Here is a 54,184-nt window from a genome sequence, read left to right as displayed (position 1 = left end):
GAAGCAACATGGCGCAAGGCCGGTGAATTGCTCGACGCATTCTCGCCGGCCGAATGCGCCAACTATCTCACAAACTCAGGCTATGCTTCCGTATGAAAACAGCATGCTCTAGAGTCGGGAAGCGACCTTTGTGTTTGGCAGCAAAGCCGACCCCACACTCCGTCATCCCAGGGCTTGACCTGGCTTGACCCTGGGATCCACAGCCAAGCAATCGGCTTCAATTGTTTCCCTGCAGTTGGATGCCATCAGCTCTTCAGGGTCAAGCCCTGGGATGACGGAGGAGAGGTGGTGCCGAGACGCATAAGCCTTGCCGGCGCAATGAGGCTGGCTCGCAACGGAGACGAAGCGGCGGCGATGGACGACGGCAACGCGAGGCCTCACAGGCCGTACTGCCGTGTGTTTGGCGGGAACGCCCACCACACACTCCTTCAGCCTCAAGCTTCCATCGAATAACCGGCGCCGCGGACGGTGCGGATGACGTCCTGCATGTTGGAGAAGTTCAGCGCCTTGCGCAGGCGGCCGACATGGACGTCAACGGTGCGTTCGTCGACATAGATGTCGTGGCCCCAGACGCCGTCCAGAAGCTGCGAGCGGGAAAAGACCCGGCCCGGCGACGACATCAGGAATTCTAACAGGCGGAATTCGGTCGGGCCGAGGCGGACTTCGCGGCTCTTGCGGTGGACGCGATGGGTTTCCCGGTCGAGCTCGATATCGCCGCATTTCAGCACCGTCGACAGCACCTCGGGACGGGCGCGGCGCAGCATCGCCTTGACGCGGGCGACGAGTTCCGGGGTCGAGAACGGCTTAACGACATAATCGTCGGCGCCGGTGGACAGTCCACGCACCCGCTCGCTCTCCTCGCCGCGCGCCGTCAGCATGATGATCGGCAGCCGCTCGGTCTCCGGCCGCATGCGCAGGCGCCGGCAGAGTTCGATGCCGGAGACGCCGGGCAGCATCCAGTCGAGGATGAGAAGGTCGGGCGTGCGCTCCTGAAGCCTGATTTCGGCCTCGTCGCCGCGCAGGATGGTATCGACCTCAAAACCTTCCGCTTCGAGATTATAGCGAAGAAGCACGCTGAGGGCTTCCTCGTCTTCAACAACTGCGACTCTCGGGATCATGCGTGTCCGTCTCCTCGCGCACAAGCCTTAAACCGGGACGATTTAAGCAGGCGTCCTGCGCAAATTCCAAAAATTGGCTGCGACCTCTTTGCGCGCCCCGAACGGGCGCGCACGCAAGTGGCTGGTCCGGGCGGCCGGCCCGGGCGGCTCGTTCGGAACGATTATTCCGTCGCGGCGCCGACGGTGTTGGCGCTGTCGTCCTTCGGACGATCGCCTTCCGGCTGGGCGCCCGTCGCCATGTAGTAGATCGTCTCGGCGATGTTGGTGGCGTGATCGCCGATGCGCTCGATGTTCTTGGCGCAGAAGAGCAGATGCGTGCAGCTCGTGATGTTGCGCGGATCTTCCATCATGTAGGTCAAGAGCTCGCGGAATAGCGAGGTGTACATCGCGTCGATCTCGTTGTCGCGCTCGCGGATGGCGGTCGCCTTGTCGGCGGCGCGTGTCGTATAGACGTCGAGCACTTCCTTGAGCTGGACGAGCGCCAGCTCGGAGAGGTGCTCGAGACCGCGGGCGAGCTTGCGGGGCACGCCGGTGCTCTGCACGGCGATGACGCGCTTGGCAGTGTTCTTGCCGAGGTCGCCGACGCGTTCAAGATCGGCGGCGATGCGGATCGAACCCATGATTTCGCGCAGGTCCGCGGCCATCGGCTGACGGCGGGCGATGGTGACGATCGCCTTGTCACCGATCTCGCGCTCGGTGTGATCGAGGATCACATCGTCGGAAATGACCTTCTGCGCCAGCGCCGTGTCGCCGTTGACCAGCGCCCGGACGGATTCGGCGACCATCTGTTCGGCCAGACCGCCCATTTCGGAAATCCGCCTGGAGAGGAACTTCAGATCATCATCATAGGCGGAATAGATATGTGTCGATGCCATGGGGCTTTGTCCTCGAATAACGGAAAGCTTCGTGTCGCCGCAATCAGCCGAAGCGACCCATGATGTAGTCCTGGGTGCGCGGATCGTCGGGGTTGGTGAACATCTTGTCGGTGTCGTTCTCCTCGACGAGGTTGCCGAGATGGAACATGGCGGTACGCTGCGAGACGCGCGCGGCCTGCTGCATCGAGTGGGTGACGATGACGATCGTGTAGTTTTCGCGCAGCTCGTGGATCAGCTCCTCGACCTTGGCGGTGGCGATCGGGTCGAGCGCCGAGCAGGGCTCGTCCATCAGGATGACTTCCGGGCTGACGGCAACGGCGCGGGCAATGCACAGGCGCTGCTGCTGACCGCCGGAGAGGCCGGTGCCGGATTCATGCACGCGGTCCTTGACCTCGTTCCAGAGGCCGGCGCGCTGCAGGCTGCTCTCGACGATCTGGTCGAGATCGGCCTTCGACTTTGCGAGCCCGTGGATGCGGGGGCCGTAGGAAACGTTTTCGTAGATCGACTTCGGGAACGGGTTCGGCTTCTGGAAAACCATGCCGACGCGGGCGCGAAGTTCGACGACGTCGATATCCGGATCATAGATATCGTCGCTGTCGAGCGTGATCTTGCCGGTAACGCGGCACCCCTCGATCGTGTCGTTCATGCGGTTGAGGCTTCGCAGGAAGGTCGACTTACCGCAGCCCGAGGGGCCGATCAGGGCGGTTACGGTGTTTTCGCGGATGTTCAGGTTCACGTCGAAAAGCGCGCGCTTCTCGCCGTAATATACGGAGACATCCTGTCCGATCATTTTATACGGGACGTTGCTCATCTTCTGATCCAGCGCCTTTTCAACTGCAGCTTCCGTCAGCATGTTCATGATGTTTAACTCCGTTTACCAGCGGCGCTCGAAGCGACGACGCAAGAGGATGGCGCCCATGTTCATGACAACCAGGAACAGGAGCAGGACGATGATGGCACCCGAAGTACGCTCCACGAAGGCACGTTCGGCCTCGTTCGCCCACATATAGACCTGCACGGGCAAGGCCGTCGAGGGCTCGAGCGGTGTCGCAGGCGCATTGGCGACGAAGGCGACCATGCCGATCAGGAGCAGCGGCGCGGTTTCGCCGAGCGCGTGCGCCAGGCCGATGATCGTGCCGGTGAGGATGCCGGGCATGGCAAGCGGCAGGACATGGTGGAACACCATCTGCATCTTCGAGGCGCCGAGGCCGAGCGCTGCGGCGCGGATCGAAGGCGGCACGGCGCGCAGAGCCGCGCGGGTGGCGATAATGATCGTCGGCAGGGTCATCAGCGTCAGCACCAGGCCGCCGACCAGAGAGGCCGAGCGCGGCAGGCCGATGAAGTTGATGAAGACGGAAAGGCCGAGCAGACCGTAGACGATCGACGGGACGGCGGCGAGGTTGTTGATGTTGACCTCGATCAGGTCCGTCAGCCTGTTCTTCGGCGCAAACTCCTCGAGATAGATCGAGGCGGCGACGCCGATCGGCAGAGACAGAACCAGCACGATCAGCATCAGGTAAAGCGAACCGATGAGGGCGACGCCGAGGCCTGCGGCCTCCGGACGGCTGGAATTGCCGTTGACGAAGAGGCCGCTGTTGAACTGCTTGGTCAGAGCGCCGCTCGCCTTCAGCTCGTTCATCCAGTTGACCTGCTTGTCGTTGACCTTGCGGTTCTTCTCATCGACCGTCAGATCGATCTGGCCCTTGTTGGCGCTGTCGACATTGGCGTCGGCGAGTACCGAGACATTGACCGTCTTGCCGATGATCGACGGGTCGGCGACGACCATGTCGCGCAGCTGGATCGGCGCGCTCTTGGAGAGCATAGCGGTTGCATCGCGCACATCCGGACGGCTTGATGCATTGATGTTCAACTGCTTGACGATCGCGTCGCGCAGCAGAACCGGATAGTTGGCGGCGATCAGCACCGAAGGATCGGTCGCCCGCTTGCCGTTCGGATCGATCGTCTTTTCGGCGAATTCGATCGGCAAGGTGATCGTCGTCTGCTGGAAGGCGGTGTAGCCCTTGCCGATCACCGTCCACAGCAGGACGAAGAGGAAGATCAGGCCGAAGGCGATGGCGGCAATGCCGTAGGCCTGGAACCGGCGCTCGGCGGCATAGCGGCGCTTGATGCCGATATCACGGCGGGCAGGCGCCTTGGAAACGGTAACACCGACGGCGGGAGAAACAATATTCGTCATTCGTACTGCTCCCGATATTTGCGCACGATGTAGAGCGCATAGATGTTGAGGCAAAGCGTGATGCAGAACAGCGTGATGCCAAGGGCGAAGGCGACCAGCGTCTGCGGCGAGGTGAACTCAAGGTCGCCCGTCAGCTGGTTGACGATCTTGACGGTCACCGTGGTCATCGGCTCGAAAGGGTTGATCTGAATGCGCGCGGCAACACCGGCGGCCAGCACGACGATCATGGTTTCGCCGATGGCACGCGAGGCGGTCATCAGCAGCGCGCCGACGATGCCGGGAAGCGCTGCCGGCAGGACCACCTTCTTGATGGTTTCGGAGCGTGTGGCCCCGAGACCGAGCGAACCGTCGCGCAGCGCCCGCGGCACGGCGGTGATGATGTCGTCCGACAGCGAGGAAACGTAGGGGATCAGCATGATGCCCATGACGATACCGGCGGTCAGAACGCTCTGCGCCTGGATGAAGTTGGTGTAGTTGCCGGAGAGCAGGCCGCTGATCTGCGCCGAGAAATCGCGCAGGAAGGGGCCGACGGTGACGAGCGCGAAGAAGCCGTAAACGATCGTCGGAATGCCAGCGAGCACTTCGAGCAGCGGCTTGGAGATGCCGCGCAGCTTCAGCGAAGCGTATTCGGCCATATAGATGGCGGCGAAGAGGCCGACCGGAACGGCGACCAGCATTGCCACAAGGCCGATATAAAGCGTGCCGAGCAGGAGCGGGATCAGGCCGAACTGGCCGAAGGACGAGCTGCCGGCGCCGGCAAAACGCGGATCCCAGACGGTGCCAAAGAAGAAGTCGCCGGCGGGAACGGCGGCAAAGAAGCGGGCGGCTTCCGACAGCATGGAGAGCACGATGCCGATCGTCGTCAGGATGGCGATTGAAGAGGCAAGCAGCAGGCCCCAGAGCATGACGCGCTCGACGCGGTTGCGGGCGCGGAAGCGCGGAGCGATGGCGCGCAGCGCATAAAAGGCGCCGGCAACGGCGAGAATGAAGACGATCGCGGTCATGGCGAGGCGGCTCGTCATGCTCATGGAATTGAGCCTCTTGGCGGCCTCGACCATGTAAGGCTGCGGCTGGCCGGCGAGCGGCACGCCCTTCTCGCTGAGCTTGGCCTGCAGGGCAGCCGGATCGTTTGCCACCGCGGCAGCTTCGTCCGATGTCAACATCGTCAGGCCGCGCGCGACCGTCGCCACCATCGAATAGCTCAGATCCTGTTCGACTGCGGCCTGAGCCTTGACGTCGGCAGGGAAAGTGCTGCGAACCGAGGACTGGATGATGCCGGGACTGACGGAGAGCCAGACGCAGAGGACGATGAGGGCGGGAAGAACCGCCCAGATCGCGGCATAGGCGCCGTAGTAGGCCGGCCGGGAATGCAGTGCGGAGGACCTGCCTCCAGCAAGGGCTGCGGCACGGCCGCGCGCGACCAGATAGGCGGCGGCGCCGATCACCACAAGGCACAGAAGTATGACGGATGTGCTCATTCGTTACGTCCCCAGGCCCGTGGCCCCCAAAAAGCGCGGCGGCTTCATCAGCCTGCCTTCGGCTTCCAATCATGGAGAAGGAATTCAACCCTGCAGCGGAAAGACCGGCACGCAGGGACATAAACGATGCCGGCGCGGGCTTTAAAGCTCCGCGCCGGCAAAGTCATTACATTGATTTACCGGCTTCGACGTCCTTGCGGATCGCGTCACGCTCGGCATCGGGAGCGGCAACGAGGCCGTATTCAGCCAGCGGGCCGTCGGGGCCGATCATCTGGTCGGATACGAAGAAGTTGACATATTCCTTCAGGCCCGGAACGGCGCCGAGATGTGCCTTCTTGACATAGAAGAACAGCGGACGGGAAACCGGATAGGTGCCGTTGGCAATGGTTTCGGTCGACGGAACGATACCGTTGACGCTGGCGACCTTGAGCTTGTCGGCGTTGTTTTCATAGAAGGAAAGGCCGAATACGCCGACGCCGGTCTTGTTGGCGGCGATGCGTGCGAGGGTTTCCGGATAGTCGCCGTCGATGTCGACTGCAGCGCCGTCCTTGCGAACTGCGACGCAAGCCTTGCCCTGGGCAGCCTTGTCGGAGATTTCCTTGGCGATGACGTCGAGAGCGCCCGAAGCCTTGCAGCCGGCGGCAAGAACGTTCTGTTCGAAGACTTCGCGCGTGCCGTGCTTTTCGCCCGGGATGTAAGCAGCGATATCAACAGCCGGAAGCTTCGGGTTGACGTCCGACCACTTCTTGTAGGGGTTGGCAACGAGCTTGCCGTCGACCACGACCTGAGCAGCGAGGGCCTTGTAGATGTCGGCCGGAACGTAAGCGACATCGGGGTTGGACGAGTCGGTTGCGAAGACGATGCCGTCATAACCGATCTTGACTTCCTGGATGTCGGTCACGCCGGCGGCCTTGCAGGCTTCGGCCTCGTTCTTGTTGATCGGACGCGAAGCATTGGCGATGTCGATGGTGTCTTCACCCACGCCCTTGCAGAATTCCTTCAGACCAGCGCCCGTGCCGCCGGATTCGACGACCGGGGTCTTGAAGTTGGTGAAGGTCTCGCCGAAGGACTCGGCAACGATCTTGGCGTAAGGCAGGACGGTGGACGAACCAGCGATCTGGATCTGGTCGCGAGCGACGGCTGCGCCAGCGAAAGCAGCAGTTGCAGCGAGCGCGGCAACGGTGAGCTTGAAGGTGTTCATTAGAAATCTCCCGCATTGGGCTTGTGTGAGTGCGGCCTATAGAGAGGCCCTCGCATGCCTTTTTTCATCGGCGGGACTCTCTTAACGCTGTAAGCACCGTCCTTTTATGTCAAATCGGTGAAACATTTGTGACAGCTTATATGATTGTTTTTTAATCATAAATTTTATTGAATCCGCCTGAACATGTCGGCTGATGGCAAAGTTTGGATCGGCTCTCGACCTGGCATTGTAAAATTGATCGCGCACGGCCCTTCGGTTGCTGGATGCCTCCTGGCCTTTCCCGCCTGCGTTCTTTCATTCAGGTCCGCCCGTGGGATTTGCCCCTCATCCGCCTGCCGGCACCTTCTCCCCGCACGCGGGACGAAGGGGGCGTGCCGCGACCTCTCAGTTCCTCGCAGGCCTCTCATAGGGCATGTCCCCTCGCCCCGTCATTACGGGGAGAGGGTTAGGGTGAGGGGCAAATCGCACGGCACGCCATCGCTAATTGCCCACAGCCGGAAAGAACCGCAGATCCGTTGCCTCGACGCGTGCCGCCAGCCGCCCGTCGCAGATTGCAACGATCGTCTCCAGCACGGAGGGCAGCGCGCTCAGCACGTCTACATTCCAGAAACGGACCACCGACCAGCCATTGTTGGTCATGAAAGTATCGCGAATTCCATCCCGCCGATTGTCCGCATGTTGGCTGCCGTCGATCTCAATGACGAGCCGCAGTTCACGACAGGCGAAATCTGCAAAATAGGGGCCGATCGGTAATTGCCGGACAAACTTGTGTCCGTTGAGCCGGCGGTCGCGCAGCTCGTGCCACAATTTACCTTCTGCGTCGTTGTCCGATTGGCGCAGTGATCGTGCTCGGGCGGTGGTTTTTGGCTTGGCGCCTCTCATCGAAATCGCTCCGCCTCAGAAGCGCACCGTAAAATCGGTGCCCTTGCCGACTTCGGACTTGACGATCAGCCGGGCGCGGTGGCGGGTCAGGATATGTTTGACGATGGCCAGGCCGAGGCCGGTGCCTTTCTTCGAGCGGCTGTCCTCGATGCTGACGCGATAGAAGCGTTCCGTCAGACGCGGCACGTGCTCGGCCGGGATGCCCGGCCCCTTGTCGACGATGCTAACTTCCACGGGCGCTCCGGCGCCGTTCTTCAGCCAGACGTCGACGGTCTTGCCTTCCTGGCCATATTTGCAGGCATTCTCGATCAGGTTCTCGAACACCTGGACAAGCTCGTCGCGATCCCCCAGCACCTCCACTTTTCCGTCCGGCAGATGCAGGTTGATGTCGACGCCGACATCCCTGGCGAGTGGCACCAGCGAGTCGCGGACATGGCCGAGCAGCGGCACAAGGTCAACCTTCTCGTCCGGCGCGATGTGCGATTTCAACTCCAGGCGGGAGAGCGACAGCAGGTCATCGACCAGCCTGCTCATGCGCGTCGCTTGATCGAGCATGATGCCCAGAAACTGCGCCTGCGCTTTCTGGTCGTTCTTCGCCGGCCCCTGGATGGTCTCGATGAAGCCGCGCAGCGAGGCAAGCGGCGTGCGCAGCTCATGGCTGGCATTGGCGACGAAATCCGACCGCATGCGGTCGATGCGGCGGACCTCGGATATATCGCGGAAGGACAGGATGAAAAACCGCTCCGGCTCTCCGTCCGCCTGGAATTCGACAGGCGCGCTGCGGACGATATAGACGCGTTCGGACGGCAGCCGCTCGGCATGCTCGATCTGGTTCGGCGCGTTGGTGGCGATGGTTTCGCGCACCATGTCGAGCACGCCGGGCGAGCGCAGCCGGGCCGATATATGGGCGCCGAGCGCCACCTCCCCGAAGGCCTTTTCGGCGGCGCGGTTCTGGAACAGCACCGAGGCATCGTCCGACAGCACCATGGCGGGGATATCGAGCCCGGCAAGTGTGGCGGAAATGTCAGGCAGGCGGCTTGGCGGCGCTTGCGGCTCCGCCTCCACCGGCTCGACGGGTTCCGCCTTGAGGACGGGCGCCTCATTGAACAGCGCGGTCAAGATCATGACGAGCAGGAGAACGAGCACGACCCACTTGTTCATCCCGGCGGCAAGGGCGGCTAGCGCGCTGAGGATGGCCGCAAGCAGTACCGGCCGTTCACGCCGGATGCGCGCCAGCAGGCTTTTTCTCCAGGGGGTTTCGTCTTGCAACTGGGCCTCGCGGCGTCGATTCGTTTTTCTTTATATTGAACTCTGCCTGATAGCGGTAATTCATGACAGAAGTTTTCGGCTGGCGCCGCTCAAGCGAAAGACTGCAGCACAGCTTCAAGAAAAATCACCGGCCAAAAGCGAAAGATTTGATTTTCAACGGCAAATATGTTCGCCTGCGGCAAGAGGACCACCAGCGCAGGAGGAGCATATGGGCGAGGCTGTCGAAAGCAGGGCGGTGGAGCTCGATATCCGCGGCAAGAAACGCATCTTCGACGTCGATGATCCGGTCCTGCCGGACTGGGTGGAGGAAAATGCGCTGGAGTCCGGCGGCTTTCCCTACAAGAAGAAACTCAATGAGGAGGACTATCTGGAGCAGCTCACAAAGCTGCAGGTGGAACTCGTCAAGGTGCAGTTCTGGCTGCAGTCGGCGGGCAAGCGGGTGATGGCGCTGTTCGAGGGGCGCGACGCGGCCGGCAAGGGCGGCGCGATTTCGGCCTCCTCGGCGCATATGAACCCGCGCCTTGCGCGCGTCGTCGCGCTCGCCAAGCCGACCGAGCGCGAGCAGGGGCAATGGTATTTCCAGCGATATGTCGCGCAGTTCCCGACCGCAGGCGAATTCGTGCTGTTCGACCGCTCCTGGTACAATCGCGCCGGCGTCGAACCGGTCATGGGGTTCTGCACGCCGCAGCAATATGAAGGCTTCCTCAACCAGGCGCCGCAGCTCGAAAAGATCATCGCCCATGAGGGCATCTTCCTCTTCAAATTCTACCTCGATATCGGCCGGGAGATGCAGCTCAAGCGTTTCCATGATCGCAGGCACGATCCGCTGAAAGTCTGGAAGCTTTCATCGATGGATGTCGCGGCGCTTACGAAATGGGGCGATTACAGCGAAAAACGCGACCGCATGCTGAGGGAAACCCATAGCGATTTCGCGCCATGGACGGTCATTCGCGCCAACGACAAGCGGCGCGCGCGTCTGCAGCTCATTCGTCACATGCTCAACAGGATGGACTATGACGGCAAGGACAAAGCGGCGCTCGGCGAGATCGATAAGGAGATCATCGGCTCGGGCCCCGGCTTCCTGAAATAGGTCGTCGGACGGCGAAAAGCCGCGTCACTGCCCCGGCAGGATGCGAATCGCGAACAGGTTGATGCCGCGCGCCTTGCCGTCGAGATCGCTGTTGATGACAAGCGTACCGGGCGAATTCGGCGCCAGCGAACGGTCGAACTTCACCTGCAGCAGCGCATCCGATTTTTCGCGGGTGACGCTGAAGCGATGGCGGGCGCAATTGCCGAGCGACTGGAAATTGCATTCGACCGTCACCTGGGTCGGCTCGTCGGTTGTCGATTGCAGCGTCAAGGCGATGGTCGAGGATTTGCCGGCAAGCTGCTGCAGCACCGAGGCGGGAACACTAACCGAAATATTGCCGTCAGCCGCACCGCTTTCGGAAATCAGGCGCACGGCGGGGCCGTCATTCTCGGTGATGTTTTCGGTGCGCGCCCGCGGGCCGCTTTTGATCTTGTCGGCTTCGTCCGGCTTGAATACCGGGATCCAATCGGCCGAAAAGCTGTTCTGCGGATCGATGGTCACCGGCTGATCGGTGTGGGTAGCCGCACTATCGGCGCTGTCGTCGTTGCCGGTGAAATCCTCCGGCTGGGTGCTGGCCGGCGGATTGGCGACGCTGGTGTCGCGCTCGGCCGCCGTCAAGAGCAACCCCGACGTATAGGCCCACCAGGCGCCGATGCCGATGAAGGCGAGCAGCACACACCAGACGAGAAGCCTCGAAAAGAACTTGCGCGGCTTGCGGCGGCCGGCCGCCCGCTCCGGGCGGAAATCCATGTTGGAGGCGCGCTGGCCGCGCGCGAGCCGCTCGTCGCCGATCGGGGCGGCGGAGAGATGATCGGCATTGCTTGCATGCACGTCGTCGAGCCTCGACTCGTCGCTGCGGTGCATGATCACTTCGGGAGCACGGGTTTCGCCCGCGGCAACCGGGCTGTCGATCAGGCTGTCGATATCGGCCACATCCCCGCGGTGAACCGGCGGCGGCATGTCGACGACGGGCGGCACTGGCACTTCCGGCGGTCTCTGGCGCGGGTGAAGCCGGTCGCGCTCCTCGCTTTCGATGGCGTGGATGGTGGTTTCCAGACGATGGCGGTGATGGGCGACGGCATCGGCATCGGTGATATCCTGCTTGCGCAGGCCGGCTTCCAGCGCCTGGCGGGCCGACTGGTAGATCCTCGCTCGAATCTCCGGATTGTCGCGATCGGCATTTTCGAGCGCTGTTCTGATGGCCGTTTCTAATCCGCTCACGTCAAGTCCTTCACTTCGAACCCGGCATCGGACTGCCGTCCCCGCCGTTCTCCATCAAAATTCGGTAGCGGCAAGCGCGGCAAACCGCAAGCCTTGCAGCCGCGCCCGCCGCTGATCGGCGGCGATAATCGCCAGCTTTCGCGGCTCCCAGGCCCTACCCTCTTCATTCGCGCCTGATATATCCGCGTGAAATCGACGAAGGCGTGGCGGCCGCTCTTTTATCGGCTTTTCTTCTCTGTTATGAGATTGACGTTTTCGTAAACGTCAATGCGAGCGGTAAACCATGGCCCTGCCCCCGATCCTCAAGGACAAACTCAGACTGCCGGTGATCGGCTCGCCGCTCTTCATCATCTCGCATCCGGCGCTGACCCTGGCGCAATGCAAGGCGGGCGTCATCGGCGCCTTCCCGGCGCTGAACGCCCGGCCGGAAAGCCAGCTCGACGAGTGGCTGGCCGAGATCACCGAGGAACTCGCCCGCCACGACGCCGCCCATCCGGAACGGCCGGCCGCACCCTTTGCCGTCAACCAGATCGTCCACATGTCGAACAAGCGGCTGGAGCACGATCTGTCGCTCTGCGTCAAATACAAGGTGCCGATCGTCATCTCCTCGCTCGGCGCCGTGCCCGAGGTCAATGCCGCGGTGCATTCCTATGGCGGCATCGTGCTGCACGACATTATCAACAACCGCCACGCCCATTCGGCGATCCGCAAGGGCGCGGATGGGCTGATTGCGGTGGCAACAGGCGCCGGCGGCCATGCCGGCACGCTGTCGCCCTTCGCGCTCGTCCAGGAAATCCGCGAATGGTTCGACGGGCCGCTGCTGCTTGCCGGCGCGATCGCGACCGGCGGCGCCGTTCTGGCCGCCGAAGCGATGGGCGCCGACATGGCCTATATCGGCTCGCCCTTCATCGCAACGCAAGAGGCGCGCGCCGCACCCGCCTATAAGCAGGCGATCGTCGACGGCGCAGCCAACGACATCGTCTACTCCAACTATTTCACCGGCGTGCACGGCAACTATCTCAAGCCCTCGATCATCGCCGCCGGCATGGACCCCGACAACCTGCCCGTCGCCGACCCCTCGAAGATGGATTTCGAGCAGGCGACCGGCGGCGCCAAGGCCTGGAAGGACATATGGGGCAGCGGCCAGGGCATCGGCGCCGTCAAGGCGGTGGAGCCGGTGGCAAATCTCGTCGACCGGCTGGAGGCCGAATACAAGGCCGCCCGCGCACGCCTCTCGCTCTGAGGGTCTTCCACACCCGCCCCTCTTTTTTGCCAAAGGCATGACAGGGTGCTTGAAATCTTCAGACAATGCCTGTATCAGCGCCATGCAAATCGCAGGCCGCACGCTTCGGCCGCCAAATGCCGCTTTAGCTCAGTCGGTAGAGCACATCATTCGTAATGATGGGGTCACGTGTTCGAGTCACGTAAGCGGCACCATTTATCTGTACTAAGATGTTGATTGTGGAAATTCATTTTCAATTCCTAATGTAGTAAATCCACCTGTCGACCATCGATGGGCCCCGTTCGCAACCTGCTTCTCGACAATGTGGCTGCCGTTCTATCCGAGCACGCCATTGCGATGGCCGAAAACATCGCCGACATGGAAGATGACGACGTGTGAGACCGACGGTGGTGCACCTTGCCGCCGAGGCGGGGAACTCAAAATGAGAAAAGGGGTTGCGCCAAGCGCCTTTGGGAACAGGAGTATTTCTGAGATTTCGCCAAAGGTGAATAAAGCAAAGACGGTAAGCAACAAAGCAACGACAATGAGGATTTCAGTTTTTGTCATCGTTAATCATGTAGCCATCTGGTTACCGGCGACAATCGGACTTAGGTCTGGAAACGCACCCCCCGTCATCGAGGATTACTCAACCCCCAGTTCTGCATCATTCCAAGGCATAAACCGCCACCTCATCAGCAACATCCCTCAGCCCCTTATATGAGGGGTGCCGCGGCAAGAAACTGCTCCGCGAGGGTTTGCCGGGACATGGACGCCAAATCGATCGAACGATTGGTGCTGTTAGCCCGTGATAAGATCATCAGTCGGGATAACAGACGCGAAGGGAACCAACGCGACGGTCGCGCCGTCTTCCAATGCAATTTCGAAGCAGTCGGCGTCAATTGGTCGCTTTGCCAAGATGGCTTCGGCGAGCATCTCTCGAGCCGCCTCGACTGCCTGGTCGTAAGCTTCCGCAGCACTGGCGAACTCCAGGCCTTCTGTATCCAGATCCAGCTCCTCCCCTCGCCTTAAATGGAGTAGAACTTTTGCATGAGCCGCTCCTCGAAGCAGCCAAAAGAAGTTGTATCTCCGCGGGTTCCCACCGGGGCTTACAATGTCGTCAAAGCCCGGCGCGCGATTTCGAATCGAATTGATGTCGTTCGGCGCTAACTTATCAGCGCTCCTGAGAGATGTAGCCACTCAGCGCAAAGGAGATGCATTGCCGGGGGTTACTGGGACGCCGTCTGTGTTAAAGTGATCCGACGTGTTTTTGATTTCGATTTGATCAGAGGCCTAAACCCGGCGCATTGAGCGTAGCAGGCGTCGGACCGTACTTTGCACCCGTCGCCGCCATAGAGGCAGTTGTCTCGCAGTTTGGCGTCTTGAAGGGTAACGCATTGGTTGACGCAAGATTGGTTGAGGTTTTGACAGCTGGTTAATTCGTCAAGCGTGCAGCCCAACGTGTAACTAGTCGAGTAAATGCTTAGAATTCCAAGTAGCAGGAGACGCATCATACTAAGCCAATGGAATATTATCTTTCATACAATTATACAATTTATTCACATGGCAACAATAACAACTTATTATTAGTGTTTTAACCGATCTCATAGACAGAAGGTTATATTTGACGCCGGATGGAGAGCGGAGTTCCAAGCGGCGGTGAGCGATACGCCCAGACCTATGCTGACGGGCAGGCAAAGCGGTTTGCTGTGACCCGGAATTCGCAACGATCGACTTGCAAACAAATTAGCAGAGATAGAATTGTCAGCTTCTTCTCCGGCTTCGATCGCTTCTTCGGTTCCGCACATTGCCTGTGTACGCTTCCGCGCTACATATTCGTTATGACGCCGCGAATTCTAGGCTCAGGCACCTGAGAGGCTGCTGTCTCCCGCCAGAACGGAGGAGACGTTATTACTCTCGTCAGTGGCTCTATTAAACATCAGACTGGGGCGTAGATGAGTTTGGGTGATCGAGAAAAACGGGCTACTGCCCAGCTGGTACCGCCCGCTTATGATGCCGCAGCCTTTCTCGCGGCCATTATTGAATCGTCAGACGATGCCATTGTCAGCAAGAGCTTGTCCGGCATTGTCATGACATGGAACAAAGGTGCCGAGAGAATTTTCGGATATGCCGCAGACGAAGCAATAGGAAAGCCCATCACCCTTGTTATACCGGAGAATCGCCTCGATGAAGAGCCCGCCATACTTAGCAGAATCCAAGCCGGTGAACGTGTCGATCACTTTGAAACGGTAAGACGCCGCAAAGACGGCAAACTCATCGACATTTCTTTGACAATCTCCCCGATCAGAGACGGCAGTGGCGAAATCATCGGAGCATCGAAGATTGCCCGCGACATCTCGGAGCGGAAACGGGCAGCCGAGCGCCGAGAACTGCTCCTCAGGGAAATGCATCACCGCGTAAAAAACCTGTTCGCGATCATCAGCAGCATTATCACGCTGGGTGCCCGGACCGCAGCAACGCCCGGCGATCTCGCCGCCAGGACCAACGAGAGGGTAATGGCTTTGGCCCGAGCGCACGAGATAACGCTGCCAAGTTTAACAGAACAGCCCGTCGAGGTTCAGCCAGCCACGCTGTCTCAGCTTCTGTCGAATATCCTTGCACCTTACGACAACCGACAATGGGCGCTCCATGGCGAGGACGTCGAGGTAGGTCTAGAGAAGATCAGCACCCTGGCGCTGTTGTTTCACGAGCTCGCCACGAATGCGGCTAAGTACGGAGCGCTGTCTGTCAACGAAGGTACCCTCGAGATCGCAACTGCAATCTCGCCGGACACAATCGAATTGGTTTGGGTTGAAGCGAACGGACCGCCGACTACGGAGCCAAATCAAGCTCCTTCTGGCTTTGGAAGAATCCTGGAGCAAAGAATAGCACGGAGCCTTGGCATTGATATCCAGCGATCATGGATGCCAGGGGGATTGTCCATTCGGCTTTTGCTTCCGCGCCTCGCGATCATGTAACGTCTGGCCGGACCGATGCTTGCGCCGTGACTATGGCCGGACGGAAATTCATGTCGAATTAGGATGGCCGCTCAGCGCACAGGAGACGCATTGCCGGGGGTTTGGCAAATCGCCGAGCAGCCTATTCAAACGGGACTAAATATTTCCTTCCTGGTCTAATAACTTAAAAACGATGATTACATGTCGGTCGTGCATAAGTATTAAATGCTGCTTTATTGTAAAAACAAATAAAATATAGTGCAAGTGCCCCTCCACCCCACAGTTGGGCCGTGCGGAGGCAGTTTCCAGCTCTCTGCGCGCGGTCCGACGCTTAATAAGATCGACGGTCGATGCTGTCCTAAACAATGTCCCGAGATCGCGTCGGATCGAGCCATCCTATCCGCGCCCTTCCGCCGGAGGCGCAACCCATCCATCGAAGATTGCGGGCGCCTCTAGGTCGCCACCTGCCTCTGCTGTGTCAGGCGTCTCCCGACCGTCTGACCGGGCAACTCGATGAACTTGTAGCCTACAAAGGACAAGACATAGACGATCGGAATGGTCATGCTTAGCGTCACCAGCCAGCGTGCGGGGTTGCTGAGATCGGTATTGCCGATCAGCCAGGCGATGACCGGCTGCATGATGAGCAGGTGAATCAGGTAGGCCCCGAACGAAAGTTCCCCGAGGTTTCGGAAGAAGGTGTTGCCGAGCACCGAATTGACCGCGCGCGAATAATAGCCGGCGGAACCCGGAAATCGATCCGCGTGCACCAGGACAAAGAACAGAACCACGATCCCCACGCGCACAGTTTCGTGCAGCACGGTCACGTCGCCTCCCAGAGGGATGAGGACCAGCAGAGCCGAGATCGCAAAGGCGAGGTAAGCTCTACCGTGCGACATCCACAATGCACCCGCCAGCAGCATGCCGGCGGCGAAGATGTGCATTTTCATCGGCAGAAACGACGGCATGGGGAAGCGAAAGCCCAGGTGATGGACCGCCCAGGCGGCAGTGACGGCCAAGCCGACCGTAACGAGCATGCCCTTCAGCCAGCCCAGCCGCCCGAGAACGATCATGATGAAGGGCAAAGCCGCATAAAACTGCATTTCCAGGCCGATGCTCCAATCGGGCAGCGCCGTGCGGAAGGCATGGGCCGGGGACAAGCCGAACAGGAAGGAGAGATGCATCAGGTAGTTAGTCAGGCTATCGTCGAGATAGCGGGATGCGGCTTGCGGCGGATTGCCGTTGAACGCATCGATGATCATCCTTGCCTGATAGATCTCGGACCCGGCGATGAGCGCAATCACCAGCATGACGTAATAGAGCGGTGCGATGCGGAAGAACCGGCGCGCCCAGAACACCGCCCATGTTTGTGGGCTTTCCCACGGCTCCCTGCCCTTCCGCCGCTGATAGTGAAACACCATCAGGAAGCCGGAGAGCATGATGAACAGGTCGACCCCCAGCTCCGGATCTCCGATAACAGGCACCTTGAACCCCGTCAGGATGTGCGCATGGCCGATCAGCACCCATAGCGCTGCCAAACCACGCAAACCATCCAGACATTCGATGCGTCTGCCGCCTTTCATCGCGTCCATGAGATACCTCTATCCATTCGTATCCGCGGGCAGAGTTAGCATCTTCGACGGCAACCGGATAGTGTTAAGCGGATATTAATGCGCTACGGCACAACTTGCGCGGGTTTACAGCCGATGAAGGCCGGGTGGTGTCAGGCTGTCCGTTGCGTCCTTTCGACTGCGAAATATCCGGAGGGAACATGCCGCTCCCGAGCAGGTTTCTCCCTTGAGACAATGAGGATGGAGAAGACAATGTCCTGCAAACTCATCGCAATATCCTTCCTTTCCATCGGTCTTGCCGGCTCGGCGCTCGCCCAGACGGCCGGTGGGGCGAATTCCAGCGGGCGGCTTTCGGTGGCGCCCATTATCGGCGGCTCGGGCAATACAGGCGCGGGTTCGACTGGCACCGGCTCCGCCGGCACGGGGTCGGCCGGCAGCGGTTCCGTCGGAACCGATCCCGGCATGACCGGCAGCACCACCGGCAATGGCGGCGTCGATCTCAACAGCGGCCGCAGCACGATCAATCCGGGCGGTGTCAATCCGGATCTCCAGCAGACGCCAGGCTGCACCGACGGCAGCGGCTCGCTGAACGAGGCATGCCAGCAGTGAGAATGGCGAGCGCCAGCCTGCCGCAGAATGAAGGCCCGGCCGTGATGGCGGCGGGCCGTCATTTCAACTGTCGCCGCTGACGTCGCGCAAAATGACGGCCGCCTAAGAGAATTGCTTTACCGGCCGGCATTCCGGTCGTAGAAGAACAGCATCCCTCCGCACATGGCGATCGCCACACCCAGCCAGCCTGCCGATATTTTCCGGCGTCCGCGGAGCACCCGAAGAGGACCATCATGTCGAATGCAGCGCATCGCTCGAACCGCGTGCTTGTCGTCGCGACCATCATGGTGGCGACATTCATGGTTGCCATCGAGGCGACGATCGTGGCGACCGCAATGCCGCGCATCGTCGGGCAGCTCGGCGGCTTTTCCTATTACAGCTGGGTGTTTTCTGCCTTCCTGCTGGCGCAATCGACGACCACGGTCATCTACGGCAAGCTTTCCGATATTTTCGGGCGCAAGCCGGTGTTGATCGGCGGCATCCTCATCTTTCTCGCCGGCTCTTTGCTCTGCGGCTTTGCCTGGTCGATGATGTCGCTGGTGCTGTTCCGGCTGCTGCAGGGGCTCGGCGCCGGCGCAATCCAGCCGGTGACGATGACCATCATCGGCGATCTCTTCAAGCTCGAGGAACGCGGCCGAGTGCAGGGCGCGATGGCGACCGTCTGGGCGACATCGGCCGTCGTCGGGCCGCTTGCCGGCGGCATCATCGTCGACAATATTTCCTGGGCCTGGATCTTCTGGATCAACCTGCCGATCGGCATCGTCTCGATCATCGCCTTCATGATTTTCCTGAAGGAGGACGTCGCGCATAAACAAGCAAAGATCGATTACCTCGGATCGGTGCTGTTCTCGATCTCGATCGTCGCCCTGTTGGTGATGCTGACGGAAACCGATGCGAGCGCCTGGATCCTGCTGTCGCTCTTCGCCGTCTTCGTCGTCTCGGGGCTCTTCTTCCTCGCCCAGGAGAGGCGGGCGCCGGAGCCGATCATTTCGATCGCGCTCTGGAGCCGCCGGCTGATCGCGACCAGCAATGCCGCCACCCTGCTGGCCGGCATGGCGCTGATCGGGCTTTCCACCATCCTGCCGATCTACGTGCAGGGCGTGCTCGGCCGCACGCCCATCGTCGCCGGTTTCACGCTGACCATGCTCATCGTCGGCTGGCCCTTAGCGGTGATGCTCTCCAGCCGCTTTTACCGGGCCTTCGGCATTCGCCGGACCCTGCGCGTCGGCAGCCTGATGTTTCCGTTCGGCGCCTGCTTCCTGCTGTTCCTGACGCCCGAAAGCTCGCCTGCTCTGGCCGGCGCCGGCTCGTTCTTCATGGGCTTTGGCATGGGCCTGATCAGCCTGACGAGCATCGTGCTGGTGCAGGACAGCGTCGAATGGTCGATGCGCGGCAGCGCCACGGCCTCGATCATCTTCGCCCGCAGCCTCGGCAATACGCTCGGCGCCACCGTGCTCGGCGCCATTCTCAATGCCGGCATCAGCCATTATGCGAGCGGCGAAACCGCGGCCGCCCTTCATAAAGCGCTGAACCAGCCGACCGGGCTCTCGGCGCTCGCCGCCGATCCGGCGATCCGCAGCATCTTCGACGCGGCCCTGCACTGGAGCTTCTGGGGCGTGGTCGTCGTCGCGGTGCTGACCTTCTTCACCACCTGGCTGATCCCCGTCGGCCACCGCCAGACACGCGAAGAGCCGGCGGTGGCAAGCGAGGCGGCCTCGCATTGATAACTCTCTGCATGGGAGCGCCTGGCAGTTTGTTGACAAGGTCTTCTCCGTCATCACCGGAGATCGGTGAACACAGCCCCTCATCCGCCTGCCGGCACCTTCTCCCCGTAAACGGGGCGAAGGGGATATGCCGCAACCTCTCCGTTTCTACCACCTCTCGCGGGGGCACGTCCCCTCGCCCCGCGAGCGGGGAGAGGGTTAGGGAGAGGGGCAAGCCATCGGCGCAAACCGGATAGCCGTGGCATAAGACCGAGCATGACGTCCCGGGTTTTGCAGTGGTTCGTCAGCTTTAGCGACGGTTGTCCAAAACCCGCAGGATCAGGTTTCGTCTGCCCTTGCGCTGGACGAGATCGATATCGCTGACGAGCTTGGCGCCGCCCTCGCGCCGCTCCAAGGTGATCTTGCGGCTGTGGAAGGCTTCCAGCTCGGCGCGATGCGCCACGCTGATGATGGTGACAGTCGGCAATTCGTCGATCACCATCTCCATCATCCTGTCCTGGCTCTTCTCATCGAGTGCCGAGGTCGCTTCGTCGAGCACGATGATATCGGGAGTGTGCAGCAGCAGCCGCGCGAAGGCGAGCCGCTGCTTTTCGCCACCCGACAGGATCTGGTCCCACGGCGCGTCTTCCTCGATCTTCTCGCTCAGATATTCCAGCCCCACCTTGGCAAGGGCCGCCTTGATTTCCTCCGGCGTCCAGCTCTCGGCGGCGCGCGGGTAGGCCACCGCGCGGCGAAGCGTCCCGGACGGGATATAGGGCCGCTGCGGCAGCATGAACAAGCGCCGGTCACCGTGGAAGTCGACGCTGCCGTGACCCCAGGGCCAAAGACCGGCGATGGCGCGCACCAGCGTGCTCTTGCCCGAGCCGGATTCGCCTGCCACCAGCACACGCTCGCCCGGCGCGATCTCGACCTGGGTTTCTTTGACCACCGCGGTGCCGTCGTCGAGAGACACTGCGAGATCGTTGAGGTTCAGGATCGCATTGTCCTTGGTTTCACCGTGCCTGATGCGTCCCAGAACGTCGCTCTGTTCGGCGCGCTCGAGCCCGTCGAGCGACATCATCAGCGAGGCGACGCGCCGCGCGCAGGCGTTCCAGTCGGCAAGGCGCGGGTAGTTGTCGACCAGCCATCCGAACGCCGTCTGAACGATGGCGAAGGCGGAGGCCGCCTGCATCACCTCGCCAAGCGTCATGCCGCCGGCGAGAAATTTCGGCGCGCATAGCAGGAGCGGCACGACCGGAGCAATCAGCATCGACCCGTGCGAGACGAAGGTCGTTCGCATGTGCTGGCGCGCAAGCAGCGCCCATTGCTTGAGCACATTGGAAAATGTCTTGTCGAGGTCGCTACGCTCCTCTTCCTCACCGCCGAGCAAGGCGATGCTCTCGCCGTTTTCGCGCACACGAGTCAGGGTGTAGCGAAGCTCGGCCTCCACCTGGTTCTTGACTTCCGAGACCTGGACGAAATGGCGGCCGATGACCGCGATCACGGTTGAGGTGATCACGGCATAGAGAACCGCGGTGACGACGAGAAAACCGGGGATGGTGATGGTCGACCCGGCGATCGGCAGCGTGAGCGCTCCGCCAATCGTCCACAGCACGACGATGAAGGTCGAGGCCGACAGAAAGGCGGCGATGACGCCGGCGATGAAATCGACCGGCGCTTCGGTGGCGATCCGCAAATCCTCCGAGAGGCGCGCCTCAGGGTTCTTGTGGTCGCCGCCGATGAGGTTCAGCTGATAATAACGACCGTTGGCCAGCCAACGCGTGATCACCGCCTTCGTCAGCCAGGAGCGCCAGCGACGCTGGATCATCATGCGAACATAGACTTGCGCGGTGACAAGGGCGACGCTTCCGAGCACAAGCGGCACAAAGACGGCGCTGAGATAATAGACGGTGCCGGCGTCGTGTCGCTCTATGGCGTCGAAGATGCCGCGGTTCCAGCGATTGATCCCATATTGGAAGCCGACATTCATGCAGATCATCGTCAACAGACCGATCGAGCACGGCCAGGCAAACCTGTCGCCGCTGCGGCCCCAGTAACGGCGGGCGCTGATCCAGAAACGCCTCAGCAAATATCGCTTGCGCGCCTGCTCCGCCTCCTCGGGCGTGAGCTTCTGACTTGGTTCGATGACATCTGGCGGCGGCGCGGTCTCGACAGTCGATGCCTTCTCCTGGCGCGACTCCTCGGCACCGTCCTGCTCGGTGCCATCGACCGATTTCGGGTTGAGTGTGACGTCGGTCATAAGCACGATAACGGCTTACAAATCAGAAGGTTTCATGACGTCGCGCCAATGTGGCGCTCGCATGAAGCTGACGGTTGCCGGCATAGGCGGCTCAGGCGTTGTCGTTCATAGTCTGCGGCAGCGATTGCAGCAGGGTCTGACGGGCGGAGCGCAGGTGGACGCGGCAGGCTTTGCCGATCGCTGCCTGGTCGCCGGATTCCAGTGCGGCGATATAGTCGAGATGTTCGTGGATGGCGCGCTCGTTACGCTCTCGGGCGGCCGTCTTGTTCCACTGGTAGTGATAATGGAAGATGATGGCGATCGCGTCGTAGAAATCGGCGATGAAGCGGTTCTTCGAAGCGCGATGGATCAACAGGTGAAAGCGCTCGTCGAGGACGGAGAAGTCTTTGAAACGCTGGTTGATGTCGGCAAGCATGGAAAGATGCTCCTCGCGCATGGCGGCAAGATCGATCCACGCTTGATTGTCTTTGGGAAGCCGGCCGAATTCGGCGGCGGAGTGCAGTTCGAACATTTCGCGGACATCGGCGAGCTCGAGCGCGAATTCGCGGGTGAAGCCCTTCAGCGTCCAATGGCTGTTCGGCCGCTTTTCGATCAGGCCGAAGCGGGAGAAGCGGATCAGAAATTCGCGCACGCTCGTCGTGCCGGTGCCGATCTCGCGGGCAAGCTCCAGTTCGTTGATCTGCATGCCGGGCGCGGCATCGTCGGCAAGGATGCGCCGCATGAAGCTGCGCTCGATGATGTCATGCAGCGAATCCGTCTCTTCGGAGGGAAAGAGGTCGCGGTCGGTGGGCTCGCGCAGCACAATCTTCTGACGTTTGTTCCAGCGGATGATGCCTTCATCGCTGAGGCGGGTGAGGATGGCGCGCGCGGTGGAACGGCTGACGCCGAGCTGGGCGGCGATCTCCGGTTCCGACGGCAGCGCCGTATGCGTGCGCAGGGCCGCCGCATACCTGTTGTAGGCTTCCTTGAAGACCGTATTCTGCCTTGCCATCAGATCCCCCGCTTTCCGCCCGCGTGCCGGTTTCCGTTCCGCTTCAACAGCGAAACGGCGCCTGACCGGAGCTTGTTGAAAAAACCATTAGCGTATTTCCGATCGTCTGCGGCGCATTGCCTCCCTCGTCCACAGGATCAATATTCCCGTTGACTTGAAAATGTTTATTGTAGATAAAAAACAAAATCAATGGCATTCGCCGATGCAGCGAGCGTTTCCATCAGGGAGAAGAGATTGGACAAACAGCCTTGGATCATCCTGTCGGCCGGCGACAATGTCGCGGTCGCAACGTCCGCCATCGCCGAGGGCTCGACGGTTGCCGGCATTGCAGCCCGCCAGAAGATCGAGCCGGGCCACAAGGTGGCGATCGCCGATATTCCGCTCGGCTCCGCCGTGGTGAAGTACGGGCAGGCGATCGGCCGCACCACCGCCGAGGTCAAGGCCGGCGACCATGTGCACAGCCATAATCTGCATTTCGAAAACGACCGGCTGGCCGCCACCGCCAATTCGGCGCCGGCAGAAGCAACCGCAGAGGACAAGGCGCGCACCTTCATGGGCTATCGCCGCGCCGACGGGCGGGCGGCGACGCGCAATTATATCGGCATCATCGCCAGCGTGAACTGTTCGACCACCGTCTGCCGGGCGATCGCCGACGAGGCGAACCGGACGATCCTGCCGCATTATGACGGCATCGACGGTTTCGTGCCGATCGTGCATGACCAGGGCTGCGGCATGAGCTCGACCGGCGACGGCATGAACGTGCTGCACCGGACGCTTGCCGGCTATACCAGGCATGTCAATTTCGGCGGCGTGCTGATGATCGGCCTCGGCTGCGAGGTCAATCAGCTGACGCTTTACGGCCAGAGCGGTGCCGGCGCCTCGAAGCAGCATTTCAACATCCAGGACGCCGGCGGCTCGCGCCGCGCGGTCGAGCGCGCCATGGGCGTGCTGCGCGAGATCGCCGCCGATGTCGGCAGGGAGAAGCGGGTGCCGATCTCGGTCGGCGAGATCATCATCGGTCTGCAATGCGGCGGTTCGGACGGCTTTTCCGGCATCACCGCCAATCCGGCGCTCGGCGTCGCCGCCGATCTGCTGGCGGCGGCGGGCGGCACGGCGATCCTGTCGGAGACTTCGGAAATCTATGGTGCCGAGCATCTGCTGCGCAGCCGCGCCGTCAGCGACGAGGTGGCGAGAAAGCTCGACGAGAAAATCGCCTGGTGGGAAGACTATGTCGCCCTGCACGGCGCCTCGCTCGACAACAACCCGTCGCCCGGCAACAAGCGCGGCGGTCTCACCACCATCCTGGAAAAGTCGCTCGGCGCGGTTGCCAAGGGTGGCCGCTCGCCGCTGACCGCGGTTTACGGTTATGCCGAGCGGGTGACCGCACCCGGCCTTGTCTTCATGGACACGCCCGGCTACGACCCGGTCTCGGCAACCGGCCAAGTGGCGGGCGGGGCGAACATGATCGCGTTTACGACAGGACGCGGCAGCTGCTTCGGCTGTCGGCCGGCGCCGTCCTTGAAGCTGTCGAGCAATTCGGCCCTCTATGCCTCGATGGAAGAGGACATGGACATCGATTGCGGCACGATCGCCACGGGTGATGCGACAATCAGCGGCAAGGGCCGCGAGATCTTCGACCTGATCGTCGACACGGCCTCCGGCAAGAAAACCAAGAGCGAGATCTTCGGTTACGGCGATAACGAGTTCGTGCCTTGGCATCTCGGCGCAACGCTCTAGATTGCGATGCTAAGCTTTTGTTTTTATGTAATTCCCGAGGGGGCATGATGAAGACGAGACGGATCGGCAAGAACGGGCTGAAGGTGACCGAGATCAGCTACGGCGCAGCTCCCTTGGGTGGTCTCTACCGCGATTGCCCGCGCGAGCAGGCGATGGAAACGCTGCAAGTCGCCTGGGACAGCGGCATCCGCTATTTCGACGTGGCGCCCTGGTACGGGCTTGGCCTTGCCGAACGGCGCGTCGGCGATTTCCTGCGCGACCAGCCGGACGGCGCTTACGTGCTGTCCACCAAGGTCGGCCGGCTGCTTCGGCCGGTGCCGACGGGGACGGTGCCGGATTACAGCTATGTCAATCCGCTCTCCTTCGATGCCGATTACGACTATTCCTATGACGGCATCATGCGCTCGGTCGAGTTCAGCTATGCGCGCCTCGGCCTCAACCGCATCGACATTCTCTACGTCCATGATATCGGCGTCTACACGCATGGCGCGGCAAAGAACGCGGTTTATCAGAAGCAGCTGCTCGATTCCGGCGTGAAGGCGCTGGAAGAGCTGAAGTCTTCCGGCGCGATCTCCGCCTTCGGCCTTGGCGTCAACGAAGTGCCCGTCTGCCTCGACGTCATGCGCCATGCCGATCTCGACTGCATCCTGCTTGCGGGCCGCTATACGCTGCTCGACCGTTCGGCGGTCGACGAACTGCTGCCGCTCTGCCGGCAGAAGGGCACATCGCTCGTCGTTGGCGGCGTCTTCAACTCCGGCATTCTCGCCACCGGCCCGGTGCCGGGCTCGCATTTCGATTATATGCCGGCCGATGCGGACGTGCTCGCCAAGGTCGGCGCGATGGAGGCGATCGCCAAGCGTCACGGCGTGCCGCTGGCGGCGGCCGCCATGCAGTTTCCGCTGCGCGACCCGATCGTCGCCTCGGTGCTGATCGGTACGGCGAAACCGTCGAGCCTGACGCGCAACATGGAGACCGTCGCGCCGCCGCTAACCGATGAGATCTACGCCGAATTCGAGCCCTATACGCTCACCGCGCCGCCGCTCGGCGCCGAAGCGGTCCGGGTCTGAGGAGATACTATGCTGAGAGGTATTCATCCGCTGCTCGGGCCCGACCTGCTCCATGCGCTGAAAACGATGGGGCACGGCGACGACATCGTCATAGCGGACGCCAATTTTCCCTCGGGCTCGATGGGCCCGCCGGTCATTCGCGCCGACGGCGTCAGCGCCACCGACATGGCCGAGGCGATCCTGACGCATATGCCGCTCGACACCTTCGTGCCGGAAACGGCATGGCGGATGGAGGTGGTCGGCGACCCGCAGGCCGTGCCCGAAGTCTGCGCCGAGTTCCAGCAGATCGTCGCCAGGCGGGCAGGCGATTTTTCGATCGTGTCGGTCGAGCGTTTCGCCTTCTACGCGATGGCCCGCAAGGCGGCCTATATCGTCGCGACGACGGAATTCCGGCTGTACGGCAACCTGATTTTAAAAAAGGGCGTCGTGCATCCACATGAGGTCGATTTCACCTGATAGCTTTTTTAGGCTATCGTGGTATTGAAATGAAATCAGATGCTTGGGAGGAGTTTTCCGGAACAAAAAAGCGCAATTGACGCCCTTGCAATTTGATTGCGCCTCGGCTAGCTTCTGTCTGCAAATGTTTTTTATCGATAAAAACCCTCCGCCAGCGTTCAGCGGTCCGGTTTATTGGAGGAGAACGCATCCTGAGAGGAGAACTTTTATGAGCATCGTGAAATCCCTGCTGTCCCGCCGCGCCTTTACCGCGCTCGCGGGTGCCGCCGTCATCGCCACGGCGATGCCGGTCACGTCCTTTGCCGCCGACGTGACGATCCCGATCATCGTCAAGGACACGACGTCCTTCTACTGGCAGATCGTTCTGGCCGGCGCCCGCAAGGCCGGCAAGGATCTCGGCGTCAACGTGCCGGAGCTCGGCGCCCAGGCAGAATCCGACATCAACGGCCAGATCAGCATTCTCGAGAACGCCGTTGCCGGCAAGCCGGCCGCCATCGTCATTTCGCCGACCGAATTCAAGGCGCTCGGCAAGCCGATCGATGAAGCCGCCAAGTCGGTTCCGATCATCGGCATCGACTCGGGTGCCGACTCCAAGGCGTTCAAGTCGTTCCTGACGACCGACAACGTCCAGGGTGGCCGCATCGCTGCCGATGGTCTTGCCGCCGCCATCAAGGAGATGACCGGCAAGGAAGAAGGCGACATCGTCATCCTCACCAATCTTCCGGGCGTCGGCTCGCTGGAACAGCGCCGCGAAGGCTTCCTGGATCAGATCAAGACCAAACATCCCGGCCTCAAGGTCATTGCCGACAAGTATGGCGATGGCCAGGCAACGACCGGCCTCAACATGATGACCGACCTGATCACGGCAAACCCGAAACTCGTCGGTGTCTTCGCCTCGAACCTGATCCTGGCGCAGGGTGTGGGCCAGGCGATCGCCGAAAACAAGCTCGGCGACAAGATCAAGGTCATCGGCTTCGACAGCGACGACAAGACGGTCGGCTTCCTCAAGGACGGCGCCATTGCCGGTCTCGTCGTTCAGGACCCCTATCGCATGGGTTATGACGGCATCAAGACCGCGCTTGCCGTCTCCAAGGGCGAGAAGGTTCCGGAAAATGTCGATACCGGCGCCAACCTCGTGACCAAGGCTAATATGGCCGATCCGAAGATCGATGCGCTGCTGAACCCGAAGATCAAGTAATAGAACAAGATGGCCGCGCCGGCTCAAAAACCGGCGCGGCTTTTTTCATCCATGGTATGATTCACCCGGGATGGAGCAGACGCGACAAGAGGAGGAGAGGTCCATGATCGGACTGGAAGAGGTCAGTCATCGCCATGATGACAGCGCCACGCTGAAAGAAGCCAATCGCATTCCCACCGGGTCGCCTATCCTCGAACTCAAAGGCCTGCAGAAGAATTACGGTCATGTGCAGGCGCTGAAACCGGCGACGCTGACCTTCCTGGCCGGAGAGATCCACGCCATTGTCGGCGAAAACGGCGCCGGCAAATCCACCCTGATCAAATTGCTGACCGGCGTCATCACTCGCACGGCCGGCGAGGTGCTGTGGTGCGGCCATCCGGTGGGGCTGTCGACGCCGAATGAGGCGATCGCCCGCGGCATCAACGCCGTCCACCAGGAAGTGGTGCTCTGCCCACACCTGACGGTCGCCGCCAATCTCTTCCTCGGCGACGAGGTCAACCGCTACGGCCTGATGCGCAAGAAGCAGATGGAGAAGATGGGCCAGGCCGTGCTCGACGATCTCGGCTTCGGCCTGCCGGCCGGCGCGCTTCTAAGTTCGCTGACGATCGGCCAGCAGCAGCTGGTGGCAACGGCGCGCGCGGCGATGCGCGGCACGCAGTTCCTGATCTTCGACGAACCCACCGCTTATCTCACCCGCCAGGAATCGGCGCAGCTGTTCAAGTTGATCCGCCGCCTGCAGGGCGAAGGCGTCACCATCGTCTATATCAGCCATCGCATGGAGGAGGTCTTCGAACTGGCCGACCGTGTCTCGGTGCTGCGCGACGGCACGCATGTCGGCACGCGGCTGATCGGCGAGACCAACGATGCCGAGCTGATCGCTTTGATGATCAACCGCTCGATCGAGCAGATCTACCATAAGGAAGAGATCGCCTTCGGCGAGACGATCGTCGAGGTCAAAGGCCTTTCGGGTCCGGGCTTCGAGGACGTGTCGCTCAGCGTCAAATCAGGACAGATCGTCGGCCTCTATGGCCTGATCGGCGCCGGACGTAGCGAATTCGCGCTCGGCCTTTATGGGCGCCAGCCGACAAGCGCCGGCGAAATCCACTGGATGGGCAAGCGCGTCGACATCCGCAACGAACGCACGGCCATGGAGCTCGGCATTGCTCTGGCGCCGGAAAGCCGGCGCGACCAGGGGCTCTGCCTCAATCAGTCGATCGGCCTCAATATCAACCTGCCGGTCTTCGGGCGCCTCAGCCACGGGCCGGTCATCAACCATACGCGGGAATCGGCGAATGCCGACAATCAGATCCGCAATCTCAGCATCAAGACGCCGAGCCGGCGCGTTCCGGCCTCCAGCATGTCGGGCGGTAACCAGCAGAAGATCGTCATCGGCAAGTGGCTGAGCCACGGCGCCAGGCTGTTTATCTTCGACGAACCCACAGTCGGCGTCGACGTCGGCACCAAGGCGGAAATCTACCGGCTGTTCGCCAAGCTTCTGAAGGAGGGCGCCGGCATCATCCTGATCTCCTCCTATCTGCCCGAGGTCTACGAATTGGCCGACCGGCTGCATGTCTTCCGCGGCGGCAGGATCGTCGCCAGCCATGATTATCACGCGGCGACGCATGAAGAAGTGCTCAGCGAAGCGATCGGCGTCTGAGCGCGAGACAACAAAGAGATAGAGCATTTCCGCGGTTCGGAAAAATCGGAAAGGCTCTAAGAGGGAGAAAATTCATGACTGCCACCCCCACCGAAATCGTCGCGCCGCCGCCGCGCCGGAAAATGAACATCCTGTTCGGCCTGACGCTGATCGGGCTCTTGATCTTCCTCTGGGTCGTGCTTGGGCTGGTCACCCCGAGCTTCTGGACGCCGCTCAACATCTCGAACCTGCTGCGTCAGGGGGCGATGACGGCGATTCTGGCGCTCGGCCAGACCTTCGTCATTATCACCGCCGGCATCGATCTGTCGGTCGGCGCCATCGTCGGCTTCTGCACCGTCATCATCGCCTGGCTCCTGCAGGCCGGCGTGCCGCTCTGGGGCGCGATCATGCTGACGCTCGCCATCGGTGTCGCGATCGGCGCCTTCCACGGCTTCGGCATCGTGCATATGGGCCTGCCGCCGTTCATCATCACGCTGGCAACGCTGACGTCGCTGCGCGGCATCGGCCTGCTGATCACCAACGGCTCGACGATCAGCATCACCGACGAGAGTTTCAGCAATTTCGCGCGGGCCGATTTCCTCAGCATTCCGAGCCTGTTCTGGATGGTCATCCTGGTGGCGGTGCCTTCCTTCGTCTTCCTGCATCTCAGCCGCTGGGGCCGCTATCTCTTCGCCGTCGGCTCGAATGCGGAAGCCGCGCGCCTTTCCGGCGTCAACGTCAAGGGCATGATCTATCTCGCCTATATCCTCTCGGCCGGCTTTGCCGCCTTCGTCGGCGTGCTGCTTGCCTCGCGCATCGCCATCGGCAATGCGACGCAAGCCGACGGCTGGGAACTGCAGGCAATCGCCTCGTCGGTCATCGGCGGCACCAGCCTGTTCGGCGCGGTCGGTTCCGTGCACGGCCCGCTGATCGGCGCCTTCATTCTCGCCACCATCAACAACGGCGCCAATCTTCTGAACGTCAACTCCTTCTGGCAGCGCATCATCACCGGACTGCTGATCATCGTGATCGTGTTCTTCGACCAGCTGCGGCGCCGCAAGAGCAATTGAGCGACGAGAGAAAGCGGCCTGCCCCTCATCCGGCTGCCGCCACCTTCTCCCCGCCCGCGGGGAGAAGGGACCGGGCCGCAACCTTTCGGTCCCTCGCCAACGTCTCGCTGGGCACGTCCCTTCGCCCGGTTTACGGCAGCGCGTTAGGGTGAGGGGCAGCTATCCGCACAAACCGAACAGCAGTTGGCACGACACAGAGTAAAGAACGAAGAATGCGAGACCCGTCATGAAAGCAGTTGTTTGCCGGGAACCCGGCGTACTCGACATCGTCGAACGCCCATCACCCGCCGCACCGGCGCCCGGCTGGGTGCGGTTGGCCGTCAGCCATGTCGGCATCTGTGGCACCGATTATCATATTTTCGAGGGCAAGCACCCTTTCCTCGAATATCCCCGGGTGATGGGGCATGAGATCTCGGCGACGGTGATCGAGGCGGGCGACGGTGTCGCGCTTGCGGCCGGCACATCCGTCATCGTCAATCCCTATCTCTCCTGCGGCCAATGTGTCGCCTGCATCAAGGGCAAGCCGAATTGCTGCACCAACATCAAGGTGCTCGGCGTCCATACCGACGGCGCCTTCTGCGAGGAGATTTCGGTTCCGGCCGGGAACCTCTATGCCGCCGAGGGCCTCAGCCTCGAGGCGGCGGCGACAACCGAATTTCTGGCGATCGGCGCCCATGCGGTGCGCCGCTCGCTCGCCGGCGCCGGCGCCCGCTCGCTCGTCATCGGCGCCGGGCCGATCGGACTCGGAGCGGCAATCTTCTCGCGCATCGCCGGCCATGACGTGACCCTGCTCGATACCAGCGCCGAACGGCTGCAGATGGCAGCCGAACGCTTCGGCTTCACGTCAGGCATCGTCGCCAGCGAGGTGACGGCGGATGCGGTCAAGGAAAAGACCAATGGCGACGGTTTTGACGTGGTGTTCGATGCGACGGGTTACGGCCCGTCGATGGAAAAGGCCTTCTCCTTCGTCGCCCATGGCGGCGCGCTGGTGCTCGTCAGTGTCGTCAAGGACGACATCCGCTTCTCCGACCCCGAGTTCCACAAACGCGAGATGATGCTGATCGGCAGCCGCAACGCCACCCGCGTCGATTTCGAGCATGTAGCGGATTCAATCGCGAAGGGGCTGGTGCCGGTAGACAAGCTCATCACCCATCGCACGACGCTTGCCGACGCACCGCGCGACCTCGCCCGCTGGGCGCATGAGAAGAGCGGGCTGATCAAGGCGGTGATCCGGGTTGGTGGGTAGGTAATTCGTGGCCGCCGACGTTCTTACAAGGGGACGTGGGAAACGGAGACGGTGCGGCATATCCCCTTCTCCCCAGCGGGAGAAGGTGGCCCGAAGGGTCGGATGAGGGGGCCACACGGAACATCCTTCACGTAAGACCCATCCATCGAAAGATGGCCGTCGGGGTCGGGCGCCGGTGATGTCTATTGGAAAGACCGGCGTTGGCGGCCCCCTCATCCGCCCTACGGGCACCTTCTCCCCGCTGGGGAGAAGAGGGAATCGAGAGGTCGCTGCTTGTCCCTTCGCCCCGCATGCGGGGAGAAGGTGGCGGCAGCCGGATGAGGGGCGGGTCACGGCCCTCTAACCCACCGCCTCAATCGCCCTGCGCATCTCCCTGACCACTTCAACGTCCGTCTTGTTCGTGCTCTTCGCCTCGAAACCAAACGCCACCGCGCGCGGATGGGCGCTTTCGACCGGCGAGCTGCAGGAGCCGTGCACATCGCGGGCGCCGGTCGCACGGAGAATTTCGCCGACATTGGCGGGGCGGATGCCGCTGCCGGGCATGATCGAGATGCGGCCGGCCGCTTTCTCTGAAAGACGCTTCAGCGTGTCGATCCCATCGGCGGCCTTGACCGCGCAGCCGGAGGTGAGGATGCGTTCGCAGCCGAGTTCGATTGCTTGTTCCAGCGCCTGGTCGGCATCCGGCACCAGGTCGAAGGCGCGGTGCAGCGTCGAACCGAGGCCGGCGGCATGCGCTTTCAGCCGGTGGAGCAGCGGCAGGTCGAGCGTGCCGTCTGGGCGGTTGGCGCCGATGACGACGCCGGCGAGGCCGGCGGCGCGCACGGCCTCGATATCGAGCATCATCGCCTCCTCGTCGACGCTGTCGAAAATGAAGGGGCCGGCATGCGGGCGGATCATGGCATAGACCGGAATCGGCGCCCGGGCGGCAATCCGCATCAGGCTCGGCAGCGGCGTCAGACCGCCGAGCTCCAGCGCCGAGCAGAGCTCGATGCGGCCGGCGCCGCCCTCGATTGCGGCGGCAAGGCTCGCGGCGCTGTCGACGCATACTTCCAGCAAAATCGTCACGCTGCAGTCTCCCTGGCCCCGTCGACCTGCTTTGTGATGTACGCGGCAGGTTCCGAGGTCATTCTGGCGGCCGCGGCGATAATCATCTCGCAGGCATCGGCAGCGGCTTTTCGATGGTTGAAGGCGACGTGATAGGACATCGGCAGACGCTCGTCGAGATCGACGATGCGCACCTTGTCGGCGATCGGCATGGCGCTGACGCGGCCGAGGAAGGAGACGTAGCCGTGATTGGCGACGAGGTCGACGATGACAGGCAGCGAATCCGCCGCGGTGATATCCCGGCTGCGCAAGCGCCGGTCGGGTGCGCGCTCGTCGCTGAAGACCATGGCCGCGTGGCCGAGGCCGGTGCGCGGGCTCGGCGTGCAGATCGCATGCGCGGCGACGAGTTCGGCGGCCGAGGTTTGCGTGCTTTGCGGCGGTGCGATCACCACCATGTCGGTCTGCAGCAGTTCGCGATGCCGGAAGTTTTCGAGGCCGAAGACCGAATCCAGGATCGCGACATCGATGCGGCCGCTCTTCAGCGCCTCGCGCAGGTCGTCGGCGGTCATCGAGACCAGCGAGATCGCATTATTGCTGCGGTGCGCATTCCACTCGGAAACGAGCAAGCCTAAGCAGCGCGCCACCCAGCTTTCCGATCCGGTCGGGATGATCGAGCCGATGCGCAGCGATCGGGCGGTGCGCCGGTAGCGCTCGTCTGCGGCCGATTTCAGATCGTTCCACGCCTGGCTGATCGCCATGAAGATCTGGTAGGCGTGCCGGCCCTCCTCCGTCAGCACCGAGCCCTGCGCCTGCCGCTCGAACAGGCGGCGACCGAGAAATCGCTCCAGATTGGCGAGCTGCAGCGAAAGCTGCGGTTGGCCCAAGTGAAGGCGGCGGGCAGCGCGGTTGATGCTGCCTTGGTCGGCCACCTCGAGAAAGCGCTCGATCGCAACGATCTTGACGGGAATGCGCGACGCCCAGGCCTCGACCGTCCCGGCGCCGGCGTCATGGCCGGCAAATTTGCCGAGTTCGCCGATCGCGACCGTAATCGGCTGCAGGCCTTCGAGTACCCCGCCGCCGGCGATCAGCGTCACCAGTTCGCCGGAAGCGCGTTCCGTCAGTTTCATCGCCAGTTCGCTCTCGGCATTGCGGATTGCCGCAGACACGGTGGACGGCGACAGCTGGAAGCGGCGCGCGGTCTCGCGGACCGAACCCGACGTCAGGACGTGGTGCGTTATGAACAGGGCGCCGAGATGCAAAAGGCGGGCTCCGGAAAGCACTGGAAAAACCGGACGATATGACGTGTTCGCGAAAAAAGATATCCCTGCCCTATGAGAGCGGGGCTATCGTCGCCGTCATAAAAAGCCGGGCGGCGGAATTCCCGCAAACGAGCACCGGACCATCGTGGAAACACGCAAGGGGACAAAAACAAATCGCGTCGGCCGTGGAAAAGGGAATGCGTTTCCGCGCGCGGACATGTGTTCGCCGCCATAATCGTCAGCGCGAGCGCAAAATACTGGAGGGGGCTTGCATCGATTTTTCGAGCGTGCACGCTATTTCCATGACGCACGCAATTCGGATGATGGCGGCCTTACCGCCCTCGCCGGCGAATTTCCTGCGCGCAAGCCTTGCCGGCTTGGGCCTCATCACGGTGTTTAAAAGGGGATATTCCATGCTGAAGAAACTCGCACTTGCCGTTTCGCTCTCCGCTTTCGCAGCGGGCGCGGTCCAGGCCGCCGACGTCGTCGTCTCGTCGAAGATCGACACGGAAGGCACGCTGCTCGGCAACGTCATTGCACTGGCACTCGAAGCCAACGGCATCAAGACGCAGGATCGTATCGCGCTCGGCGCGACACCGGTGGTGCGCAAGGCGATCACCGCAGGCGAAATCGATATCTATCCCGAATATACCGGCAATGCCGGCTTCTTCTTCAACAAGGCCGATGACGCCGCCTGGAAGAACATCGACCAGGGTTACGAGCTGGCGAAGAAGCTCGACTACGACGCCAACAAGATCGTCTGGCTGACGCCGTCGCCGGCCAATAACACCTGGGCGCTCGCCGTGCGCAATGACGTCGCCGAGCCGAACAAGCTGAAGAGCCTGACGGACTTCGGCAAATGGGTCGCCGGCGGCGGTACTGCCAAGCTTGCGGCTTCTTCCGAATTCGTCAATTCGGCCGGCGCGTTGCCCGCCTTCCAGACCACCTATGGCTTCCAGCTGAAGCCCGACCAGATGGTCGTTCTTTCCGGCGGCGATACAGCGGCGACGATCAAGGCGGCCGCCGACCAGACGAACGGCGTCAACACCGCCATGGTCTACGGCACCGACGGCGCGATCGAAGCGGCCGAACTCACCGTTCTCGAAGACGACAAGAACGTGCAGCAGGTCTATGCGCCGACGCCGATCATCCGCGAGGAGGTGCTGAAGGCCAATCCGAAGATCGAGGAAATCCTTTCGCCGATCTTCAAGAGCCTGACGGCCGACGAATTGCGCAAGCTCAACGCCAAGATCCAGGTCGACGGCGAGCCGGCAAAGTCTGTTGCCGAAGCCTATCTCAAGGAAAAAGGCTTCCTAAAGTAATCATTGCCGCTCCGCCCCGTCGCGGGCGGAGCCTCCCCCGGCCGGCAGGGTTGGCCAGACAGGGTTGGATTGATGGAAGAAAGTTCAACGGTCCGCAGGCTGGATCGGCTCGGCGTGGTTCTGGTGGCGGGCGGCATTGCGGCGACGGCAGTGATGCCCTTCATCTATGTCAAGGCGAACCGCATCGCCGCCGGCAAGCCGATGCTGCTGATGCAGCTTCTTCCCCAGCCCTCCGTCATCGTCCTGACCGCCCTTCTCGTCCTGACCGCCCTCGCCACCTTGTTTCTTCGAAATGCCATGGCGCGGCTCATCATTGCCACCCTTTGCCTTGCCGCCCTGATCGCCGCCATCGGCCTGGTCTCGACCGCGGCGACGCCGCCCGGCAGCACGGTAGCGCGCATGACGCCCGGCGGCGGTTTCTGGGTGCTGTTTGCGGTGATCGGGCTCATCATATCGGATGCGCTGGTCAAGATCCGGCTGGCGCCCTGGATGCGGGTGGCAGCGCTTGGCGTCTATGCGGCGCTGCTCTTCGCCTTCCTCGCCTCCGGCCTGCTCGACAGCCTCTCGATCATGAAGGAATTCTCGACGCGGTCCGCACAGTTCGAGACCGAGGCATTCTCACATCTGCTGCTGGCGCTCGGCTCGCTCGTTATCGCCATCATTCTCGGCCTGCCGCTCGGCATCCTGTGCTTCTGGGTGCCGAAGCTCAGGGCCGTCGTGCTGCAGGGCCTGAGCCTCATCCAGACGATCCCCAGCCTGGCGCTGTTCGGTCTGCTGATGCTGCCGCTCGGCTATCTCGCCACCCATGTACCGCTGGCCGCCGCTATCGGCATTCGCGGCATCGGCACGGCGCCTGCCTTGATTGCACTCGTGCTCTATTCGCTGCTGCCGATCGTTGCCAATACCGTCGTCGGCCTGCAGGGCGTCGACCCTTCGGTGCGGGATGCGGCGGCCGGCATGGGGCTGACGCGCCGGCAGATTCTTACCGGCATCGACATGCCGCTCGCCTTTCCGGTCATCCTCACCGGCATCCGCATCGTGCTGGTGCAGGCAATCGGCATGGTGACGATCGCCGCGCTGATCGGCGGCGGCGGCTTCGGCATCTTCATCTTCCAGGGGCTCGGCCAGACGGCGATGGACCTCGTCCTGCTCGGCGCCGTGCCGACCGTCTTCTTCGCCTTCTCATCGGCCGTCATCCTCGATGCGGTCATCGACAGCATCCGGGGACCCGCCGCATGAGCATGATCGAAATCAGCAACGTCACCAAGCGCTATGGTGCGGCGACCGTCGTCGACAAGGTCTCGATGAAGGTCGAGAAGGGCGAGATCACCGTTATCGTCGGCACATCGGGCTCCGGCAAATCGACGCTGATGCGGATGATCAACCGGCTGGTGCCGATCACCGAAGGCGAGATCTTCGTCGGCGGCCAGAATGTGATGGACGTCGAGGTGACCGAGCTTCGCCGCCGGATCGGTTATGCCATCCAGGGACACGGGCTCTTCCCACACCGAACCGTGGCGCAGAATATCGCCACCGTGCCGCAGCTGCTCGAATGGGATTCCAGACGCATCGCGGCCCGCGTCGAGGAGCTGCTCGGGCTTTTCAATCTCGATCCGGCTGAATTCGCCGATAAATATCCGCACCAGCTTTCCGGCGGCCAGCAGCAGCGCGTCGGCGTCGCCCGCGCGCTCGCCGCCGAGCCGGAATTGCTGCTGATGGACGAGCCCTTCGGCGCGCTCGATCCGGTCATCCGCGGCAAGGCGCAGGACGACCTGCTGGCGATCCAGAAGCAGTTCGGCACGACCATCATCCTCGTCACCCACGATATGGACGAGGCCTTCCATCTCGGCAACCAGATCGCGGTGATGAGCCAGGGTCGATTGCTGCAATGCTCGACGCCGGAAAAGATCCTCACCGAACCGGCCGATCCCTTCGTGCAGCAATTGACCGGCACCTCCGACCGCGCGTTGAAGCTGATGTCGCTGCTGCCGCTGAAGGAAAGCATGGAGCCGGCCAAGAGTGGTCTCGCCTACGCCCTGCCGCAATCGCTCAGCCTGCGCGATGCGCTCGCCGAAATGATCTGGCAGGGGGTCGACGAGGCGGCCGTGCAGGATAATGCGAAGGCGCCTGTCGGGTCGATCTCGATGAGCCGGCTGCTCGAACTGGGCCGCAAGGCATGAAACTCGTCGTCGCCAATCTCTTCCGGCTGGCCGCACTCGCCCTGCTGCTCGTCCTGCTGTTCAGGACGGAGTGGCTTTCCTTCCTGTTTACGCCGCTGACCAGCAACAATGCGCCCGCCGTCTATACGCAGAACAGCCTTGCCTCGCTCGCGCTCGGACATCTGCAGCTCGTCGTCGGCTCGATCGCCTGCAGCGCCGTGCTCGCCGTTCTCGGCGGCATCTTCGTGACGCGGCAAAGCGGCGCCGACTTTCTGCCGCTGTCGCGTGCCATCGCCAATGCCGGCCAGACCTTCCCGCCGGTCGCCGTGCTGGCGCTCGCCGTGCCCGCCACCGGGTTCGGCGCCATGCCGACGCTGATCGCGCTCTTTCTCTACGGCCTGCTGCCGATCTTCGAAAACACCGTCGCCGGCCTGAAGCAGGTATCGCCGCAGGTGCTCGATGCCGCCGACGGCATGGGCATGAACGGCACCCAGCGGCTCTTGCGCGTCGAGCTGCCGCTGGCCCTGCCGCTGATCCTCGAAGGGCTGAAGGTCGCGACCGTGATCAATATCGGCACGGCGACGATCGGCTCGACGGTGGCTGCCAAGGGCCTCGGCGAGGTGATCATCGCCGGGCTGATATCGGACAATACCGCCTTCATTCTGCAGGGCGGGCTGATCGTCGGCCTGATGGCGGTGCTGATCTATGACGCCATGGGCCTCGTCGAAGCGGCGATCACGCGAAGAATCGGCTTGCGCCCGGCGTAAGGGGACCGCTACCAAGGCTGCGGTGATCGATTCACGGGAGGCTGCCTTGGCGAAGATGATCCACTCCATGATCCGCGTTCTCGACGAGGCGCGCTCGGTCGAATTCTACGGCAAGGCCTTCGGCCTCTCGGTCGCCGATCGTGTCGACTTCGACACCTTCACGCTGATCTATCTCAGCAATGCCGAGACTGGCTTCGAGCTGGAGCTGACCGTGAACAAGGGCCGCACCGAACCCTACGACCTCGGCAAAGGCTATGGCCATCTCGCCGTCTCGGTCGAAGAAGTCGCCATCGAGCGCGAGCGCATGGCGAAACTGGGGCTCAAACCCGGCGAGCTGGTAGAGCTCAACCGCGACGGCAAGTTGTTCGGCCTGTTCTTCTTCGTCAGCGATCCCGACGGCTACAAGATCGAGGTGCTGCAGCGCCACGGGCGGTTTCTCTGACGGCGCGCGATCTTCCGACCCAACCATAATTCCACAGCTTCGAGCGGCATAATCAGGAGCCCGCCATGATCGAGAAGACCGCGCTCAATTCCGGCTGGACGCTCACCTGCAACGATACAGGAAGACCCGACCTGCCGGATGCGATGCCGGCGACAGTGCCGGGATGCGTCCATACCGACCTTCTCGCCAGCCGGTTGATCCCCGACCCGTATATCGATGTCAACGAGATCACCAACGACTGGATCGGCAGGGCGGACTGGATTTATCGCTGCCGCTTCGAGGCGACGCCGGACGATAGCAGGGTGCAGGAACTCGTCTTCGACGGGCTCGATACGATCGCGGTCATCAGCCTCAACGGCGAAGAGATCGGCCGGACATTCAACATGCACCGCACCTACCGTTTCGATGTTTCAGGACTGCTGAAGGCGGGCACCAACGAACTCTCCGTCACCTTCCGCTCCGCCTACGCCTATGGCGCAGAGATGGAAAAACATTACGGCTACCGGCCCAACAACTATCCGGGCCCGGGCAATCTGATGCGGAAGATGGCCTGCAATTTCGGCTGGGACTGGGGGCCGACATTGGTGACGGCCGGTCTCTGGAAGCCGGTCAGGCTGGAGAGCTGGAATCGGGCGCGGCTCGCCGAGACGCGGGTGTCGGCCACGCTTGCCGGCAGCGACGGCTTGGTAAAAGTGTATGCGAGGCTGGCGCGCCACGGCAGTGTTGGGCCATGCCGGCTGGTTGCCGCAATCGGCTGCGTGACGACGGCGGTGGCGGTGGCCGCCAGCGAAGACGAGGTGTCTTTCCAGGTCATCCTGCCCTCGCCGCAGCTCTGGTGGCCGCACCATCTCGGCGCGCAGCCGCTCTATCCGCTGACGCTCACGCTGATCGACGAGGCCCGCGGCGATCGGCTCGACAGCTTCGAGCGCGAGCTCGGCTTCCGTTCGCTCAGGCTCGATACCTCGGCCGACGAGCACGGCTCGTCCTTTACCTTCGTCATCAACGACGTGCCGCTGTTCATCGCCGGTGCCAACTGGATCCCCGACGATTGTTTCCCGTCGCGGGTGACGGGTGAGCGTTACGCCGCCCGGATCGAAGAGGCAAAGGCCGCCAATATCCATATGCTGCGCGTCTGGGGCGGCGGCATCTTCGAGCGCGACGAATTCTACGAAGCCTGCGACCGCATGGGCATGCTGGTCTGGCAGGATTTCCTCTTTGCCTGCGCCGCCTACCCGGAGGAGGAGCCGCTTCGAAGCGAGGTCGAGGCGGAGGTGCGCGACAATGTCGTGCGGCTGATGCCGCATGCCAGCCTGATCCTCTGGAACGGCAACAACGAGAATATCTGGGGCTTCGACGAGTGGGGCTGGCGGCCGATCATCAAGGTCGGCGAAAGCTGGGGGCTCGGCTATTATCTCGACCTGCTGCCGAGGCTCTGCAGCGAGCTCGACCCCGATCGGCCCTATTATCCCGGCAGCCCCTATTCAGGCTCGATGGAGATCGAACCGAATGCCGACGGACATGGCTGCAAACATATCTGGGACGTCTGGAACGATGTTGGCTACGAGGTCTACCGCAACTACATCCCGCGTTTCTGCTCCGAATTCGGCTGGCAGGCGCCGGCAACCTGGGCGACGATCGAAGAAAGCGTGCATGATGAGCCGCTGACGCCGCAATCGAACGGTGTGTTCCACCATCAGAAGGCGACGCAGGGCAACGACAAGCTGATCCGCGGCCTTGCCGGCCACCTGCCGGAACCAAAGACGATGGACGACTGGCACTTCGCCACCCAGCTGAACCAGGCGCGCGCCATCCGCTTCGGCATCGAGCACATGCGCTCGCATCGTTCTATCTGCAAGGGTGCGGTGGTCTGGCAGTTCAACGATTGCTGGCCGGTGACCTCCTGGGCCGCGCTCGACTCGGCCGGACGCCGCAAGCCGCTCTGGTATGCGCTCAAGGCCGCCTACGATCCGCGTCTGCTTACCGTCCAGCCGCGCGACGGCGGACTGGCGGCGGTCGCCGTCAACGAGAGGACGCTGTTCTGGCGGGCGAAGATCAGCGGCAGGCGTTTGAAGCTCGACGGGACCGTGCTTGCAGAATTCGAGTTCTGGCGCCTGCTCTGCGATCGGTTCGAGTCCAAGGAATTTCCGCTGCCTGAGGACATCGTCAGGCCGGACTTACCGAATGACGAGGTGGTTGTCGTTGAGATACTCGACAGGCGAGCGTTTCACTATTTCGTCGAAGATATCGATCTCGCCCTGCCCGCGCCGCGGCTTGCGGTCGAGGTCACAGCGATCGACGGCGGTTACGCGGTCAAGGTGACGGCGCAGAATTTCCTCAAGGATCTCTGCCTGATGGCGGACCGGCTGGATCCGGATGCGGTCGTCGATTCGATGCTGGTGACGCTGCTGCCGGGCGAGAGCCATGTGTTTTCGGTGAAGACGGCGAAGGTGATTGAGGCTGATGACATCGTCGTCGGTACCGTGCTACGGTCGGCTAATGATCTCGTCGCGGGGCTGCGATAAACGCTGCCGCAACGTCTCGATTCCCTCTTCTCCCCTCGGGGAGAAGGTGCCCGTAGGGCGGATGAGGGGGCCGACGACGCCGGTCTTTCCAATATAGAGCCATGCGCTCTCTGTCATCCCGGAAACACACCAAAAAGGCCCCGCCTCCAACGGGGCCCTTCCATCTCGGTCCATCGAACGATGGTTACATCCAGTAGGGCGGCACGCCGTAATAATCATACACCCGGCGGCCATTGTCGTTGTACCAGGTGTCGTCATCGTCCGAATAGCTGGGTGCGCCTTCGATCTGCTCCTTGGTCAGGTCGATGCGATAGCCGTCCAGCTGGGTGTCGTAATTCAGCTTTTCCCAAGGCAGCGGATAGTGGTCGTGACCAATGCCCAGGAAGCCGCCGAAGCTCAGCACGGCATAGGCGACGCGGCCGTCGCGCTTGCCGATGATCAGGCGTTCGATCGAGCCGATATGCCGGCCATCAGGGCCATAGACTCGGGTGCCTTCGACGCGGTCGCTGGCGATCAGCGAATGCGTTTCCTTGGTGTTCGGGTCACGGCGGCTGGCGTCGGTGTCCTGATTCAACATTTGAACCTCCTTTGGGTGTTTCCTCATGGTTGGTATGAAGGGTCAACGCCATGGCGGACTCAAAGTTCCCTCCGTTTCCACACTGTGCGGCGGGCAATTGTTGACGTTTACGTCAAGGTTAGTATAGCTTCATTCGGCTTGAACCGTTCAGGCAATGGCATAAGCTGCCGGACTGGAAGATGGAGGATGCTTCCGGTCAATTACGAGCCGGTCGACCACGGCTCGACCGGCGCGGCGGCCGCAAGGGAGAGAGAGGCACGATGAGCAGCATTTCCGTCCATCCGAACGGAGCAAAAGCGGACAAGCCGTGGCTTGCCACCTATCCCGATGTGGTTCCGGCCGAACTGCCGCCGCTGGAATATGCCTCGCTTGCCGAACTTGTGGAAAAATCCTGCGCCCGTTACGCCGACCGGACGGTTTTTTCCAGCATGGGCAAGGCGATGAGCTACCGCGAGCTCGAAAGCCAGACGCGCAAGGTCGCCGCCTGGCTGCAGAGCATCGGCCTCGCGAAAGGCGATCGCGTCGCGGTCATGATGCCGAATGTCCTGCAGAACCCCGTCGCCACCTATGCGATCCTCAGGGCCGGCCTCGTGGTCGTCAACGTCAATCCGCTCTATACGCCGCGCGAACTCGAACACCAGCTGCGTGATTCCGGCGCCAAGGCGATCTTCGTCTTAGAGAATTTCGCCCGCACCGTCGAACAGGTCCTCAACAAGACCGATCTGCGCCATGTCGTCGTCACCTCCCTCGGCGAAATGCTGGGGCCGAAGGGGCTGATGGTCAATTTCGTCGTGCGCAAGGTGAAGAAGCTCGTTCCCTCCTGGTCGATCCCGCAGCATAAGAGCTTCGGTCAGGTGTTGCGCGAAGGCGCTGCAAAAAAGCTTCAGCCGGTCACGCTTTCGGGCGGCGACATCGCCTTCCTACAATATACCGGCGGCACGACGGGCGTTGCCAAAGGCGCGGTGCTGACACATCAGAACCTGCTCGCCAACAAGCTGCAGCTGTCGCTCTGGCTGCGATCGGCTTTCCAGCGCAAGAAACAGCCCGAGGTTCTGAATTTCCTCTGCGCCCTGCCGCTCTACCACATCTTCGCGCTGACGGTGAATTCGCTGATGGGCATGTCGCTCGGCGCCCACAATATCCTGATCGCCAACCCGCGCGACATTCCCGGCCTCGTCAAGGAGTTCGGAAAGTCGAACATTCATATCTTCCCCGGCCTCAACACGCTGTTCAACGCGCTGATGAACAACGCCGAATTCGCCAAGCTCGATTTCTCCTCGCTCATCATGTCGCTTGGCGGCGGCATGGCCGTCCAGCGCCCCGTCGCCGAACGCTGGTTGAAGATAACGGGCACGGCGGTGACGGAGGGCTACGGCCTTTCCGAGACCTCGCCTGTCGCCACCGCCAACCGCTTCGATTCGCCCGAGTTCACCGGCTCGATCGGCCTGCCGCTTCCCTCCACCGAACTCGACATCCGCGACGAGGAAGGCCGTTCGCTGCCATTGGGCGAAATCGGCGAGATTTGCATTCGCGGGCCGCAGGTGATGGCCGGATATTGGCAGAAGCCGGAGGAAACGGCGCGGGTGATGACATCAGACGGCTATTTCCGCTCCGGCGATATGGGCTTCATGGACGAGCGCGGCTATACCAAGATCGTCGACCGCAAGAAGGACATGATCCTCGTCTCCGGCTTCAACGTCTATCCGAACGAGATCGAGGAAGTCGCCGCCATGCATGCCGGCATCCTGGAGGCGGCGGCGATCGGCGTGCCGGACGGCCATTCCGGCGAGGCGGTCAAGCTCTTCGTCGTCAGGAAGGATCCGAACCTGACGGAAGCGGAGGTGAGGGCCCATTGCATCGCCAATCTCACCAACTACAAGCGCCCGCGCTTCATCGAATTCCGCACCGAACTGCCGAAATCGCCTGTCGGCAAGATCCTGCGAAAGGACCTGCGCGGCTGAATTTGACAGTGTGATGAAATTAAAGCCATCCGCTCGCCGCGGGTGGCTTTTTTCATATTGGAGCAGTGGCTGAACTTGATTTGCGCCTGAGAAAGCGAATAGTTTCCGCAACCTTTCCGCCTCAAAAGGAGCCTCTCATGAACCCCATCGTCGAACAGCTGAAAAGCACCGCTGATGCCACCAAGGCGACCGATCTCCGCGCCGCCTTCGCCGCCGATCCGCAGCGCTTTTCGCGCTTTTCCGTCTCGCTCGACGATCTGCTGATGGATTATTCCAAGACGGCGGTGAACGACGAGATCCTCAAGCTTTTGGTCAAGCTTGCCGAGGAGGGCGGCGTCGAAAAGAAGCGCGAGGAGATGTTCTCCGGCAAGGCGATCAATTTCACCGAGGACCGGGCGGTTCTGCACACGGCGCTGCGCAACCGCTCCAACATGCCGGTTCTGGTCGACGGCAAGGACGTCATGCCTGACGTCAACGCCGTGCTTGCCGCCATGGGCAAGTTTGCCGACGACATCCGCTCCGGCACGCTGAAGGGCGCCACCGGCAAGGCGATCACCGATGTCATCAATATCGGCATCGGCGGCTCCGATCTCGGCCCTGTCATGGCGACGCTGGCGCTCGCCCCCTTCCATGACGGCCCGCGCGCCCATTTCGTCTCCAATATCGACGGCGCCCATATCGCCGATATCCTGAAGCTGGTGCAGCCGGAGACGACGCTCTTCATCGTGGCCTCGAAGACCTTCACCACAGTCGAAACGATGACCAATGCGCAGACGGCGCGCAATTTCATCGCCAAGGCGCTCGGCGAAGCGGCCGTGCAGCACCATTTCGCCGCCGTCTCGACGGCGCTCGACAAGGTTGCCGCCTTCGGCATCGACAGCGCCCGCGTCTTCGGCTTCTGGGATTGGGTCGGCGGCCGCTATTCGATCTGGTCGGCGATCGGCCTGCCGCTGATGATCGCGATCGGGCCTGACAATTTCGGCAAGTTCCTCGACGGCGCCCATGCCGTCGACAATCACTTCCGTAAGGCGCCGATTACCGAAAACCTGCCGATGCTGCTCGGCCTGCTCGGCTTCTACCATCGCAATGTGCTCGGCTACCCCACCCGCGCCATCCTGCCTTACGACCAGCGCCTGTCGCGTTTCCCGGCCTATCTGCAGCAGCTCGACATGGAATCGAACGGCAAGGGCGTCACCGTCGACGGCACGCCGGTCGAGGGAAATTCCGGCCCGGTCGTCTGGGGCGAACCCGGCACCAACGGCCAGCACGCCTTCTACCAGCTCATCCATCAGGGCACGAGCATCATCCCGGCCGAGTTCATGATCGCCGCCAACGCCTTCGAGCCGGAGCTGCGCCACCAGCATCAGCTCTTGATCTCCAACGTGCTCGCCCAGTCGGAAGCGTTGATGAAGGGCCGCACCTTCGCGGAAGCCAAGAAGCAGCTGACCGATAAGGGCATGGACGACATGAAGGCCGATTTCATCGCGCCGCATCGCGTCTTCCAGGGCAACCGGCCGTCGATCACCTTCGTCTACGACAAGCTGACCCCTTACGCGCTCGGCCGGCTGATCGCGCTCTACGAACATCGCGTCTTCGTCGAAGGCGTGCTCTTCCGCATCAACTCCTTCGACCAGTGGGGCGTCGAGCTCGGCAAGGAACTGGCGACCGGCCTGCTGCCCGTCGTCGAGGGCAAGCAGAGCGCGGCGAGCCATGATTCCTCCACCCAGGGCCTGGTCGCGGCGCTGGCGAAGCTTGCGAAGTAAATATGGAGAGGTTTTTGCTCTGTCGCCCCTCACCCTAACCCTCTCCCCGTAAACGGGGCGAGGGGACGTGCCCTGTGAAAACTGGGTGGGGGACGGAGAGGTCGCGACATGTTCCCTTCTCCCCGCGGGCGGGGAGAAGGTGCCGGCAGGCGGATGAGGGGCGGCCGCCAGATCGTCATAATGGCCGCAAATGATTAGATTGATTTCGGCGGGCTTGGCGCCGCTGCCCTGCAAAAACCGGATTGAATGTTCCACTAATAGAAAATTGTAGAAAGAATTCTTTCAATTCGCCGCCATCGCCCTAGATTCAAGCAAAATCTATGCGCATGGTACTTCCGACGACATGACCTATCAAACCGGGGACGACACCCCGTTCCACTGTTTCCGCTGGTCTATACAGCGGGCAATTCGCATCCGGATCTGCTCTTTTGATGGCGGCGCCTGCCCTGCATCGCCCCTGCCCCGTCCAGGAGGCCCCCGGAACGCCCGCCACAGAGCGTTTTCCCGATCCATCTTCACTGAAGGAAGCTCATGAGCCGTCTTATCGTCATTTCCAATCGTGTCCCCACGCCGGCCAAGGATGGCGGCGCCGCGGCCGGCGGGCTGGCCGTCGCGCTGCAGGCAGCCCTGCAGGCGCGCGGCGGCATCTGGATGGGATGGTCGGGAGAGTCGAGCGGAGACAGGGAGCCCGGCGCGTTGTCGCTGCTGCAGAAGGGCAACATCACCTATGCGCTGACCGATCTCACCGACACCGATGTCGAGGAATATTATCGCGGCTTTGCAAACCGCGTTCTCTGGCCGATCTGTCACTACCGCCTTGATCTTGCCGAATATGGCCGGAAGGAAATGGCCGGCTATTTCCGCGTCAACCGCTTCTTCGCGCATCGGCTGGCGCCGATGATCGAGCCGGACGACATCATCTGGGTTCATGATTACCACCTCATTCCGCTGGCCGCCGAACTGCGGCAAATGGGGCTGAAGAACCGGATCGGCTTCTTTCTGCACATTCCCTGGCCGCCGGCCGATATTCTCGTCACCATGCCCGTTCATGAAGAAATCATGCGCGGCCTCTCCCATTACGATCTCGTCGGCTTCCAGACCGATTACGACCTCCAGAACTTCGCCGGTTATCTGAGAAGAGAGGGAATTGGCGACGACCTCGGAAACGGGCTGTTCGATTCCCACGGGCGGATTTTCAAGGCCGGCGCCTATCCGATCGGGATCGAGACCGCTGGATTCGCCGAATTCGCCGAGAGCGCGGCAAACAATGTCATGGTGCAAAAAACCCGACGCAGCATCGAAGGCCGCGACATGATCATCGGCGTCGATCGCCTCGATTATTCCAAGGGCATCATTCAGCGGCTGGAAGCGTTCGAACGCTTCCTCACCAGCAACCCGGCCTACCAGAACAAAGTGACCTATCTGCAGGTCACACCGAAATCGCGATCGGAAGTCCCCGAATACGAGCATATGCAGAAGATGGTCGCCGAACAGGCCGGCCGCGTGAACGGCGCCATCGGAACGGTCGACTGGGTGCCGATCCGCTACGTCAACCGATCGATCAGCCGCAACGTGCTCGCCGGTCTCTACCGCCTGGCGAGGATCGGACTGGTCACGCCGTTGCGCGACGGCATGAACCTCGTCGCCAAGGAATATGTCGCCGCCCAGGATCCGGATCGCCCGGGCGTCCTGGTGCTATCGCGCTTCGCCGGCGCGGCACGGGAGTTGAAGGGGGCGCTGCTAGTCAATCCCTACGATGTCGAGGGGACTGCCAATGCGCTTGCCAGGGGACTTGCCATGTCGCTCGAGGAGCGCCGTGACCGCTGGAGCATGATGATGGAACACCTGCTCTCGCACGACGTCTCGCTGTGGTGCGAAACCTTCCTGCGCGACCTGATGATCGCTCCAGAGCTTCAACCGGAGCGTGACTCCCGGATCGTCTCTTGATCGATCGGTGCCGGCCGGTCCTTCGGATCCCCGACGGGAGAAGAGGGGATCGAAACGTTGCCGCATATCTCTTCTCCCCTCGGGGAGAAGGTGCCGGCAGGCGGATGAGGGGCTGATTCTCGCTTAAGCCTTAAAGCCCAATCTCATGCGCCCATGGCGGATTGGCGCCGGCGCGGGAGACGGTGACGGCGGCGGCCTTGGCGCCGAGCGTCAGGGCGTTGCGCACCGCCTGTTCGTCGAGCGAGGCGACCTGCTCTTTGGTCAGCAGGTTATCCATCTTCAGCGAGGCCAGCACGCCGGCGTCGAAAGTGTCGCCGGCGCCGACCGTGTCGACGACCGCAACGCGCTCGCTCGGCACCGTCACCTTGCGATCCCTGGTATAGCCGGAGGCGCCTTCCGCGCCCTTGGTGATGACGACGAGCTTGGCGCCCTCGGCGAGCCAATGGGCGGCGAGCGTATCATGGTCACCTTCGAGCCCGAACCATTCGAGATCCTCGTCGGAGAATTTGACGATGTCGGCCTTTGCCGCCATGCGCCGGATGCGGGCCATATGCTTGGTCTTATCCTTAATGAAGCCCGGGCGGATGTTTGGGTCGAGCGAAATGACGCGGCGAGCGGCTTCGCGGTCGAGCAGTGCCTCGTAGGTTTCGCCGCAGGGGCTTGGGATCAGGCTGATCGCACCGAAATGCAGAGCTTCGCAATCGTCACCAAGCGCCGGCAGGTCGGCCTCGGTGATCATCCGGCCGGCTGTGCCCTCATCGTAGAAGGCATAGGTCGCCTGGCCGTTGACGAGCTTGACGAATGCGATCGTCGAAGGGCGCGGGGTGATGGCGCATGGGCTGTAATCGACATTGCTCGCCTTCAGCGTCGCCAGCAGGATTTCGCCCATCATGTCGTCGGCAATGCCGGTGAAGAAGGCGGTGGGCATGCCGAGGCGGCCAAGCGCGATGGCGGTATTGAAGATCGCGCCGCCGGCATAGGGCGCAAAGCCCTTTTCGCCAAGAGTCGTGTCCCTCGGCAGCATGTCGATCAGGGCTTCGCCGCAGCACAAAATCATCGGATTCCTCCCAACAGCACGGATATGTTCATCAACCGATTAAGCGAGCTTTTGTCAACTGGCTAGAGCGAAAGCTCACTCACTCCACCATTCCTCGCCGACCATGCCAGTGGCGCATCGAGGAAGGCCTCGACCTCTGCAAGCGTCTTGTCGTCGAAAAGCTTCTCTGCCCTGGCAACGGCAAGGACACTGCGCCAGGTGGCGATGTGATGCAGCCTGACCTTGCCATCGGCAAAACGCTGATCGCCGAAAATGCCGTAGAAGAACAGCGCGATGCCGTGATCGACAATGCCGCCAGCGGCGCGAATGGCGTCGATGAACTTGAACATGCTGCCGCCGGCCGTCGTCAGATCCTCGATAACGAGGACGCGCGAACCTTCCGGCATATTGCCTTCGATCTGGGCATTGCGGCCATGGCCCTTCGGCTGCTTGCGGACATAGATCATCGGCAGGCCGAGGCGATCGGCGAGCAGGGCGGCGAAGGGGATGCCGGCGGTCTCGCCGCCGGCGATGCAATCAAACTGCTCGAAACCGGCATCGCGCAAGAGCGTGCTGGCAGCGAAATCCATCACCGTCGACCGGATGCGCGGATAGGACAAGAGCTTGCGGCAATCGATATAGACCGGGCTCGCCATGCCGGAGGAGAGCTTGTAAGGCTGAGCCGCATTGAAATGCACCGCCTTGATCTCCCAGAGCATCTTGGCCACCAGTTCGGCCATCAGGGCGCGGTCGGGAAATGCGGTCTGGATCATCGGGCTCTCCTTCGGTTTTGCGTCTCCGGCAATAGCAGCAAGCGCCCATCGTTTCCAGACGCAAGGCGAGCCTTACCGCAACAGACGGCCTATATCGAAGACCTGCATCGTCTTGAACAGGGCAATCGTCCGGCCGCCCTCCTCCTCATCCAGCGACACGGCATAACGCACGGCCCCGGCAAGCAGCTGCATCGTCAGCCGGGCGATCGCCTGAAGTTCGCTGCGGTCCCGATCCGGCCAGAAGTGCACGAGCACGGCGAGAAACGCCTGGGCATGGAATTCCATATCTTCGGCGTCGACCTGCTGCAGCAGCTTATCGGTATGGGTCGCGTGCCAGATGTCGCGCATCACGGGCTCTCGGCGGAAGAAGGCATAATATTCGTCGACGATATTGGCGAGCGCCCCCGGCAGGGCGGCGGCGTCGGCGACCTTCGCCAGTTCCGCCTCGACGCAGCGCCGGCCCTCTTCGTTGAAGCGCTCGGCCAACGTCCGGATGATGGCGCTCTTGTCGGGGAAATACTGGTAGAGGGCGCCGAAGGAAAGGCCGGCCTTTTCGACGATCTCGCTCATCTTCAGGCCGTCGCTGCCATGGCTTTCGATCAGTTCGGCGGCGACGGCGAGGATTTTTTCGAATCGCTCGCGGCCGCGCTGCTGGCGCGGGATGCGGCGCGGCTGACCGCTATGGTCCTGCTGGCGTCTGCGCGTTGCGCGTTTCTGCTCCGACATCGTCTCTCCTTTGCCCGTTGACAAGAAAAATAAGAGAGTTTATCTGATTTTACAAATAAGAGAGTTTCTCTTATTTATCCTGGAAGGAGTTTCGACATGCAGATTGTCCTCATCCTTTCCCTGGTCGCCGCGGCGATCGGCAGCGGCCTCGTCGCCGGTATCTTCTTCGCCTTCTCGACCTTCATCATGACCGCCTTCTCACGCATCCCGGCCGAACAGGGCATTGCGGCGATGAACTCGATCAATGTGACGATCGTCCGCTCGCCCTTCATGGGCCTCTTCGTGCCGACGGCGATCCTCTGCCTCGTCGTTGCCATCCTCGCCTTGATCGACTGGCGCGGCGGGGCGTCCGCGCTGATGCTGTCGGGTGCTGCCCTCTATGTCTTTGCCTCCTTCCTCTCGACGATCATCTTCAACGTGCCGATGAACGACGCACTGGAAAAGGTCAGCGGCAACGGAGCGGAGGCAGTGGCGCTTTGGAGCACCTATGTCAGGGATTGGACGTGGTGGAACCATGTGCGAACCATGGCCTCGCTGCTTGCCTCGGTCGCCTTCGTCCGGGCGCTGATGATGGTTTGAGCAGCAGGCGCCCACACTCAAGAGAACCTCATCCTGAGGAGCCCATCGGGGCCTCGAAGGACGAGGCGGGCGGTCCAGGCAAGGAGTAGCGTTGCGGCGTGTCCTTCGAGGCTCCGCCCTATGGGCTACGCGCCTCAGGATGAGGAGCGTTGGAGGATGCCGCGGCTTGGGATGAGGGCCGCGGGAGAGGGCCGCGGCTCGGGTTCCGTCTCCGGCTTCCGCCTTGATCCGCGTCGTTCCGGCGCCCTGAGCGACAAGCGCGACGTCCAAGAGAGCCTCATCCTGAGGGGCCTCGAAGGACGAGGCGGGTATGCCGGCGTCTGTCGAGCAGTCGGGGATCAAGACGCCGTGCGCGACACCTCGGCCGGAACCGCGGTGAGATAGCCGGCAAGCTCGACCCGGTTGCGACCTCCACGCTTGGCGGCGTAAAGCGCCTTGTCGGCCGCACTCAGCATGGTGTCGAAATCGAGCGGCATCGCGCGGCCGGGCGCCACCCCGACGCTGACCGTGCATTTCAGCACCTCGCCGTCGATCGGGATTTCGCGCTCCTCGAAGGCTCTGCGGATGCGCTCGGCAGCGAGCTCGGCGCGGCCGGGCATGATCTCCTTCAGCACCAGCGCGAATTCTTCGCCGCCGAGCCTCGCGGCGGTATCGCCGGGGCGGCAATTGGCGGCGAGTTCCTCGGCGAAAACGGTGATCACGCGGTCGCCGGCGGCATGGCCATAACGGTCGTTGACGGATTTGAAATGATCGATGTCGAAGACGATCACAGCGGCGGTCGTGCCCATCGGGCGGGTGCCATATTGATCGAAGACGGCGCGACGGTTGAGCAGACCGGTCAGCGGATCGGTGATCGCCTCGAGACGATGGCGTGCGGCGAGCCGCCATTGGTGCAGCGCCAGCGACAGCGCGCCGATCCCGGTCATGCCGGCGATGCAGACGGCAAGGCTCAGATCCTCCGCCCAGTTGCTGGGCGCCTTGCCGAGCACCAGCTTGCCATCAGCAATCAGCACGGCGGCGCAGAGAACGAAGGAAATTGCCGTCAGCGTGTAGAGCGCCACAATGCCGAGGAGCGGCGCCGGGGCTTCGGCGCGGGCGAGCCAATATTGCCGAGCGGTGGCAAAAAGCAGCAGGGCGATGGCGAGATTGTCGGCGATGAAGGCAAGACCGTCATATCCGGCAACCATCGGCACGATCGAGAAGGTCATCGCCGCCAGGGCCCGAATGGCAGTGGCAACGATCGATAGGCGGCCGGTAAGGAACTGTTTGCCCGCGCCCCAGATGGTGGCGAAGCCGGCATGGAACAGCATGAAACTGCCAATGGCGAAGCCGATATCAGGCCTGCTCACATAGGCGCTGTAGACAAAAATGCCGCTGACGACGAAGACGAGACCGATGGTGGCGGTGAGCAGCACGGTTTCGGCCCGGCGCACCAGCCAACTGCCCATCAATGTGACGGCAAGGCAGGCCGCGGAGACGCCGAGCGCCAACAAAAGGGAGTTGTAGTCAAGCATCATGCTTCTTCAGTCTCCGCAGCGGTGGCGCGCCAGATAATTGGCAACGTGGGGGTTCCGCGGAGAGAAATGTCTTATGCACCCGTTAACAAATGATGCATTGCACAATGAAAATGTTAGGCGTCTAACGTCCGTGCGCCACTTAGCATGAATATTCTATTTAAAATAGAGAACGCTTGAGGGAGTCCCTACGCCACTACCTGCCAATGCAGGGGAAACATCGGATCGAAGACTGTCACCGGACCAGCGCCGGTTTCTATCTTGGCGGGAAAGTCGACGGGGTCGGCCTGCTTCGACAGCGTGATGCGTTCCTCGTTCGGCGACAGCCCGTACCAGGCCGGCCCGTTCAATGAGGCGAAGGCTTCGAGCCTGTCGAGAGCGCCCTCCTCCTCGAAGACATGGGCAAGGCAGCTCATCGTGTTGATCGAGGTGTAGATGCCGGCGCAGCCGCAGGCGCATTCCTTTAGCGGATCGACATGCGGGGCGGAATCGGTGCCGAGGAAGAAGCGGGCGTCGCCGCTCACGGCGGCGGCGCGTAGCGCCAGCCGGTGGTTTTCGCGCTTGGCGATCGGCAGGCAGTAATAATGCGGGCGGATGCCGCCGACCAGGATGGCGTTGCGGTTGATGATCAGATGATGGGTGGTGATCGAGCCGGCGAGATTTGATTTGGCGGCCTTGATGTAATCGATGCCGTCTGCGGTCGTCACATGCTCCATCGTCACCTTGAGCTCGGGCAGGCGCCGGCGCAGCGGATCGAGCACGGTGTCGATGAAGACGGCCTCGCGATCGAAGATATCGACCTCAGGCGTCGTCACCTCGCCATGGACGCAGAGCGGCAGACCGATCTCGGCCATGCGCTCCAGCACCGGCATCGCCTTCTCCATGTCACGCACACCGCCATGCGAATTGGTGGTGGCGCCGGCGGGATAAAGCTTGACGGCGGTGATGAGGCCGCTCTTTGCACCCGCCGCCACATCGTCGGGGCTGGTGTGTTCGGTCAGATAAAGCGTCATCAGCGGCTGGAAGCAGTGGCCGTCCGGCAGTGCCTTAAGGATGCGCTCGCGATAGGCCTTCGCATCCGCAGTAGTGACGACCGGCGGCACCAGATTGGGCATGATGATGGCGCGGGCGAAGGTGCGGCTCGTATCGGCGATCACGCCTTCCAGCATGGCGCCGTCGCGCAGATGCAGGTGCCAGTCGTCGGGACGGCGGATGGTGATCGATTGCATGGCAGGCCTCCGAAGCGATGCGTCTGCGGCCTGATAGCACTAAAGCGCGTCGCATTGAAATTGATTCATGCGAGGCGCTTCAACGCAATTTCCTGCATGTCGCATCCCACCGCTGCACAGGTTCAGCCGGCATGGTCGTCAAGCCGATCGCCGCGGCATCACGCCAGCGCGATCTCCAGCGTCACATCGGCCGGGCGGCGGTTTTCCAAGATCAGCCGGCCGTTCGGCAGGTCGTTGCCGTAGACCTTGGCGCTGGCCGCCTCCTCATCGAGGTTGTAACCGCGCCAGCGCGCCCAGAGCCGCTCCTCGAGCACCTCGATCGGCGGCGCCAGCATGATCGAAAAATCGAAGATGCCGTCGAGCTCGGCCCATTTGCCCTGCGTGAAGAGCAGATAATTGCCCTCGACGATGATGAAACGGTCCTTGGGATCGATCGGCCGGGCGGAAGCGATGGCGAGTTCGCGGGAACGGTCGAAGACCGGCGCCAGAACCTCCTGGTCGGCCCGGCGGACGGCGCGGATGATATCGAGGAATCCCCTGACATCGAAGGTCTCGGGAATGCCCTTGCGCGCCAAGAGGCCGCGTTCGATCAGGATGGCATTGTCCATGTGGAAGCCGTCCATCGGCAGGACTGCGGCGCTTTCGCCTTTGGCTTTCAGCGCCGCCGCCAGATTGTCGGCCATGGTCGACTTGCCAGCTCCCGGCGGCCCGGCGACGGCAATCAGGAAACGTCTGGCATCGCCGGCGCGGGAAAGCACCTCGCCGGCGATGCCGTCGATGCGTACGCTCATGCCGCAACGGGCTCCGTCGGCACCGCCTTGGCGCCGGTCATGAAGGCGACGGCGTCCGACATGGTGTATTCCTTCGGATTGATCACCGTCAGCCGCCGGCCGAGACGGTGGATGTGGATCCGGTCGGCGACCTCGAAGACATGCGGCATGTTGTGCGAGATCAGCACGATCGGCAGGCCGCGGGCGCGCACGTCGAGGATCAGTTCCAGCACGCGCCGGCTTTCCTTGACGCCGAGGGCGGCCGTCGGTTCGTCCATGATGATGACCTTCGAGCCGAAGGCGGCGGCGCGGGCGACGGCGACACCCTGGCGCTGACCGCCGGACAGCGTCTCCACCGCCTGGTTGATGTTCTGAATGGTCATCAGGCCGAGTTCGGAGAGCTTGTTACGCGCCAGCTTTTCCATGGCCGGCCGGTCGAGCATGCGCAACAGCGAGCCGAGTGGGCCCTTTTTGCGGATCTCGCGGCCGAGAAACATGTTGTCGGCGATCGACAGTGCCGGCGACAGAGCAAGGTTCTGGTAGACGGTCTCGATACCGGCTTCGCGCGCCTCCATCGGTGAGCGGAATTGCACCTGCCGGCCTTCGAGCGTGATCACGCCCTCGTCGGGGGTGACCGCGCCTGAAATCGCCTTGATCAGCGACGACTTGCCGGCGCCGTTATCGCCGATGACGGCAAGGATTTCACCCGGGTAGAGGTCGAAATCGGCATTGTCGAGCGCGGTCAC

46 protein-coding genes and 1 tRNA gene (1 of these 47 only partly in view) are annotated in these 54,184 nt (G+C 62.1%); 24 read left to right on the top strand and 23 right to left on the bottom strand.

Annotated features, from left to right (window positions below; genetic code table 11):
- Positions 1-434: 434 nt before the first annotated feature.
- From phoB to phoR, 8 genes are all read right to left on the bottom strand, one after another.
- On the bottom strand, positions 435-1,118 hold the full coding sequence (phoB, locus tag QWJ46_RS12520; RefSeq protein WP_003570612.1) for a phosphate regulon transcriptional regulator PhoB: 684 nt from the start codon (positions 1,116-1,118) through the stop codon (positions 435-437).
- A gap of 161 nt (positions 1,119-1,279) precedes the next feature.
- Positions 1,280-1,993: a phosphate signaling complex protein PhoU gene (gene phoU / locus QWJ46_RS12515; protein ID WP_004672769.1), complete on the bottom strand. Its 714-nt coding sequence runs from the start codon at positions 1,991-1,993 to the stop codon at positions 1,280-1,282.
- 43 nt (positions 1,994-2,036) lie between these two features.
- Positions 2,037-2,852 carry a phosphate ABC transporter ATP-binding protein PstB gene (gene pstB, locus QWJ46_RS12510; protein WP_085776826.1) on the bottom strand — a complete coding sequence of 272 codons (816 nt, stop codon included), beginning with the start codon at positions 2,850-2,852 and terminating at the stop codon, positions 2,037-2,039.
- A gap of 15 nt (positions 2,853-2,867) precedes the next feature.
- A complete protein-coding gene (gene pstA / locus QWJ46_RS12505; protein ID WP_302751396.1) occupies positions 2,868-4,190 on the bottom strand; it encodes a phosphate ABC transporter permease PstA in 1,323 nt (440 codons plus the stop codon).
- Positions 4,187-5,668 carry a phosphate ABC transporter permease subunit PstC gene (gene pstC, locus QWJ46_RS12500; protein ID WP_302751395.1) on the bottom strand — a complete coding sequence of 494 codons (1,482 nt, stop codon included), beginning with the start codon at positions 5,666-5,668 and terminating at the stop codon, positions 4,187-4,189. The genes pstA and pstC overlap by 4 nt, the downstream gene beginning before the upstream one ends.
- Before the next feature lie 166 nt (positions 5,669-5,834).
- Positions 5,835-6,869 (bottom strand): substrate-binding domain-containing protein, encoded by a 1,035-nt coding sequence (locus QWJ46_RS12495; RefSeq protein WP_302751394.1) that lies wholly within the window; start codon positions 6,867-6,869, stop codon positions 5,835-5,837.
- 480 nt (positions 6,870-7,349) lie between these two features.
- On the bottom strand, positions 7,350-7,751 hold the full coding sequence (locus QWJ46_RS12490; protein ID WP_302751393.1) for an endonuclease domain-containing protein: 402 nt from the start codon (positions 7,749-7,751) through the stop codon (positions 7,350-7,352).
- A gap of 15 nt (positions 7,752-7,766) precedes the next feature.
- Entirely contained in the window at positions 7,767-8,987 is a 1,221-nt protein-coding gene (gene phoR, locus QWJ46_RS12485; protein ID WP_184459399.1) for a phosphate regulon sensor histidine kinase PhoR, read from the bottom strand.
- A gap of 241 nt (positions 8,988-9,228) precedes the next feature.
- On the opposite strand from phoR, the gene ppk2 reads away from it, so the two are divergent.
- Positions 9,229-10,110 (top strand): polyphosphate kinase 2, encoded by an 882-nt coding sequence (ppk2, locus tag QWJ46_RS12480; RefSeq protein WP_302751392.1) that lies wholly within the window; start codon positions 9,229-9,231, stop codon positions 10,108-10,110.
- Positions 10,111-10,134: 24 nt separating this feature from the next.
- On the opposite strand, the gene QWJ46_RS12475 is transcribed toward ppk2, so the two are convergent.
- A complete protein-coding gene (locus tag QWJ46_RS12475; RefSeq protein ID WP_302751391.1) occupies positions 10,135-11,331 on the bottom strand; it encodes a regulator in 1,197 nt (398 codons plus the stop codon).
- Positions 11,332-11,614: 283 nt separating this feature from the next.
- On the opposite strand from QWJ46_RS12475, the gene QWJ46_RS12470 reads away from it, so the two are divergent.
- Together QWJ46_RS12470 and QWJ46_RS12465 are read left to right on the top strand one after the other, a co-directional pair.
- Positions 11,615-12,574, top strand: coding sequence for a nitronate monooxygenase family protein (locus tag QWJ46_RS12470; RefSeq protein WP_302751390.1), 960 nt, complete (start codon positions 11,615-11,617; stop codon positions 12,572-12,574).
- Between the two features lie 118 nt (positions 12,575-12,692).
- Positions 12,693-12,768: transfer RNA gene (locus tag QWJ46_RS12465), tRNA-Thr, on the top strand.
- Positions 12,769-12,889: 121 nt separating this feature from the next.
- On the opposite strand, the gene QWJ46_RS12460 is transcribed toward QWJ46_RS12465, so the two are convergent.
- Positions 12,890-13,120, bottom strand: a complete 231-nt coding sequence (locus QWJ46_RS12460; RefSeq protein ID WP_302751389.1) for a hypothetical protein — start codon at positions 13,118-13,120, stop codon at positions 12,890-12,892.
- Between the two features lie 198 nt (positions 13,121-13,318).
- Here QWJ46_RS12460 and QWJ46_RS12455 point away from each other — a divergent pair, with 198 nt between their 5' ends.
- Complete coding sequence (locus QWJ46_RS12455; RefSeq protein WP_302751388.1) at positions 13,319-13,582, top strand: hypothetical protein; 264 nt, start codon at positions 13,319-13,321, stop codon at positions 13,580-13,582.
- Positions 13,583-14,505: 923 nt separating this feature from the next.
- On the top strand, positions 14,506-15,528 hold the full coding sequence (locus QWJ46_RS12450) for a PAS domain S-box protein (RefSeq protein WP_302751387.1): 1,023 nt from the start codon (positions 14,506-14,508) through the stop codon (positions 15,526-15,528).
- A gap of 431 nt (positions 15,529-15,959) precedes the next feature.
- On the opposite strand, the gene QWJ46_RS12445 is transcribed toward QWJ46_RS12450, so the two are convergent.
- Complete coding sequence (locus QWJ46_RS12445; protein ID WP_302751386.1) at positions 15,960-17,096, bottom strand: acyltransferase; 1,137 nt, start codon at positions 17,094-17,096, stop codon at positions 15,960-15,962.
- A 231-nt stretch (positions 17,097-17,327) separates the two neighbouring features.
- On the opposite strand from QWJ46_RS12445, the gene QWJ46_RS12440 reads away from it, so the two are divergent.
- Positions 17,328-17,684 carry a hypothetical protein gene (locus tag QWJ46_RS12440; protein ID WP_302751385.1) on the top strand — a complete coding sequence of 119 codons (357 nt, stop codon included), beginning with the start codon at positions 17,328-17,330 and terminating at the stop codon, positions 17,682-17,684.
- A gap of 233 nt (positions 17,685-17,917) precedes the next feature.
- Complete coding sequence (locus QWJ46_RS12435) at positions 17,918-19,408, top strand: MDR family MFS transporter (protein ID WP_302751384.1); 1,491 nt, start codon at positions 17,918-17,920, stop codon at positions 19,406-19,408.
- Positions 19,409-19,697: 289 nt separating this feature from the next.
- On the opposite strand, the gene QWJ46_RS12430 is transcribed toward QWJ46_RS12435, so the two are convergent.
- A complete protein-coding gene (locus QWJ46_RS12430) occupies positions 19,698-21,647 on the bottom strand; it encodes an ABC transporter ATP-binding protein/permease (protein WP_302751383.1) in 1,950 nt (649 codons plus the stop codon).
- A gap of 91 nt (positions 21,648-21,738) precedes the next feature.
- Positions 21,739-22,638, bottom strand: coding sequence for a GntR family transcriptional regulator (locus QWJ46_RS12425; protein ID WP_302751382.1), 900 nt, complete (start codon positions 22,636-22,638; stop codon positions 21,739-21,741).
- A gap of 234 nt (positions 22,639-22,872) precedes the next feature.
- Here QWJ46_RS12425 and QWJ46_RS12420 point away from each other — a divergent pair, with 234 nt between their 5' ends.
- From QWJ46_RS12420 to QWJ46_RS12390, 7 genes are all read left to right on the top strand, one after another.
- Positions 22,873-24,375: a UxaA family hydrolase gene (locus QWJ46_RS12420; RefSeq protein WP_302751381.1), complete on the top strand. Its 1,503-nt coding sequence runs from the start codon at positions 22,873-22,875 to the stop codon at positions 24,373-24,375.
- 47 nt (positions 24,376-24,422) lie between these two features.
- Complete coding sequence (locus QWJ46_RS12415) at positions 24,423-25,442, top strand: aldo/keto reductase (protein WP_302751406.1); 1,020 nt, start codon at positions 24,423-24,425, stop codon at positions 25,440-25,442.
- Positions 25,443-25,451: 9 nt separating this feature from the next.
- Positions 25,452-25,898: an RbsD/FucU family protein gene (locus tag QWJ46_RS12410; protein WP_302751379.1), complete on the top strand. Its 447-nt coding sequence runs from the start codon at positions 25,452-25,454 to the stop codon at positions 25,896-25,898.
- Positions 25,899-26,106: 208 nt separating this feature from the next.
- Positions 26,107-27,096, top strand: coding sequence for an ABC transporter substrate-binding protein (locus QWJ46_RS12405; protein WP_064800531.1), 990 nt, complete (start codon positions 26,107-26,109; stop codon positions 27,094-27,096).
- A 103-nt stretch (positions 27,097-27,199) separates the two neighbouring features.
- Entirely contained in the window at positions 27,200-28,753 is a 1,554-nt protein-coding gene (locus QWJ46_RS12400; protein WP_302751377.1) for a sugar ABC transporter ATP-binding protein, read from the top strand.
- Positions 28,754-28,827: 74 nt separating this feature from the next.
- Positions 28,828-29,802: an ABC transporter permease gene (locus QWJ46_RS12395; RefSeq protein WP_184460068.1), complete on the top strand. Its 975-nt coding sequence runs from the start codon at positions 28,828-28,830 to the stop codon at positions 29,800-29,802.
- Between the two features lie 226 nt (positions 29,803-30,028).
- Positions 30,029-31,048 (top strand): zinc-binding alcohol dehydrogenase family protein, encoded by a 1,020-nt coding sequence (locus QWJ46_RS12390; RefSeq protein WP_184460067.1) that lies wholly within the window; start codon positions 30,029-30,031, stop codon positions 31,046-31,048.
- Positions 31,049-31,387: 339 nt separating this feature from the next.
- On the opposite strand, the gene QWJ46_RS12385 is transcribed toward QWJ46_RS12390, so the two are convergent.
- Both QWJ46_RS12385 and QWJ46_RS12380 read right to left on the bottom strand, forming a co-directional pair.
- Complete coding sequence (locus QWJ46_RS12385; RefSeq protein ID WP_302751375.1) at positions 31,388-32,113, bottom strand: copper homeostasis protein CutC; 726 nt, start codon at positions 32,111-32,113, stop codon at positions 31,388-31,390.
- Positions 32,110-33,351 carry a LysR family transcriptional regulator gene (locus QWJ46_RS12380; RefSeq protein ID WP_302751373.1) on the bottom strand — a complete coding sequence of 414 codons (1,242 nt, stop codon included), beginning with the start codon at positions 33,349-33,351 and terminating at the stop codon, positions 32,110-32,112. The genes QWJ46_RS12385 and QWJ46_RS12380 overlap by 4 nt, the downstream gene beginning before the upstream one ends.
- 413 nt (positions 33,352-33,764) lie before the next feature.
- On the opposite strand from QWJ46_RS12380, the gene QWJ46_RS12375 reads away from it, so the two are divergent.
- The 6 genes from QWJ46_RS12375 to QWJ46_RS12350 all read left to right on the top strand — a co-directional run bounded on the left by QWJ46_RS12375 (position 33,765) and on the right by QWJ46_RS12350 (position 40,563).
- Positions 33,765-34,673, top strand: coding sequence for an ABC transporter substrate-binding protein (locus QWJ46_RS12375; RefSeq protein WP_302751371.1), 909 nt, complete (start codon positions 33,765-33,767; stop codon positions 34,671-34,673).
- A 72-nt stretch (positions 34,674-34,745) separates the two neighbouring features.
- Complete coding sequence (locus tag QWJ46_RS12370; RefSeq protein WP_302751370.1) at positions 34,746-35,912, top strand: ABC transporter permease; 1,167 nt, start codon at positions 34,746-34,748, stop codon at positions 35,910-35,912.
- Positions 35,909-36,853 carry an ABC transporter ATP-binding protein gene (locus QWJ46_RS12365; RefSeq protein WP_302751369.1) on the top strand — a complete coding sequence of 315 codons (945 nt, stop codon included), beginning with the start codon at positions 35,909-35,911 and terminating at the stop codon, positions 36,851-36,853. Before QWJ46_RS12370 ends, QWJ46_RS12365 begins: the two co-directional genes overlap by 4 nt.
- Positions 36,850-37,599, top strand: coding sequence for an ABC transporter permease (locus QWJ46_RS12360; protein ID WP_302751368.1), 750 nt, complete (start codon positions 36,850-36,852; stop codon positions 37,597-37,599). Before QWJ46_RS12365 ends, QWJ46_RS12360 begins: the two co-directional genes overlap by 4 nt.
- A 46-nt stretch (positions 37,600-37,645) precedes the next feature.
- Positions 37,646-38,041 (top strand): VOC family protein, encoded by a 396-nt coding sequence (locus tag QWJ46_RS12355; RefSeq protein WP_302751367.1) that lies wholly within the window; start codon positions 37,646-37,648, stop codon positions 38,039-38,041.
- A gap of 65 nt (positions 38,042-38,106) precedes the next feature.
- Positions 38,107-40,563 carry a glycoside hydrolase family 2 protein gene (locus QWJ46_RS12350; protein WP_302751365.1) on the top strand — a complete coding sequence of 819 codons (2,457 nt, stop codon included), beginning with the start codon at positions 38,107-38,109 and terminating at the stop codon, positions 40,561-40,563.
- 184 nt (positions 40,564-40,747) lie between these two features.
- Here QWJ46_RS12350 and QWJ46_RS12345 read toward each other — a convergent pair whose 3' ends face one another.
- Positions 40,748-41,140 (bottom strand): PRC-barrel domain-containing protein, encoded by a 393-nt coding sequence (locus tag QWJ46_RS12345; protein WP_085776800.1) that lies wholly within the window; start codon positions 41,138-41,140, stop codon positions 40,748-40,750.
- 260 nt (positions 41,141-41,400) lie between these two features.
- Here QWJ46_RS12345 and QWJ46_RS12340 point away from each other — a divergent pair, with 260 nt between their 5' ends.
- The 3 genes from QWJ46_RS12340 (at position 41,401) to otsA (ending at position 46,811) form a co-directional block, all read left to right on the top strand.
- The gene (locus QWJ46_RS12340; protein WP_302751362.1) at positions 41,401-43,101 is read left to right on the top strand and encodes a long-chain fatty acid--CoA ligase; all 1,701 of its coding nucleotides are present in this window, start codon (positions 41,401-41,403) and stop codon (positions 43,099-43,101) included.
- Between the two features lie 137 nt (positions 43,102-43,238).
- Positions 43,239-44,864 carry a glucose-6-phosphate isomerase gene (gene pgi, locus QWJ46_RS12335; RefSeq protein WP_302751361.1) on the top strand — a complete coding sequence of 542 codons (1,626 nt, stop codon included), beginning with the start codon at positions 43,239-43,241 and terminating at the stop codon, positions 44,862-44,864.
- 531 nt (positions 44,865-45,395) lie between these two features.
- Positions 45,396-46,811 (top strand): alpha,alpha-trehalose-phosphate synthase (UDP-forming), encoded by a 1,416-nt coding sequence (gene otsA, locus QWJ46_RS12330; RefSeq protein ID WP_302751359.1) that lies wholly within the window; start codon positions 45,396-45,398, stop codon positions 46,809-46,811.
- Between the two features lie 130 nt (positions 46,812-46,941).
- On the opposite strand, the gene QWJ46_RS12325 is transcribed toward otsA, so the two are convergent.
- The 3 genes from QWJ46_RS12325 to QWJ46_RS12315 form a co-directional block, all read right to left on the bottom strand.
- A complete protein-coding gene (locus QWJ46_RS12325) occupies positions 46,942-47,868 on the bottom strand; it encodes a carbohydrate kinase (protein ID WP_302751358.1) in 927 nt (308 codons plus the stop codon).
- Between the two features lie 62 nt (positions 47,869-47,930).
- A complete protein-coding gene (locus QWJ46_RS12320) occupies positions 47,931-48,620 on the bottom strand; it encodes an orotate phosphoribosyltransferase (protein ID WP_085776794.1) in 690 nt (229 codons plus the stop codon).
- 72 nt (positions 48,621-48,692) lie between these two features.
- Complete coding sequence (locus QWJ46_RS12315; protein ID WP_302751357.1) at positions 48,693-49,346, bottom strand: TetR/AcrR family transcriptional regulator; 654 nt, start codon at positions 49,344-49,346, stop codon at positions 48,693-48,695.
- Positions 49,347-49,442: 96 nt separating this feature from the next.
- On the opposite strand from QWJ46_RS12315, the gene QWJ46_RS12310 reads away from it, so the two are divergent.
- Positions 49,443-49,925: a DUF1772 domain-containing protein gene (locus tag QWJ46_RS12310; protein WP_302751356.1), complete on the top strand. Its 483-nt coding sequence runs from the start codon at positions 49,443-49,445 to the stop codon at positions 49,923-49,925.
- A gap of 338 nt (positions 49,926-50,263) precedes the next feature.
- Here QWJ46_RS12310 and QWJ46_RS12305 read toward each other — a convergent pair whose 3' ends face one another.
- From QWJ46_RS12305 to QWJ46_RS12290, 4 genes are all read right to left on the bottom strand, one after another.
- The gene (locus tag QWJ46_RS12305; RefSeq protein ID WP_302751354.1) at positions 50,264-51,442 is read right to left on the bottom strand and encodes a GGDEF domain-containing protein; all 1,179 of its coding nucleotides are present in this window, start codon (positions 51,440-51,442) and stop codon (positions 50,264-50,266) included.
- 185 nt (positions 51,443-51,627) lie between these two features.
- The gene (gene pyrC / locus QWJ46_RS12300) at positions 51,628-52,668 is read right to left on the bottom strand and encodes a dihydroorotase (RefSeq protein WP_302751352.1); all 1,041 of its coding nucleotides are present in this window, start codon (positions 52,666-52,668) and stop codon (positions 51,628-51,630) included.
- Between the two features lie 158 nt (positions 52,669-52,826).
- Positions 52,827-53,459: a nucleoside triphosphate hydrolase gene (locus tag QWJ46_RS12295; RefSeq protein ID WP_302751350.1), complete on the bottom strand. Its 633-nt coding sequence runs from the start codon at positions 53,457-53,459 to the stop codon at positions 52,827-52,829.
- Positions 53,456-54,184 carry the 3' portion of an ATP-binding cassette domain-containing protein gene (locus QWJ46_RS12290; protein WP_184460075.1) on the bottom strand. 54 nt of this gene lie beyond the right edge of the window, so the window shows 729 of its 783 coding nt (coding positions 55-783); the start codon falls outside the window, past its right edge — the gene reads right to left on this strand; its stop codon occupies positions 53,456-53,458. Before QWJ46_RS12290 ends, QWJ46_RS12295 begins: the two co-directional genes overlap by 4 nt.

Source organism: Rhizobium sp. CBN3, from assembly GCF_030518245.1.
Taxonomy (GTDB): domain Bacteria; phylum Pseudomonadota; class Alphaproteobacteria; order Rhizobiales; family Rhizobiaceae; genus Rhizobium; species Rhizobium aethiopicum_A.
This window is presented reverse-complemented; position numbering and strand designations above follow the sequence as displayed.

What these genes read in the sequence shown, in the direction of transcription:
- QWJ46_RS12305 (WP_302751354.1), bottom strand. Translation starts at nt 51,442, where the DNA reads ATGATGCTTGACTACAACTCCCTTTTGTTGGCGCTCGGCGTCTCCGCG.
- QWJ46_RS12455 (WP_302751388.1), top strand. Translation starts at nt 13,319, where the DNA reads ATGGACGCCAAATCGATCGAACGATTGGTGCTGTTAGCCCGTGATAAG.
- QWJ46_RS12345 (WP_085776800.1), bottom strand. Translation starts at nt 41,140, where the DNA reads ATGTTGAATCAGGACACCGACGCCAGCCGCCGTGACCCGAACACCAAG.
- QWJ46_RS12390 (WP_184460067.1), top strand. Translation starts at nt 30,029, where the DNA reads ATGAAAGCAGTTGTTTGCCGGGAACCCGGCGTACTCGACATCGTCGAA.
- pstB (WP_085776826.1), bottom strand. Translation starts at nt 2,852, where the DNA reads ATGAACATGCTGACGGAAGCTGCAGTTGAAAAGGCGCTGGATCAGAAG.
- pstC (WP_302751395.1), bottom strand. Translation starts at nt 5,668, where the DNA reads ATGAGCACATCCGTCATACTTCTGTGCCTTGTGGTGATCGGCGCCGCC.
- QWJ46_RS12405 (WP_064800531.1), top strand. Translation starts at nt 26,107, where the DNA reads ATGAGCATCGTGAAATCCCTGCTGTCCCGCCGCGCCTTTACCGCGCTC.
- ppk2 (WP_302751392.1), top strand. Translation starts at nt 9,229, where the DNA reads ATGGGCGAGGCTGTCGAAAGCAGGGCGGTGGAGCTCGATATCCGCGGC.
- phoB (WP_003570612.1), bottom strand. Translation starts at nt 1,118, where the DNA reads ATGATCCCGAGAGTCGCAGTTGTTGAAGACGAGGAAGCCCTCAGCGTG.
- pgi (WP_302751361.1), top strand. Translation starts at nt 43,239, where the DNA reads ATGAACCCCATCGTCGAACAGCTGAAAAGCACCGCTGATGCCACCAAG.
- QWJ46_RS12350 (WP_302751365.1), top strand. Translation starts at nt 38,107, where the DNA reads ATGATCGAGAAGACCGCGCTCAATTCCGGCTGGACGCTCACCTGCAAC.
- QWJ46_RS12365 (WP_302751369.1), top strand. Translation starts at nt 35,909, where the DNA reads ATGAGCATGATCGAAATCAGCAACGTCACCAAGCGCTATGGTGCGGCG.
- QWJ46_RS12430 (WP_302751383.1), bottom strand. Translation starts at nt 21,647, where the DNA reads ATGACCGACGTCACACTCAACCCGAAATCGGTCGATGGCACCGAGCAG.
- QWJ46_RS12440 (WP_302751385.1), top strand. Translation starts at nt 17,328, where the DNA reads ATGTCCTGCAAACTCATCGCAATATCCTTCCTTTCCATCGGTCTTGCC.
- QWJ46_RS12295 (WP_302751350.1), bottom strand. Translation starts at nt 53,459, where the DNA reads ATGAGCGTACGCATCGACGGCATCGCCGGCGAGGTGCTTTCCCGCGCC.
- QWJ46_RS12425 (WP_302751382.1), bottom strand. Translation starts at nt 22,638, where the DNA reads ATGGCAAGGCAGAATACGGTCTTCAAGGAAGCCTACAACAGGTATGCG.
- QWJ46_RS12375 (WP_302751371.1), top strand. Translation starts at nt 33,765, where the DNA reads ATGCTGAAGAAACTCGCACTTGCCGTTTCGCTCTCCGCTTTCGCAGCG.
- otsA (WP_302751359.1), top strand. Translation starts at nt 45,396, where the DNA reads ATGAGCCGTCTTATCGTCATTTCCAATCGTGTCCCCACGCCGGCCAAG.
- QWJ46_RS12415 (WP_302751406.1), top strand. Translation starts at nt 24,423, where the DNA reads ATGAAGACGAGACGGATCGGCAAGAACGGGCTGAAGGTGACCGAGATC.
- QWJ46_RS12435 (WP_302751384.1), top strand. Translation starts at nt 17,918, where the DNA reads ATGTCGAATGCAGCGCATCGCTCGAACCGCGTGCTTGTCGTCGCGACC.
- QWJ46_RS12315 (WP_302751357.1), bottom strand. Translation starts at nt 49,346, where the DNA reads ATGTCGGAGCAGAAACGCGCAACGCGCAGACGCCAGCAGGACCATAGC.
- QWJ46_RS12400 (WP_302751377.1), top strand. Translation starts at nt 27,200, where the DNA reads ATGATCGGACTGGAAGAGGTCAGTCATCGCCATGATGACAGCGCCACG.
- pstA (WP_302751396.1), bottom strand. Translation starts at nt 4,190, where the DNA reads ATGACGAATATTGTTTCTCCCGCCGTCGGTGTTACCGTTTCCAAGGCG.
- QWJ46_RS12490 (WP_302751393.1), bottom strand. Translation starts at nt 7,751, where the DNA reads ATGAGAGGCGCCAAGCCAAAAACCACCGCCCGAGCACGATCACTGCGC.
- QWJ46_RS12325 (WP_302751358.1), bottom strand. Translation starts at nt 47,868, where the DNA reads ATGATTTTGTGCTGCGGCGAAGCCCTGATCGACATGCTGCCGAGGGAC.
- QWJ46_RS12360 (WP_302751368.1), top strand. Translation starts at nt 36,850, where the DNA reads ATGAAACTCGTCGTCGCCAATCTCTTCCGGCTGGCCGCACTCGCCCTG.
- pyrC (WP_302751352.1), bottom strand. Translation starts at nt 52,668, where the DNA reads ATGCAATCGATCACCATCCGCCGTCCCGACGACTGGCACCTGCATCTG.
- QWJ46_RS12495 (WP_302751394.1), bottom strand. Translation starts at nt 6,869, where the DNA reads ATGAACACCTTCAAGCTCACCGTTGCCGCGCTCGCTGCAACTGCTGCT.
- phoU (WP_004672769.1), bottom strand. Translation starts at nt 1,993, where the DNA reads ATGGCATCGACACATATCTATTCCGCCTATGATGATGATCTGAAGTTC.
- QWJ46_RS12445 (WP_302751386.1), bottom strand. Translation starts at nt 17,096, where the DNA reads ATGGACGCGATGAAAGGCGGCAGACGCATCGAATGTCTGGATGGTTTG.
- QWJ46_RS12410 (WP_302751379.1), top strand. Translation starts at nt 25,452, where the DNA reads ATGCTGAGAGGTATTCATCCGCTGCTCGGGCCCGACCTGCTCCATGCG.
- QWJ46_RS12395 (WP_184460068.1), top strand. Translation starts at nt 28,828, where the DNA reads ATGACTGCCACCCCCACCGAAATCGTCGCGCCGCCGCCGCGCCGGAAA.
- QWJ46_RS12340 (WP_302751362.1), top strand. Translation starts at nt 41,401, where the DNA reads ATGAGCAGCATTTCCGTCCATCCGAACGGAGCAAAAGCGGACAAGCCG.
- QWJ46_RS12310 (WP_302751356.1), top strand. Translation starts at nt 49,443, where the DNA reads ATGCAGATTGTCCTCATCCTTTCCCTGGTCGCCGCGGCGATCGGCAGC.
- QWJ46_RS12470 (WP_302751390.1), top strand. Translation starts at nt 11,615, where the DNA reads ATGGCCCTGCCCCCGATCCTCAAGGACAAACTCAGACTGCCGGTGATC.
- QWJ46_RS12450 (WP_302751387.1), top strand. Translation starts at nt 14,506, where the DNA reads ATGAGTTTGGGTGATCGAGAAAAACGGGCTACTGCCCAGCTGGTACCG.
- QWJ46_RS12320 (WP_085776794.1), bottom strand. Translation starts at nt 48,620, where the DNA reads ATGATCCAGACCGCATTTCCCGACCGCGCCCTGATGGCCGAACTGGTG.
- QWJ46_RS12370 (WP_302751370.1), top strand. Translation starts at nt 34,746, where the DNA reads ATGGAAGAAAGTTCAACGGTCCGCAGGCTGGATCGGCTCGGCGTGGTT.
- QWJ46_RS12460 (WP_302751389.1), bottom strand. Translation starts at nt 13,120, where the DNA reads ATGACAAAAACTGAAATCCTCATTGTCGTTGCTTTGTTGCTTACCGTC.